General features: G+C 63.6%; 58 protein-coding genes and 1 pseudogene (2 of these 59 cut by a window edge). 40 read left to right on the forward strand and 19 right to left on the reverse strand.

Going from position 1 to position 55,032, the window contains the following annotated elements:
• From FPZ08_RS09955 to FPZ08_RS09970, 4 genes are all read left to right on the forward strand, one after another.
• Positions 1-541, forward strand: partial view of a ribonuclease T2 family protein gene (locus FPZ08_RS09955; protein ID WP_146289857.1) — the 3' portion only. 446 nt of this gene lie to the left of the window's left edge; the window shows 541 of its 987 coding nt (coding positions 447-987); the start codon falls outside the window, past its left edge; it ends in the stop codon at positions 539-541.
• A 91-nt stretch (positions 542-632) separates the two neighbouring features.
• Positions 633-1,367: an ABC transporter ATP-binding protein gene (locus FPZ08_RS09960; protein ID WP_146289859.1), complete on the forward strand. Its 735-nt coding sequence runs from the start codon at positions 633-635 to the stop codon at positions 1,365-1,367.
• Positions 1,364-2,896 carry a permease gene (locus FPZ08_RS09965; RefSeq protein ID WP_146289860.1) on the forward strand — a complete coding sequence of 511 codons (1,533 nt, stop codon included), beginning with the start codon at positions 1,364-1,366 and terminating at the stop codon, positions 2,894-2,896. The genes FPZ08_RS09960 and FPZ08_RS09965 overlap by 4 nt, the downstream gene beginning before the upstream one ends.
• Positions 2,897-2,921: 25 nt before the next feature.
• The gene (locus tag FPZ08_RS09970; RefSeq protein WP_146289862.1) at positions 2,922-3,389 is read left to right on the forward strand and encodes a GNAT family N-acetyltransferase; all 468 of its coding nucleotides are present in this window, start codon (positions 2,922-2,924) and stop codon (positions 3,387-3,389) included.
• Between the two features lie 3 nt (positions 3,390-3,392).
• Here the strand turns inward: FPZ08_RS09970 and FPZ08_RS09975 are convergent.
• Both FPZ08_RS09975 and FPZ08_RS09980 read right to left on the reverse strand, forming a co-directional pair.
• Positions 3,393-4,228: pseudogene (locus FPZ08_RS09975) on the reverse strand (aldo/keto reductase).
• 10 nt (positions 4,229-4,238) lie between these two features.
• Positions 4,239-4,412: a DUF1328 family protein gene (locus FPZ08_RS09980; protein WP_146289863.1), complete on the reverse strand. Its 174-nt coding sequence runs from the start codon at positions 4,410-4,412 to the stop codon at positions 4,239-4,241.
• 92 nt (positions 4,413-4,504) lie between these two features.
• Between FPZ08_RS09980 and clpS the strand changes: the two genes are divergently transcribed.
• The gene (gene clpS / locus FPZ08_RS09985) at positions 4,505-4,810 is read left to right on the forward strand and encodes an ATP-dependent Clp protease adapter ClpS (RefSeq protein WP_146289865.1); all 306 of its coding nucleotides are present in this window, start codon (positions 4,505-4,507) and stop codon (positions 4,808-4,810) included.
• Here the strand turns inward: clpS and FPZ08_RS09990 are convergent.
• Positions 4,807-5,076: a DUF2277 domain-containing protein gene (locus FPZ08_RS09990; RefSeq protein ID WP_146289867.1), complete on the reverse strand. Its 270-nt coding sequence runs from the start codon at positions 5,074-5,076 to the stop codon at positions 4,807-4,809. The two genes, clpS and FPZ08_RS09990, sit on opposite strands and share 4 nt — an antisense overlap.
• Before the next feature lie 158 nt (positions 5,077-5,234).
• On the opposite strand from FPZ08_RS09990, the gene FPZ08_RS09995 reads away from it, so the two are divergent.
• The 3 genes from FPZ08_RS09995 to FPZ08_RS10005 all read left to right on the forward strand — a co-directional run bounded on the left by FPZ08_RS09995 (position 5,235) and on the right by FPZ08_RS10005 (position 8,162).
• On the forward strand, positions 5,235-6,164 hold the full coding sequence (locus FPZ08_RS09995; RefSeq protein ID WP_146289869.1) for an aminotransferase class IV: 930 nt from the start codon (positions 5,235-5,237) through the stop codon (positions 6,162-6,164).
• On the forward strand, positions 6,161-6,883 hold the full coding sequence (locus FPZ08_RS10000; RefSeq protein ID WP_210246871.1) for a sulfotransferase-like domain-containing protein: 723 nt from the start codon (positions 6,161-6,163) through the stop codon (positions 6,881-6,883). Before FPZ08_RS09995 ends, FPZ08_RS10000 begins: the two co-directional genes overlap by 4 nt.
• A 184-nt stretch (positions 6,884-7,067) precedes the next feature.
• Positions 7,068-8,162 (forward strand): THUMP domain-containing class I SAM-dependent RNA methyltransferase, encoded by a 1,095-nt coding sequence (locus tag FPZ08_RS10005; protein ID WP_146289870.1) that lies wholly within the window; start codon positions 7,068-7,070, stop codon positions 8,160-8,162.
• Between the two features lie 98 nt (positions 8,163-8,260).
• On the opposite strand, the gene FPZ08_RS10010 is transcribed toward FPZ08_RS10005, so the two are convergent.
• Together FPZ08_RS10010 and FPZ08_RS10015 are read right to left on the reverse strand one after the other, a co-directional pair.
• On the reverse strand, positions 8,261-8,659 hold the full coding sequence (locus tag FPZ08_RS10010; RefSeq protein WP_146289872.1) for an SRPBCC family protein: 399 nt from the start codon (positions 8,657-8,659) through the stop codon (positions 8,261-8,263).
• On the reverse strand, positions 8,656-8,973 hold the full coding sequence (locus FPZ08_RS10015) for an ArsR/SmtB family transcription factor (protein WP_146289874.1): 318 nt from the start codon (positions 8,971-8,973) through the stop codon (positions 8,656-8,658). Before FPZ08_RS10015 ends, FPZ08_RS10010 begins: the two co-directional genes overlap by 4 nt.
• Positions 8,974-9,277: 304 nt before the next feature.
• Here FPZ08_RS10015 and carB point away from each other — a divergent pair, with 304 nt between their 5' ends.
• The 3 genes from carB (at position 9,278) to FPZ08_RS10030 (ending at position 14,645) form a co-directional block, all read left to right on the forward strand.
• The gene (gene carB / locus FPZ08_RS10020) at positions 9,278-12,589 is read left to right on the forward strand and encodes a carbamoyl-phosphate synthase large subunit (protein WP_146289876.1); all 3,312 of its coding nucleotides are present in this window, start codon (positions 9,278-9,280) and stop codon (positions 12,587-12,589) included.
• Between the two features lie 431 nt (positions 12,590-13,020).
• Positions 13,021-13,641, forward strand: coding sequence for a type B chloramphenicol O-acetyltransferase (gene catB / locus FPZ08_RS10025; RefSeq protein ID WP_146289878.1), 621 nt, complete (start codon positions 13,021-13,023; stop codon positions 13,639-13,641).
• 206 nt (positions 13,642-13,847) lie between these two features.
• Positions 13,848-14,645 (forward strand): phytanoyl-CoA dioxygenase family protein, encoded by a 798-nt coding sequence (locus FPZ08_RS10030; RefSeq protein WP_146289880.1) that lies wholly within the window; start codon positions 13,848-13,850, stop codon positions 14,643-14,645.
• A gap of 195 nt (positions 14,646-14,840) precedes the next feature.
• Here FPZ08_RS10030 and ltaE read toward each other — a convergent pair whose 3' ends face one another.
• Positions 14,841-15,881 (reverse strand): low-specificity L-threonine aldolase, encoded by a 1,041-nt coding sequence (gene ltaE, locus FPZ08_RS10035; RefSeq protein WP_146289882.1) that lies wholly within the window; start codon positions 15,879-15,881, stop codon positions 14,841-14,843.
• A gap of 251 nt (positions 15,882-16,132) precedes the next feature.
• Positions 16,133-17,110, reverse strand: coding sequence for a methyltransferase (locus FPZ08_RS10040; RefSeq protein ID WP_146289884.1), 978 nt, complete (start codon positions 17,108-17,110; stop codon positions 16,133-16,135).
• Positions 17,111-17,638: 528 nt separating this feature from the next.
• On the opposite strand from FPZ08_RS10040, the gene FPZ08_RS10045 reads away from it, so the two are divergent.
• Positions 17,639-17,848 carry a cold-shock protein gene (locus FPZ08_RS10045; protein ID WP_046105238.1) on the forward strand — a complete coding sequence of 70 codons (210 nt, stop codon included), beginning with the start codon at positions 17,639-17,641 and terminating at the stop codon, positions 17,846-17,848.
• Between the two features lie 162 nt (positions 17,849-18,010).
• Positions 18,011-18,517 (forward strand): hypothetical protein, encoded by a 507-nt coding sequence (locus tag FPZ08_RS10050; protein WP_146289886.1) that lies wholly within the window; start codon positions 18,011-18,013, stop codon positions 18,515-18,517.
• A gap of 171 nt (positions 18,518-18,688) precedes the next feature.
• Here FPZ08_RS10050 and proC read toward each other — a convergent pair whose 3' ends face one another.
• The 4 genes from proC to FPZ08_RS10070 form a co-directional block, all read right to left on the reverse strand.
• A complete protein-coding gene (proC, locus tag FPZ08_RS10055; protein ID WP_425457583.1) occupies positions 18,689-19,507 on the reverse strand; it encodes a pyrroline-5-carboxylate reductase in 819 nt (272 codons plus the stop codon).
• On the reverse strand, positions 19,504-20,004 hold the full coding sequence (locus FPZ08_RS10060) for a type III secretion system chaperone family protein (RefSeq protein WP_146289887.1): 501 nt from the start codon (positions 20,002-20,004) through the stop codon (positions 19,504-19,506). The genes proC and FPZ08_RS10060 overlap by 4 nt, the downstream gene beginning before the upstream one ends.
• 218 nt (positions 20,005-20,222) lie before the next feature.
• Positions 20,223-20,951, reverse strand: coding sequence for a metallophosphoesterase family protein (locus FPZ08_RS10065; RefSeq protein WP_146289888.1), 729 nt, complete (start codon positions 20,949-20,951; stop codon positions 20,223-20,225).
• Positions 20,952-21,206: an accessory factor UbiK family protein gene (locus FPZ08_RS10070; RefSeq protein WP_146289889.1), complete on the reverse strand. Its 255-nt coding sequence runs from the start codon at positions 21,204-21,206 to the stop codon at positions 20,952-20,954.
• 105 nt (positions 21,207-21,311) lie between these two features.
• On the opposite strand from FPZ08_RS10070, the gene lgt reads away from it, so the two are divergent.
• The 11 genes from lgt (at position 21,312) to FPZ08_RS10125 (ending at position 30,215) form a co-directional block, all read left to right on the forward strand.
• Positions 21,312-22,145: a prolipoprotein diacylglyceryl transferase gene (gene lgt, locus FPZ08_RS10075; protein ID WP_246132894.1), complete on the forward strand. Its 834-nt coding sequence runs from the start codon at positions 21,312-21,314 to the stop codon at positions 22,143-22,145.
• Positions 22,146-22,484: 339 nt separating this feature from the next.
• Complete coding sequence (locus tag FPZ08_RS10080; RefSeq protein WP_146289891.1) at positions 22,485-23,567, forward strand: class I SAM-dependent methyltransferase; 1,083 nt, start codon at positions 22,485-22,487, stop codon at positions 23,565-23,567.
• Complete coding sequence (gene pgeF / locus FPZ08_RS10085) at positions 23,564-24,334, forward strand: peptidoglycan editing factor PgeF (RefSeq protein ID WP_146289892.1); 771 nt, start codon at positions 23,564-23,566, stop codon at positions 24,332-24,334. The genes FPZ08_RS10080 and pgeF overlap by 4 nt, the downstream gene beginning before the upstream one ends.
• Positions 24,335-24,616: 282 nt before the next feature.
• Positions 24,617-25,549, forward strand: coding sequence for a ribose-phosphate pyrophosphokinase (locus FPZ08_RS10090; RefSeq protein ID WP_146289893.1), 933 nt, complete (start codon positions 24,617-24,619; stop codon positions 25,547-25,549).
• Between the two features lie 4 nt (positions 25,550-25,553).
• A complete protein-coding gene (locus FPZ08_RS10095; RefSeq protein ID WP_146289894.1) occupies positions 25,554-26,066 on the forward strand; it encodes a GNAT family N-acetyltransferase in 513 nt (170 codons plus the stop codon).
• 75 nt (positions 26,067-26,141) lie between these two features.
• Positions 26,142-26,501 (forward strand): YciI family protein, encoded by a 360-nt coding sequence (locus FPZ08_RS10100; protein WP_146289895.1) that lies wholly within the window; start codon positions 26,142-26,144, stop codon positions 26,499-26,501.
• Between the two features lie 92 nt (positions 26,502-26,593).
• Positions 26,594-26,944 (forward strand): YciI family protein, encoded by a 351-nt coding sequence (locus FPZ08_RS10105; protein ID WP_146289896.1) that lies wholly within the window; start codon positions 26,594-26,596, stop codon positions 26,942-26,944.
• A complete protein-coding gene (locus FPZ08_RS10110; RefSeq protein WP_146289897.1) occupies positions 26,944-28,179 on the forward strand; it encodes an RNA polymerase sigma factor in 1,236 nt (411 codons plus the stop codon). Before FPZ08_RS10105 ends, FPZ08_RS10110 begins: the two co-directional genes overlap by 1 nt.
• 128 nt (positions 28,180-28,307) lie before the next feature.
• Positions 28,308-28,934 carry a 50S ribosomal protein L25/general stress protein Ctc gene (locus FPZ08_RS10115; RefSeq protein ID WP_246132849.1) on the forward strand — a complete coding sequence of 209 codons (627 nt, stop codon included), beginning with the start codon at positions 28,308-28,310 and terminating at the stop codon, positions 28,932-28,934.
• 67 nt (positions 28,935-29,001) lie between these two features.
• The gene (gene pth, locus FPZ08_RS10120) at positions 29,002-29,700 is read left to right on the forward strand and encodes an aminoacyl-tRNA hydrolase (protein WP_146289899.1); all 699 of its coding nucleotides are present in this window, start codon (positions 29,002-29,004) and stop codon (positions 29,698-29,700) included.
• Positions 29,701-29,702: 2 nt separating this feature from the next.
• A complete protein-coding gene (locus FPZ08_RS10125; RefSeq protein WP_146289900.1) occupies positions 29,703-30,215 on the forward strand; it encodes a dihydrofolate reductase family protein in 513 nt (170 codons plus the stop codon).
• Between the two features lie 290 nt (positions 30,216-30,505).
• Here FPZ08_RS10125 and FPZ08_RS10130 read toward each other — a convergent pair whose 3' ends face one another.
• Positions 30,506-31,810 (reverse strand): PQQ-dependent sugar dehydrogenase, encoded by a 1,305-nt coding sequence (locus FPZ08_RS10130; RefSeq protein WP_425457584.1) that lies wholly within the window; start codon positions 31,808-31,810, stop codon positions 30,506-30,508.
• 141 nt (positions 31,811-31,951) lie between these two features.
• Here FPZ08_RS10130 and ychF point away from each other — a divergent pair, with 141 nt between their 5' ends.
• On the forward strand, positions 31,952-33,049 hold the full coding sequence (gene ychF, locus FPZ08_RS10135; RefSeq protein WP_146289901.1) for a redox-regulated ATPase YchF: 1,098 nt from the start codon (positions 31,952-31,954) through the stop codon (positions 33,047-33,049).
• A 164-nt stretch (positions 33,050-33,213) separates the two neighbouring features.
• Here ychF and FPZ08_RS10140 read toward each other — a convergent pair whose 3' ends face one another.
• A complete protein-coding gene (locus FPZ08_RS10140) occupies positions 33,214-34,134 on the reverse strand; it encodes a helix-turn-helix domain-containing protein (protein ID WP_186767290.1) in 921 nt (306 codons plus the stop codon).
• Positions 34,135-34,295: 161 nt separating this feature from the next.
• On the opposite strand from FPZ08_RS10140, the gene FPZ08_RS10145 reads away from it, so the two are divergent.
• The 6 genes from FPZ08_RS10145 (at position 34,296) to FPZ08_RS10170 (ending at position 43,125) form a co-directional block, all read left to right on the forward strand.
• Positions 34,296-36,365, forward strand: a complete 2,070-nt coding sequence (locus FPZ08_RS10145; RefSeq protein ID WP_146289903.1) for an ABC transporter substrate-binding protein — start codon at positions 34,296-34,298, stop codon at positions 36,363-36,365.
• Positions 36,366-36,575: 210 nt separating this feature from the next.
• Positions 36,576-37,586, forward strand: coding sequence for an ABC transporter permease (locus FPZ08_RS10150; RefSeq protein ID WP_146289904.1), 1,011 nt, complete (start codon positions 36,576-36,578; stop codon positions 37,584-37,586).
• Between the two features lie 56 nt (positions 37,587-37,642).
• On the forward strand, positions 37,643-38,770 hold the full coding sequence (locus tag FPZ08_RS10155) for an ABC transporter permease (protein WP_246132896.1): 1,128 nt from the start codon (positions 37,643-37,645) through the stop codon (positions 38,768-38,770).
• A 10-nt stretch (positions 38,771-38,780) separates the two neighbouring features.
• Positions 38,781-40,448: an ABC transporter ATP-binding protein gene (locus FPZ08_RS10160; protein WP_146289906.1), complete on the forward strand. Its 1,668-nt coding sequence runs from the start codon at positions 38,781-38,783 to the stop codon at positions 40,446-40,448.
• 12 nt (positions 40,449-40,460) lie between these two features.
• Positions 40,461-41,828 (forward strand): alpha-glucosidase/alpha-galactosidase, encoded by a 1,368-nt coding sequence (gene melA, locus FPZ08_RS10165; RefSeq protein ID WP_146289907.1) that lies wholly within the window; start codon positions 40,461-40,463, stop codon positions 41,826-41,828.
• Between the two features lie 289 nt (positions 41,829-42,117).
• Positions 42,118-43,125, forward strand: a complete 1,008-nt coding sequence (locus FPZ08_RS10170) for an ABC transporter substrate-binding protein (protein ID WP_146289908.1) — start codon at positions 42,118-42,120, stop codon at positions 43,123-43,125.
• A 14-nt stretch (positions 43,126-43,139) separates the two neighbouring features.
• Here FPZ08_RS10170 and melA (FPZ08_RS10175) read toward each other — a convergent pair whose 3' ends face one another.
• Positions 43,140-44,594, reverse strand: a complete 1,455-nt coding sequence (melA, locus tag FPZ08_RS10175) for an alpha-glucosidase/alpha-galactosidase (RefSeq protein ID WP_146289909.1) — start codon at positions 44,592-44,594, stop codon at positions 43,140-43,142.
• Between the two features lie 103 nt (positions 44,595-44,697).
• On the opposite strand from melA (FPZ08_RS10175), the gene FPZ08_RS10180 reads away from it, so the two are divergent.
• From FPZ08_RS10180 to FPZ08_RS10210, 8 genes are all read left to right on the forward strand, one after another.
• Positions 44,698-45,570 carry an AraC family transcriptional regulator gene (locus FPZ08_RS10180; protein ID WP_146289910.1) on the forward strand — a complete coding sequence of 291 codons (873 nt, stop codon included), beginning with the start codon at positions 44,698-44,700 and terminating at the stop codon, positions 45,568-45,570.
• A 239-nt stretch (positions 45,571-45,809) separates the two neighbouring features.
• Complete coding sequence (locus FPZ08_RS10185; RefSeq protein ID WP_146289911.1) at positions 45,810-46,289, forward strand: MaoC family dehydratase; 480 nt, start codon at positions 45,810-45,812, stop codon at positions 46,287-46,289.
• On the forward strand, positions 46,286-46,843 hold the full coding sequence (locus FPZ08_RS10190; RefSeq protein WP_146289912.1) for a MaoC/PaaZ C-terminal domain-containing protein: 558 nt from the start codon (positions 46,286-46,288) through the stop codon (positions 46,841-46,843). The genes FPZ08_RS10185 and FPZ08_RS10190 overlap by 4 nt, the downstream gene beginning before the upstream one ends.
• Before the next feature lie 32 nt (positions 46,844-46,875).
• Complete coding sequence (locus FPZ08_RS10195; RefSeq protein WP_146289913.1) at positions 46,876-47,220, forward strand: hypothetical protein; 345 nt, start codon at positions 46,876-46,878, stop codon at positions 47,218-47,220.
• A gap of 408 nt (positions 47,221-47,628) precedes the next feature.
• Positions 47,629-48,648: a TerC family protein gene (locus FPZ08_RS10200; RefSeq protein ID WP_146289914.1), complete on the forward strand. Its 1,020-nt coding sequence runs from the start codon at positions 47,629-47,631 to the stop codon at positions 48,646-48,648.
• A gap of 420 nt (positions 48,649-49,068) precedes the next feature.
• Positions 49,069-49,239, forward strand: a complete 171-nt coding sequence (locus FPZ08_RS21925; protein WP_186767291.1) for a hypothetical protein — start codon at positions 49,069-49,071, stop codon at positions 49,237-49,239.
• Positions 49,240-49,336: 97 nt separating this feature from the next.
• Positions 49,337-49,729: a VOC family protein gene (locus FPZ08_RS10205; RefSeq protein WP_146289915.1), complete on the forward strand. Its 393-nt coding sequence runs from the start codon at positions 49,337-49,339 to the stop codon at positions 49,727-49,729.
• Positions 49,730-49,817: 88 nt separating this feature from the next.
• On the forward strand, positions 49,818-50,222 hold the full coding sequence (locus FPZ08_RS10210; RefSeq protein ID WP_146289916.1) for a GFA family protein: 405 nt from the start codon (positions 49,818-49,820) through the stop codon (positions 50,220-50,222).
• A 290-nt stretch (positions 50,223-50,512) separates the two neighbouring features.
• On the opposite strand, the gene FPZ08_RS10215 is transcribed toward FPZ08_RS10210, so the two are convergent.
• The 5 genes from FPZ08_RS10215 to petA all read right to left on the reverse strand — a co-directional run bounded on the left by FPZ08_RS10215 (position 50,513) and on the right by petA (position 54,364).
• Positions 50,513-51,046 (reverse strand): adenine phosphoribosyltransferase, encoded by a 534-nt coding sequence (locus tag FPZ08_RS10215; RefSeq protein ID WP_146289917.1) that lies wholly within the window; start codon positions 51,044-51,046, stop codon positions 50,513-50,515.
• A 33-nt stretch (positions 51,047-51,079) separates the two neighbouring features.
• Positions 51,080-51,274 carry a hypothetical protein gene (locus FPZ08_RS10220; protein ID WP_146289918.1) on the reverse strand — a complete coding sequence of 65 codons (195 nt, stop codon included), beginning with the start codon at positions 51,272-51,274 and terminating at the stop codon, positions 51,080-51,082.
• Between the two features lie 413 nt (positions 51,275-51,687).
• Positions 51,688-52,557, reverse strand: coding sequence for a cytochrome c1 (locus FPZ08_RS10225; protein ID WP_146289919.1), 870 nt, complete (start codon positions 52,555-52,557; stop codon positions 51,688-51,690).
• Positions 52,558-52,574: 17 nt separating this feature from the next.
• A complete protein-coding gene (locus FPZ08_RS10230) occupies positions 52,575-53,825 on the reverse strand; it encodes a cytochrome b (protein WP_146289920.1) in 1,251 nt (416 codons plus the stop codon).
• Between the two features lie 14 nt (positions 53,826-53,839).
• The gene (petA, locus tag FPZ08_RS10235) at positions 53,840-54,364 is read right to left on the reverse strand and encodes a ubiquinol-cytochrome c reductase iron-sulfur subunit (protein WP_146289921.1); all 525 of its coding nucleotides are present in this window, start codon (positions 54,362-54,364) and stop codon (positions 53,840-53,842) included.
• Positions 54,365-54,582: 218 nt separating this feature from the next.
• Here petA and FPZ08_RS10240 point away from each other — a divergent pair, with 218 nt between their 5' ends.
• On the forward strand, positions 54,583-55,032 hold the 5' portion of the coding sequence (locus tag FPZ08_RS10240; protein WP_246132850.1) for a tRNA (cytidine(34)-2'-O)-methyltransferase. The gene runs 48 nt beyond the window's last position; only the first 450 of its 498 coding nucleotides appear in the window; its start codon is at positions 54,583-54,585; its stop codon lies off the right edge, out of view.

Genomic DNA, 55,032 nt, shown 5'->3' on the forward strand with positions numbered 1-55,032 from the left:
CCTGCATGGCCTGTGGCCACAGCCGCGCGGCAATGAATATTGCAACGTGCCAGCCCGCGAGCGCCAGGCCAGCCAAAGCGGCGACTGGCGCGACCTGCCCCGCCTGCCACTGAGCCCCGGCCTGCAGCGCGACCTCGACGAAGCGATGCCCGGCACCCAATCGGCGCTAGAGCGCCATGAATGGACCAAGCATGGCACCTGCTATGGCACGACGGCGGAGCAATATTACGCCGCTGCGCTGGATATGCTGCTGGCGCTCAACACCTCTGAGGTGGCGGAACTGTTTGCGGATAATATCGGCCGCAAGATTACCCTGCGCCAGGTGCGCGATGCCTTCGACAGCGCCTTCGGCCGCGGGGCCGGCGAGCGCGTCCGCATGGCATGCGAGCCGGATGGCAACCGCACCATCATCACCGAACTGACCATCGGCCTCACCGGCACCATTTCCGGCCCGGACGACTTCGCCAGCCTGATCGCCGTCGCCAGCCCGACCGATGGCGGCTGCAAGTCCGGCATGGTCGATCCGGTCGGGTTGCGCTGACGGCAGGCACCAAAATCTTAACGCTGCCGATTCACGGGCGGGAAAGGCCAGGAGGAATAGGCTTGGGCCGGTTTCCCGCCGGAGCGCCGCCATGACCACCCCTGCCCTCGCCATTGCCAGTCTCACCAAAAGTTTCGACCGGCCGGTGGTGACCGATCTGGACCTCACGATCCGGGCCGGTGAATTCTACGCCCTGCTCGGCCCCAATGGCGCCGGCAAGACCACTATATTGCGCATGGTGGCGGGGCTGTTGCAGCCCGATGCGGGCAGCATTTCCATTTTTGGCATCGATGCGCGGCGCGATCCCATCGCCGCCAAGCGCGTTACCGCCTGGGTGTCTGATGAACCCATGGTCTATGACCGGCTGACGCCAACCGAATATCTCGCCTTCGTCGCCGGCCTCTGGCAGGTGGAGAGCCATGCGGCCGAGACGAGAGCCAACGATCTCATCGACTGGCTGGGCCTGCGGCCGCATGCCAATGAACTCTGCGGCGGCTTTTCCAAGGGCATGCTGCAAAAGGTGGCTTTGGCCGGGGCGCTGGTGCATGACCCGCGCCTCATCATCCTCGACGAGCCACTGACCGGGCTCGATGCCGGCTCGGCGCGGCAGGTCAAGGATGTGCTGCTCGGCAAGGTGCGCGACGGCGTCACCGTCATCATGACCACGCACATTCTCGAAGTGGCCGAGCGCATGGCCGAACGCATCGGCGTCATCAACCAGGGAAGGTTGATCGCCGAGGGTACGCTGGCCGAACTGCGCAGCCGCATCGGCCGGGAATCCAGCCTCGAAGACATTTTCCTCGACCTGGTATCGGACGCCGCATGAGCGCCGCACCGGCCACGCTGACCTGGTTCGCCCGCCATGAACTAACCCTGGCCTGGCGCGACATGCTGGCCATGATGACCGGCGGCAGCAAGGCGCGCGGTGTTGGCCTCGCCATCTTTCTCAGCATCGTCATCATCGTGATGCACCTGCTCGCCTATGGCGTGGTGGCGCGCTGGGCCGCCGATGGTGTGCAATCGGACGCGCAAAGCCTCGTCATGCTGACCGGCACCGGCATGCTGTTCTGGACAGTCATGCTGTCCCAGGCGCTCGAAGCGGTGACCCGCGTCTATTACGGCCGCTCCGACCTCGACCTCATCCTCTCCTCGCCCGCCTCGTCGCGCCGGCTGTTCGCCGTCCGCACCGGTGCCGTGGCACTGACCAATGTGGCCTTTACCGGCCTGCTGGCCAGCCCGCTGATCAACATGCTGGCACTGTTCGACGGCCAGCGCTGGCTGGCCGCCTATGGCGTCATCATCGCCATGGGCGCCATTTCGACGGCTTTGTCGGTGGGCATAACCATGCTGCTGTTCCGCCTGGTCGGACCACGCCGGACGCGCTTCATCTCCCAGATCGTCGCCGCCATTATCGGCGCCGGTTTCGTTATCGGCATCCAGGCCGCCGCCATTCTCTACTATGGCAATTTCTCGCGCTTCAGCCTGTTCCAGTCGCAGGCCATCATCGATGCCGCGCCCGGTATCGATAGTTCGCTCTGGCTGCCGGCCAAGGCCGCCATGGGCGACACGCAATCCCTGCTGATCATGCTCGCCATCGGCTGCGGCGCGCTGGTTCTGGCCATAGCCATCTCGGCCTCGAGCTATGCACGCCTGGCCATTTCCGCCGCCGGGCTCAACCATATTGCCAGCCAGCGCCGCCCGTCGCCCCGCGCTTTCCGCCCGGCCTCGCAGCGCCACGTGCTGCGGCTCAAGGAATGGCGGCTGCTGCAGCGCGACCCGTGGCTGCTGTCACAGACGCTGATGCAGATCCTCTATCTCGTGCCGCCCGGCCTGCTGCTCTGGATGAATTTCGGCGATGTGGCCGGCGCCTTCGTTGTCGCCGTGCCCGTGCTGGTCATGGCGGCGGGACAACTGGCGGGCGGCCTCGCCTGGCTCGCCATTTCCGGCGAGGATGCCCATGACCTGGTGGTCACCGCCCCGGTTTCCCCGCGCACAGTGCTGATCGCCAAGATCGAGGCGGTGCTGGCAGTCATCGGCGTCATCATGGCGCCGCTGCTGGTGCTGATGGCTCTCTCTTCGCCACGCATGGCACTGATCACCGCCCTTTGCGCAGCCTTATCGGCCGGGTCGGCAACCGCCATCCAGCTTTGGTTCCGCGTGGTCGCCAAGCGCTCCATGTTCCGCCGCCGCCAGGTCGCGTCCCGCGCCGCCACGGTAAGCGAGGCCTTTGCCTCGATCATGTGGGCCGGCACCGGCGCCCTGCTGGCCGCCGGCTCGGAACTGGCCATCGCCCCAGCCGTTATTGCAGTCCTTGTGATCGTCCTCGCCAAGCTGATAAGCCCGCGGCGGCGCTGACCTCAAACCCCACCGCGAGACATCCATGACCGCCCTGACCTTCCGCGATGCGACACCGGCCGACATCGCCACCATTGTCGGCCTCAGCCATGCCGGCGATGCCCGCGGCACGGATACGCCGCCGCTCGATCCCGCCACGCTTGCCGACCCGCGCTATCGCGCCGCCTTCGACGAGATCTTAGCCGATCCGAACCATCGCCTGATCGTCGCCGAGCGGGACGGTGAGGTCGTGGGCACATTGCAGATCAGCTTCATTCCCGGCATGCCCAATTTCGGCATGAAGCGGGGCCTCTTGGAAAACGTGCATATCCGCGCCGACCAGCGCGGCAGTGGGCTCGGCACGCAGATGGTGCAATGGGCCATCGAGCGTTGCCGCGAAGCCAGCTGCGGCCTGGTGCAACTGACCTCCAACAAGCGCCGGCTCGACGCCCACCGCTTCTATGAGAAGCTCGGCTTCACCAAGAGCCACGAGGGCTTCAAGCTGCTGCTCTAGCGCCTACCACAGGCTGTTATTGGTCGCCGGATTGTCGCCGGTTTTGCCATCGGGGCGGTCGAGCCCGGCGATCCTGTCCATGTCGTCACCGTCAAGTTCGAAGCCGAAGACATCGAGATTGGCCTTGATGCGGTCGGCATGGACGGATTTGGGGATGACGATCAGGCCCTGCTGCAAATGCCAGCGGATGATGACCTGCGCCGGCGCCTTGCCGTGCTTTTCGCCGATTTCGCCGATCACGGCATTGTCCAGAACGGCGCCGCTGCCCAGCGGGCTGTAGCTTTCGATGGCGATGTCGTGGGTCTTGTGGAAGGCCCTGACATCACGCTGCTGGTATTCGGGGTGAACCTCTATCTGGTTCACGGCGGGCGTTACGCCGCTATCGGCGATGATGCGCTCGATATGCTCGGGCAGGAAGTTGGAGGCCCGATGGAGCGAACGCGGCCATCGCGCTGCAATTGCACGAAAGCCTTCCAGGTATCGGAATAGCGGTCATGCGCCGGCACCGGCCAGTGGATCAGGAACATGTCGAGATAATCGAGCCCCAGCCGCTCGAGTGAGGCCAGGCAGGACTTTATCGTCGTATCGTAGCCCTGGTCGCCGGTGCGGAGCTTGGAGGTGATGAAGAGATCGCCGCGCGCCACCCCGCTCCCGGCGATGGCTTTCCCGACCCCTTCCTCATTGTGGTAGCCCTGGGCCGTATCGATGGAGCGGTAGCCAGCCGTGATGGCCGTCTGGACTGCCCGCGTAACTTCATCATTGGGCACCTGCCACACGCCGAATCCCAGTTGCGGGATCGTCTTGCCGTCATTGAGCCGGATCTGCGGAATATCGGGCATTTTCAAGCTCCTAGAAGAGAATGGCCATGCCGGTAAAGGCCAGGATCAGCACCAGCGCGATGCCGATCAGCATGAGGACGAAGATGATCTTGGCCAGCATGCTCGCGCCCGCGGCAAGGCCGGTGAAGCCCATGGCGCCGGCGACCAGCGCGACGATGATGAGTATGATGAGGAGTTGAAGCATGGCTTGACCCGGGGTGGGAGGTTTTGCTTCCCTAACGCATGGCGGCAGGGCCCGTTCCGCCGCCGACTATTCCATTCGCCCCGGAGGCGATCATGGCTGATACCGATACCAAACGCCGTACCGAAACCGTTCTGAAGACGGCTAAACCACCGCTGCACAAGGTTATTCTGTTCAACGACGACTATACGCCGCGCGAATTCGTGGTGCGGCTGCTCAAGGCCGAATTCCGCGTGCCCGAGGCGCAGGCCAATGCCATCATGCTGACGGCGCACACCAAAGGCGCCTGCGTGGTGGCGGTGTTCACCCGGGAGATTGCCGAGGAAAAGGCGACGCGGGCGACCGAATTCGCCCAGCAACATGGCTATCCGCTGCTGTTCGGCACCGAGCCTGAGGACTAGGTGCCGAAGCGGAGGCGGGAGCGCTCGCGGGCCTTGGCGGCGACCACTTCGCGGTCTTTCGGCGGGGCGTTGGTATCGAGCGAATTCAATAGCTTGCGCATGACTTTCTCGATGTCTTCCACCGCCTCGTGGAAGGCCGCCTCATTGGTTTTGGACGGCGCGCTGTAGCCGGAAATCTTGCGCACGAATTGCAAAGCCGCATCGTGAATCTCGTTGCGGGTCGCGGGTGGCTCGAAATTGAACAGCGGCTTGATGTTGCGGCACATATTGCAGTCTCCTCTGGGGAGAAACGCTATACCCGATCGATGTTTCCCGCCAACCACCTTGCCCATCGCCCGGCGAAGACCGATGGTTGGCAACCCCCGCTTAATGCTAACGGACTGTTAGCATCGAGAAGATCCACACGTGAATCCGGTGTTCGAAAATGGCCTATGGCGTGCATGCCTATGCGGATGATCCGCGCAATGCGGATATCCTGATCGCAGTCAACGATACGCTGAAGCCGCGCCAGGAGGCCACAGTATCGGTGTTCGATTCCGGCTTCGTGCTGGGCGATGGTGTGTGGGAAGGGCTGCGGCTGCATAAAGGCGGCATTCCATTCCTGTGGGCACATCTGGAGCGGCTCTATGAGGGCGCCAAGACGCTGGATTTTTTCGTCGGACTCACTCCGGACGCGCTGGTGAAGCGCATCTTCGATTGCCTCGCTGCCAATGGCATGACGGACGGCGTCCATATCCGCCTGATGGTGACGCGCGGCATCAAGGCCACGCCCTATCAGGACCCGCGCGCCACCATCGGCGACGCGACGATCGTCATCATCCCCGAATACAAGACGCCCTCGGACAAGCCCGATGGCATCAGCCTCTTCACCTCGACCATCCGCCGCACCGCGCCTGACATGCAGGATCAGAAGCTGAATTCGCACAGCAAGCTCAACTGCATCCAGGCCTGCATCCAGGCGGCCAAGGCCGGGGCCGACGAGGCGCTGATGCTCGACCCGCAGGGGTTTGTCGCCACCTGCAACTCGACGCACTTTTTCATCGTGCGGCGCGGCGAGCTCTGGACTTCCACGGGCGACTACTGCCTGGGCGGGATCACCCGGGGCAATATCATCCGCGTGGCCGAAGCCGCCGGCATCACCGTGCGGCAGAAGAATTTTTCGCTCACCGACGTCTATGGCGCCGACGAGGCCTTCGTGACCGGCACCTTTGCCGGACTGACATCAGTGCGCGAAGTGGATGGCCGCCGCATGGGTCACCCGCTGACCGGGCCGGGGCCGATACCGGGCGAGATGACGCTGCGGCTGCAAGGGCTCTATCGTGAGCTGATCGAGCGGGAGATCTACCGGCCATGACGCGCCGCATCGCCATGTGGTCGGGGCCGCGCAACCTGTCCACGGCCATGATGCGCGCCTTCTCCTCGCGGCCCGATTGCGCCGTCAGCGACGAGCCTTTCTATGCCGCCTATCTGGCGGCCACCGGCATTGTCCATCCGATGAATGCCGAAGTACTGGCGAGCCAGCCGACGGACCCGCATCGCGTCGCTGCCGACATGCTCGGCCCGGCGCCATCAGGCAAGCCGGTCTGGTATCAGAAGCATATGGCGCATCACATGGTGGTGGGCTTTCCGCTCGACTGGATGGACGGGGTGACCAATGTGTTCCTGCTGCGGCGACCGGAACGGGTGCTCGCCTCCTATGCGCGGAAGCGGGAGGATGTGAGCCTGCGCGATATCGGCTTTGCCGAACAGGCCATGCTGTTCGACCGGGTGGCCGACCGGCTGGGCAAGGCCCCGCCGGTGGTGGATTCCGAGGATGTGCGGCGCGATCCGCGCGGGACGCTGTCGGCGCTGTGCGCGGCAATCGACCTGCCGTTCGACGAAGCGATGTTGAGCTGGCCGAAGGGGCAGCATCCCGATGACGGGGTGTGGGCGCCACATTGGTATGGGGCGATTTTCGACAGCACGGGCTTTGCGCCACCGGATGAGAAGGTGGTGGAACTGCCGGGGAATTTACAGCGCATCGCGGATGAGGCGCAGGTGTTTTATGAGCGGATGGCGGGGTTCAAAACGTAAGCCGGTGCGCGTGGCTCACCCCCACCCTTGATCCCTCCCCACAAGGGGGAGGGAGACGATGAACACTAGCATCGCAGCCTGCGCCTCCCTCCCCTTGATGGGGAGGGATTGAGGGTGGGGTGACGGGAGCCCCGATGTTCGGAGGTCCCTTCCCCGCCGCCGCAAAACCCTCTACCTCTCCCCCATGGATACCCCATTCGAAATCTACCTCGTCGGCACGCCCGGCCTCGAAACCCCGCTTTGTGACGAGGCCCGCGCGGCCGGCTTTGATGCCAGCGTGACCGAGGGCGGCGTGGCCTTCATGGGCAGCTGGCCCGATGTGTGGCGGGCCAATCTCACCCTGCGTGGGGCGACACGCGTGCTGGCGCGGGTGGCCAGCTTCCGCGCCATGCACCTGGCGCAGCTCGACAAGCGCGCCCGCAAGGTGGAATGGGCCAGCCTGCTGCGACCGGATGTGCCGGTGACGGTGGAGGCCAGTTGCAAGCGCTCGCGCATCTATCATGCCGGGGCGGCCAGCCAGCGCGTGGCCACGGCCATTGCCGAGACCCTCGGAGCGCCCATTGCCGAGGATGCGGCGGTGCGCGTCATGGTGCGGATCGAGGATGACCTCGTCACTATCAGCCTCGATACGACGGGGGAGTCGCTGCACAAGCGCGGCTTCAAGGCGGGCGTGGCCAAGGCGCCGATGCGCGAGACCATGGCCGCGATGTTCCTGCGCCAATGCGGCTATGACGGGAGCCAGACCGTGCTCGACCCGATGTGCGGCTCGGGCACCTTCGTCATCGAAGCTGCCGAAATCGCGCTGGGGCTGATGCCCGGGCGGTCACGGAGCTTTGCCTTCGAACACCTCCCCGGTTTCGACCGCGCCGCCTGGGACGTCCTGCGCGCCCCTGCCCCGCTGCGCGACACCGGCCTGCGGTTCCACGGCTCAGACCGCGACCCCGGCGCTGTCAGAATGGCGCGGGAGAATGCCGAACGATCAGGCGTGTCCGCGGTGGTGCAGTTCGAACAGCAAAGCGTCGAAACCCTATCGCGCCCGGACGGTCCGCCCGGCCTCATCATCATCAACCCGCCCTACGGCACCCGCATCGGCAACAAGGCACCGCTGCTCGGGCTATACCGGACCATGGGCAATGTGATCCGCGCGAAGTTTGCCGGGTGGCGGGTTGGGATCGTCACGACGGACAAGGAACTGATAAGGGCCACCGGACTCGGGCTGGAACTGGTGGAGCCCACCGTGTTGCATGGGGGGCTGCGGGTGGGGTTGTGGTGCGCTTGATCCTGGGCACACCAACCATTCCCGCCGGTCGTCATCGCCGGCCTGTCCGGGCAATCCACTGCTTCCAGACAGTCCGGTAATGACGAAAGCCGGCCGCCTCAGGCGGCGGCCACCAGGCCCTGTGCCAGTCGCGGCAGTACCGTGCCGGCCCAGCCCTTCCCCATATTTTCGAAGGCGATCCGGTCCTGCTCCTTGTCGAGGTCAAATCCTTTGTGCTCGAGCCTCAGCACGCAGCCACCTTCGTCCCGCGTGATGGTCCAATGCAGTTCCCAGTCGCCGAATGTGTAGGCGAGTTTCTCCAGCGGCATGACTTCGATCACCCGGCAACGCACCTGGCCCCATTTGTACATGTCCATGGTGAATTCGTGCCCGACCACTGGCGCAATGTTCCCTGGCGCCCACCAGGTGGCAATCCCCTCTGGCGTCGAAATTCGGGCCCATACGCGGTCAGCAGTCGTTGCAATGCGCTGGTCCACGGTCACGGTCTCTAGGCTCATTTGTTTTCCTCTTCCAACTGCTTGGCCAGGCTCGCCATCCGCGAGCGCCAATAATCCTCATAGGGGGCAAGCCAGTCCCTGAGTTCGGCCAGTGGCTCGGCATTGAGCGTATAGATGCGCTCCCGCCCCGATTTCGTCTCACGAACCAGATCGGCCTGCCGCAGCACACCCAGATGCTCCGACACCGCCGACCGCCCGATCCCCGAAAACGCTTGTGCAATAGCCCCCGCCGTTCGGTCGCCCTGAAGCAACAGGGTGACCACCTGACGGCGGACGGGATGGGACAGAGCGGCAAAAATGGGTTCGGTGTTCATGCTGTTATTATGTCGGAGATTTCCGACATGTCAACACTTCCCGACATATTTTGTCTTACTTGCCACGCGCAAGGGGAAACGGGGCCTTCCCTTCCAGCGACTCTTCCGCTAGACAGCCCACTTAACCACCATGTCTGAACCTTCCACCGCGCCGCAGCGCTCAGTTGCCGCGTGGTTTGTCGCGGGACAGGTGCTGTCCGGGCGATTCTCTCCTCGCTCGATGACCGGAGCGTTCCCAGGAAAAGTGGCCCCACTTTTCCGGTTCGGGAGCGCGACAAACGTAGATAACTGTTGAGCGAGCGCCATGCCAAAACGTACCGATATCAAATCGATCCTCATCATCGGTGCGGGTCCGATCATCATCGGGCAGGCTTGTGAGTTCGACTATTCGGGGACGCAGGCCTGCAAGGCGCTGAAGGAAGAGGGCTACCGGATCATTCTGGTGAACTCCAATCCGGCGACGATCATGACCGATCCTGATCTGGCCGACGCCACCTATATGGAGCCGATCACCCCTGAAGTGGTCGCGCGCATCATCGAGAAGGAGCGGCCCGATGCGCTGCTGCCGACCATGGGCGGGCAGACGGCGCTGAACTGCGCGCTGAGCCTGCGCAAGATGGGCGTGCTGGAGAAGTTCGGGGTGGAAATGATCGGCGCCACGGCCGAGGCCATCGACAAGGCGGAAGACCGCGAACTGTTCCGCGACGCCATGAAGAAGATCGGGCTGGAAACGCCGCGCTCCATGCTGGCGCATAATACGATCGAGGCCTTGCAGGCGCTCGAAGTGATCGGGCTGCCGGCTATCATCCGGCCGTCGTTTACTTTGGGCGGCACGGGCGGCGGCATTGCCTATAACCGCGAGGAATATCTGGCGATCTGCGAAAGCGGGATCGACGCCTCGCCGACCAATGAAGTGCTGGTCGAGGAAAGCGTGCTCGGCTGGAAAGAGTATGAAATGGAGGTTGTCCGCGACAAGAAGGACAACTGCATCATCATCTGCTCGATCGAGAATATCGATCCGATGGGCGTGCATACCGGCGACAGCATCACCGTCGCCCCGGCGCTGACGCTGACCGACAAGGAATACCAGATCATGCGCGACGCCTCGCTGGCGGTTCTGCGCGAGATCGGCGTCGAAACCGGCGGCTCCAACGTGCAGTTCGGCATCAACCCGGCCGATGGGCGCATGGTGGTGATCGAGATGAATCCGCGCGTGAGCCGGTCATCGGCGCTGGCATCGAAGGCCACCGGCTTCCCCATCGCCAAGGTCGCCGCACGGCTGGCCGTGGGCTATACGCTGGACGAGCTGGACAATGACATTACCGGCGGCATGACCCCGGCCAGCTTCGAGCCGACCATCGACTATGTCGTCACCAAGATCCCGCGTTTCGCCTTCGAAAAATTCCCCGGCGCCGACAATCGGCTGACCACCTCGATGAAGTCGGTGGGCGAGGCCATGGCCATCGGCCGCACCTTCCAGGAATCGCTGCAGAAGGCTTTGCGCTCGCTTGAAACCGGGCTGACCGGGCTCAACGAGATCGGCATTCCCGGCCTGGGCGAAGGCGAGGACAAGAATGCCATCAAGGCGGCCCTGGGCACGCCGACGCCCAACCGGCTGCTGCATGTGGCCGAGGCCATGCGGCTGGGCATGAGCCTCGAGGACATACACGAGGCCTGCAAGATCGACCCGTGGTTCCTCGAGCAGATGCAGGGCATCATCGAGGCCGAAAGCAAGGTCAAGCAATTCGGCCTGCCACAGGACGCGCAGAACCTGCGCGCGCTCAAGGCCATGGGCTTTGCCGATGCGCGGCTGGCGCAGCTCGCCAATGTGAAGCCATCGGATGTGCGCAAGCTGCGGCATGAGCTGAGCGTGCGGCCGGCCTATAAGCGGATCGACACGTCGGCGGCCGAATTCGCCTCGCCGACCGCCTATATGTATTCGTCCTATGAAGTGCCGTTCAACGGCAAGGTGGATGACGAGGCGCGCCCCAGCGACCGCAAGAAGGTGGTGATCCTGGGGGGCGGGCCGAACCGCATCGGCCAGGGCATCGAATTCGACTATTGCTGCTGCCATGCCGCGTTTGCACTGGCCGATGCCGGCTACGAGACCATCATGGTCAACTGCAACCCGGAAACCGTCTCGACCGACTATGACACGTCGGACCGGCTGTATTTCGAACCGCTGACCGAAGAAGATGTGATCGAAATCCTTCTGACGGAAAAGCAGAACGGCACTTTGCATGGCGTGATCGTGCAGTTTGGCGGGCAGACGCCGCTGAACCTGGCCGAAGCGGTGATGAAGGCCGGCGTGCCGATCCTGGGGACGCAGCCTGACGCCATCGACCTGGCCGAGGACCGCGACCTGTTCTCCAAGCTGCTCAACAAGCTCGAACTCACCCAGCCCAAGAACGGCATTGCCTATTCGCTTGAGCAGGCCCGCCTCGTGGCCGAGCGGCTGGGCTATCCGCTGGTGATCCGGCCATCTTACGTGCTGGGCGGCCGCGCCATGGCGATCGTGCATTCGGCCAATGAATTCGAGCGCTACGTGCAGGACACGCTGACCGGCCTCGTGCCGCCGGACATCCTGCAGCGCTACCCCAACGACAAGACCGGGCAGATCAATTCGGTGCTGTCGGACAATCCGCTGCTGTTCGATGCGTATCTGTCGGGGGCCACCGAAATCGACGTCGATGCGCTGTGCGACGGCGAGACCGTGTTCGTGGCCGGCATCATGGAGCATATCGAGGAGGCCGGCATTCACTCGGGCGACTCGGCCTGCTCGCTGCCGCCGCGCAACCTCAGCCCCGAGATCATCGCCGAACTGAAGCGGCAGACGGCGGAACTCGCCTTCGCGCTCAAAGTCGGCGGACTGATGAATGTGCAATATGCGCTCAAGGACGGGGTGATCTACCTGCTCGAAGTCAATCCGCGCGCGTCGCGCACGGTGCCCTTTGTCGCCAAGGTGATCGGCCAGCCCATCGCCAAGATCGCCAGCCGCATCATGGCGGGCGAGAAGCTGTCGAGCTTCAACCTGGTCGAGAAGCAGTTCAAGCATATCGCCGTCAAGGAAGCCGTGTTCCCGTTCAACCGCTTCCCCGGCGTCGATACCGTGTTGGGGCCGGAGATGAAGTCGACCGGCGAAGTGATCGGGCTCGATACCGATTTCGCACTGGCCTTCGCCAAGTCGCAGATGGGCGCCGGCTCCAAGGTGCCGCAGTCCGGCACGGCCTTCATCTCGGTGCGCGACCAGGACAAGCAGTATATCGTCGATATGGCCCGCCATCTGGTCGAGGGCGGCTTCACCATCCTCGCCACCGGCGGCACGCAGAAATACCTGGTCGAGAACGGCATTGCCGCCACCAAGATCAACAAGGTGCTCGAAGGCCGGCCGCATATCGTGGATTCGATGAAGAATGGCGGCGTGCAACTGGTGATCAACACCACCGACGGCATGAAGTCGATCTCGGATAGCCGCGATATCAGGCGGACGGCGCTGCTGAGCAAGATCCCGTATTATACCACCATCGACGGCGCGCTGGCGGCGGTGGAGGGGATCGTGGCCTTGCAGAAGGGCAGCCTGGTGGTGCGGCCGCTGCAGGATTATTTCGCGGCCTAACTGTCCCGCCTCTGAGCGCAATTGCGCGACACCATCGGCGCCTGCCCACCCTCCCCCTTGAGGGGAGGGGTAGCGGCGCCTGGCCCGCAAGGGCCTTGGCAAAGCTGGGAGGGGGTAGCTTCGTGGTTCGCTAAAGGGACCCCCTCCCAAGCTACGCTAAGGCCTGGCGGCCCAGCTTCGCTACCCTCCCCTCAAGGGGGAGGGTGGGCAGGAGCCCAGGCTGTCGCATTCAAGCGCCGGTTGACACCCCGCCCCTGCCCGCTATGTTCCCGGACATCATGAAGTCCGCAGACTGTACCACCTCGATAGCGATCCTGCGCGCCTGACACGCGCCGAGGGATCGCCTTTAACCGGCCACAAGAGGGCCGGCCGTTTCCGTACGTTCTGCAAAACGCGCTGCCTGCGGGCAGCACAGACTTCACGAGTCCATCATGACCAATTTCTTCGAAAGCCCGTTCAAGGGCATCCGCCTGGATGAACAGGTGACCCACAACAATATCGTGGTCGGGCGCTACAGCTATTATTCGGGCTATTATCACGGCCACAGCTTCGACGACTGCGCCCGCTTCCTGCTGCCGGACGCCGATGCCGACAAGCTGATCGTGGGCAGTTTCTGCTCGATCGGCTCGGGCGCTGCCTTCATCATGGCCGGCAATCAGGGCCACCGCCACGACTGGGCGAGCTCGTTTCCGTTCTTCTACATGCCGGAAATGCCCGAATTTGCCGGGGCGATCGATGCCTTTGCGCCGGCCGGCGACACTGTCATCGGCAATGACGTGTGGATCGGCACCGAGGCCATCGTCATGCCGGGGGTCCGCATCGGCCATGGCGCCGTGATCGGCACGCGGGCGCTGGTGACAAAAGATGTCGAGCCCTACACCATTATCGGCGGCAATCCCGGCAAGCCGATCCGCGCACGGTTCGACGACGAGCAGATTGCCATGCTGCTCGAAATGGCCTGGTGGGACTGGCCGGAAGAAAGGCTGCAGGCGGCCATGCCGCTGCTGTGCAGCGGCGATATCGCGGCCCTTCACACCTTCTGGCAGGGCTGATCCCACGGACCCGCCCGGCCCTTACCGGGCGGGTCAACTTGACAGGATGCCGCCCCTTCGCATAATCAGCGCACCATGATGATGATCCAGTCTTACAAGTTCGCGGTGTTCCTCGGCGCCTGATGGCGCCCTGTTCGGGCACACATTGAGCGGCACAGCCGCTCGATCCGGCCGCCTTTGCGGCCTTGCGAACTTATGGATTTCCAATGCCTGATAGCATTTCCGCGCTCTCCGCAGCGCAAATCGACGCATTCATCACCACCGGTTTCATCCGCATCGACAATGCCTTCCCCCGCGCCCTTGCCGAGCAGGGCCGCGCCATATTGTGGAAGGAAACCGGCTGCGATCCTGATAATCCCGCCACCTGGACCAAGCCGGTCATCCGGCTGGGCGGCTATTCCGAACTGCCTTTCCGCGAGGCGGCCAATACGCCCCTGCTCCGCGCCGCCTATGACCAGATCGTGGGCCAGGACCGCTGGGTGCCGCCGCAGGGGCTGGGCACCTTCCCGGTGCGGTTTCCCTCGCCTGACGAGCCGGGTGACGATGGCTGGCATATCGATGGCAGCTTTGCCGGACCCGACTTCAAGGACTTCCTCGATATCCGCGCCAATGTGGTCTCCAAGGGCCGCGCCCTGCTGATGCTGTTCCTGTTCTCCGATGTCGGGGAGGAGGACGCGCCGACCCGGATCAAGGTTGGTTCGCATCTCGACGTGGCGCGCTACCTTGCCCCGGCTGGCGATGCGGGGCGCTCGCTGCGCGACATGATCACCGACCGGCCCGACTGGTTCGATACAGGCAAAGAGGCGCTGGCGACCGGGCCGGCGGGGACGGTCTATCTCTGCCACCCGTTCCTGGTGCACGGGGCGCAAAAGCATCGCGGCAAGACCGTGAAGTTCATGGCCCAGCCGCCGCTGATGCCGCGGGGCGAGCTGGTGCTGGACCGGAAGGACGGGGAATATTCGCCGGTGGAACTGGCGGTGCGGGTGGCGCTGGACCAGGGGTAAACGCCCGCAGTCCACCACCCTCTCCCCTTGCGGGAGAGGGTGGTTCTTCCGCGTCCAGCGGAAGAACCGGGTGAGGGGTGCTGCGCTCACCCATGCTTCAATGTTCTTGGTTAGCACGATACCCCTCATCCGCCCTTCGGGCACCTTCTCCCGCAAGGGGAGAAGGGAAGGCGCCCTGGCTTGGTGCTGCGTCGATTACCGGAAAGCCGCTTCCGCTCCGTCGCGGAAAAACGCGGCGACTTCGGCCAGGGCGCCGTCGACCATGGCGTCGTCCACGTCGAGATGGGTGACCCAGCGCTGCTGGCCGTAGCGGCCGGTAATGCCGACGCCGCGCGACACCAGGAATTCGGTGAGGCGATCGCCGAGGCGGTCCTCGACATCGACGAAGACGATATTGGTATCGGGCATGGTGACGTTGAGCGAGGGGAAGGCGGCAAGGCCTTCGGCCAGGCGCCGGGCGCGGCGATGGTCCTCGGCCAGCCGGGTCACGTTATTGTCGAGCGCATAGAGGCCCGCCGCCGCCAGGATGCCGGACTGGCGCAGCCCGCCGCCCAGCATCTTGCGGTTGCGACGCGCCGTATCGATCAGGTCCTGCCGGCCGATCAGCACCGAGCCCACCGGGGCGCCGAGCCCCTTGGAGAGGCAGATCGAAACGCTGTCGAAGGGTGCCGTGAAGCTTTTGATATCGGTGCCCAGGGCCACCACGGCATTGAAGGCGCGGGCGCCATCGAGATGGAGGCCCAGCCCGTGCCGGCGGGCAATCTCGGCCACCTGCACCATGTAGCTGACAGGCAGCACCTGGCCGCCAAAGGTGTTTTCCAGCGCGATGACCCGCGTGGTGGCGAAGTGGTTGTCGCCAGCCTTGATGGCGCTTTCGATGTCACCGAGATCCATGGTGCCATCGGGCTGGTGGGCGATGGGCTGCGGCTGGATGGAGCCCAGCACCGCCGCGCCGCCGGCCTCGTATTTGTAGCAATGCGCATTCTGCCCGGCGATGAATTCGTCGCCGCGCCCGCAATGGCTCATCAGGGCCAGCAGGTTCGATTGCGTGCCCGACGAAACGAAGATCGCCGCATCCTTGCCGAGCATGGCGGCCATCCGCTGCTCCAGCAGGTTGACCGTTGGATCGTCGCCGAACACGTCGTCGCCCACCTCGGCGGTGGCCATGGCAGAACGCATGCCCGTGGCAGGGCGCGTGACGGTATCGGAGCGGAAGTCATAGCGGATGGTGTTCATGGCGGGTCCAGCGATTGGGGGCCGATGATTAGCACGATTGTTGGATGGTGATACAATGGGGGCTGTTCCTGCTCTTCCCTTCTCCCCTTGAGGGAGAAGGTGCCCGAAGGGCGGATGAGGGGTTGGTCCCACGAGCACTGAAGCATGGGATGGCGCAGGACCCCTCACCCGGAAATCCGCTGCACGCGGATTTCCACCCTCTCCCTCAAGGGGAGAGGGGTGATGACTGAAATAAGTTGCCGTTGGCCCGCTCAGGCCGCCACGTCGCCGCCGTCTTCGCCGTCATTGGCGGCGTTCAGTTCCACTGGCGGGCGGCGGGCCACGATGAGCATGCCCGTAATGGGTGCGCCGCGATCGAAGCGCAATACGGCGGTTTCGAAGCGCAGGATTTCGAGGCCGGCAACCACCAGCGCATCGCGCGTGGCATCGACGCCATGGGCATAGCGCAGTGAGGGACGGAGGAATTGCGGCTCGGGGCCATCATGAGCCTCGAGCGAAAAGGCGGCAAGCCCGCCCGGCCGCATGGCGGGCACCAGCGCCGCCAGCACCGGCGCCAGGGCGCCGCAATAGATGAACACGTCGGCGGCCGTGACCAGGTCGGCATCGGCGCGGCGGGCATTGAGCGCCGCCACTAGTTCGGCCTTTTGCAGACTGTCATAGATGCCCTTGCGGGCGGTCTCGGCGATCATGGCGGCCGAGACGTCGATGCCTTCGAGATAATCGGCCTTGCCGCGCAGGTGCTGGCCCATCAGCCCGGTGCCGCAGCCCAGGTCGAGCGCCCGGGCGAAATGCTCGATGCCCAGCAGGGCCATTTCCTGCCGCACCAGTTCGTCCAGCATTTCGGGCACGCGATAGCCGAGCCGCTCCACCAGCGCCTGCTCGAATTGCGGCGCATATTGATCGAACAGGGCCTCGACATAGCTGACCGCGGTGCCCTCGGCGGCGCGACCGGCGCCATGGGCGGCGAGCTTGAGACCGGCGCCGAACACACCCTCGTCGTCCAGCGCCTCAAGATGCCGCCAGGCCGAAATGGCGCCTGCAACATGGCCCGCCTTTTCGTGGTAGCTCCCGAGCAGGTCCCAGCCGGCGGCCCAATCGGGGACGATTTCGAGGGCCTGGACGAGCAGATCGGCCGCTGCTGCGTGGTCGCCGGCTTCGGCCAGCATGCGCGCATAGCCGGCGCGGCGATCCGCAATCACGTCGCCGGAAGAGTGAAACGCCTTGGTCAAGACGAAGTGATCTCTGGAGGGTTACCGGACCCAATCGCCCAGCGGACGGGGATTTGACGCAAATTTCGCCGGAATGCAAGCGGGCACATGCGGTGCAAAACCTGCAGATGCGACGATAGTGCCGGTTTGCATCAGTGCTTTTTGGGGTATTGTGATGGCGTCTGGTTCGGCGCTTCGGCACCGCATCACGACAATGACGCCCCGGCACGAGACCCGTTTCATGTCCCGCCTGCCGGCTCCGCGTCGGTGCCGCGCTGTGATAGTGCGGTGCAAACACTTGATGACGCTCGATATTGTCCTGGCAGGAAGCGCCTTCCCGCCGGGCGATTTGTCATGTGTAAACAGATATTGAACGCCCGTTTTTTTCAGGCTACGTTCTCTGATCGAATATTGCGGCCGACCGATCTGATCCTGCGAATTCCATTCGCCGCCTGCTGACGTCACTTTCCGATATTTCGATCACTCCGTCCCAGGCCAATAGTGGCTCAGGACCGCCTACAGCAGCGACTGCACGAGGGAACGCGCATCATGGCAACTGGCACCGTAAAGTGGTTTAACGGCCAAAAAGGCTACGGCTTCATTCAGCCCGACGAAGGCGGGGCGGACGTGTTCGTCCACATCTCCGCCGTCCAGCGCTCGGGCCTGAATGGTCTCGATGAGGGCCAGAAGGTTACCTACGAGATCGTCAAGGACAAGCGGACCGGCAAGTCCGCCGCCGACAACCTGACTGCCGCCTGATCCATCAGGCATTTTCGACCGGAAGGGGCGCGTCCGACTTGGAGGGACGCGCCCCTTCTGTTTTGCGGTGCATGACAGAAGGCAATTGCTTGTTGTCGAAACCATCCCGGTTTAATAAAGGACGGGCCGCCTGCGGCCGACCGACAAAACCAGGGCATCCCAGTGAATGCATTGATCGAACCGCGACAGGCGGGCGAGAGCGTGTTTACCTCGCTCGGCCGCGCCAAAGCCTTGATCGAAGGCCGCGATTTCGATTCCGCCGCCCTGGTCTACTTCCAGTTACTTGACGCCGAGCTGACGACGCCCCTGCGCGGCGAAGTGCTGACCAATCTGGGCGCGGCTCTGTGCGTGCTGGCCCGCGGGCAGAAAGGTGCGGCGGCGCAAACGCAGCTGGACCAGGCGCGCGACCTGCTGGTCAAGGCCCTGCCCTGCCGGCAGCGGGCCCAGGCACCGGCGGCCTGGGCCACCACCCGCGCCAACCTGGCCCTGGTGCACCTGGCGCGCTACGAGCTCAGCGGCAATAGCGATGAATTGCTGTCGGCGCATCTGGCGCTTGACGGTATCGAGGCGGCCTTGCGCCATACGGATGAGGTAGGATTGCGCGACTGGGTCGCCGCCATCCGTGATCAATTGCTGGAATTGCGCGAGCGGCGCGGCAAGCGGCGCTAGGCTATTCGAGGGCCGGTTCTTGTGGCTTACCCCCACCCTCATTCCCTCCCCCAAGGGGGAGGGAAGCCTGTCCGGTGGACGAGGGAAATATTGGACCACTGACATAAGCCATGCGCCTCCCTCCCCTTGATGGGGAGGGATCGAGGGTGGGGTGACGGGAGCCGCAGAGCTTCAGCTCCGACCCAGTTCTTCGCTGCGCTTGCGGGCGGCTTCGGTGGTCTGCTCGATCAACGGCGTCAGGCCCTCCATCAGCACGGCAAGGCCGGCGGCGGTGGTGCCGTTGGGCGAGGTCACGTTCTGCCGGAGGGTGGCGGGCGAAGCCGGATCGGCTTCGAGCAGGGCGGCGGAGCCGATGACGGTCTGGCGCGCCAGTTGTTCGGCAATGGCGTCGGGCAGGCCGAGCTTCTTGCCGGCTTCGGCCAGGGCCTCGACCATGTGGAACACATAGGCTGGGCCGGAGCCGGACACGGCGGTCACCGCATCGAGCAGCGCTTCGTCGTCGAACCAGACCACCGGGCCGGCCGCGCTCAACAATGCTTCGGCCGTCTCGCGGTCTTCCGGCCCGACATCGGGACCGGCCACCGCGCCGGTAATGCCCTTGCCGATCTGGGCCGGCGTATTGGGCATGGTGCGCACGACGCGGCCCATGTCGAGCCCGCGCGACAGGCGGGCAATGTCGATGCCGGCGGCGATGGAAATGGCCAGAGTATGCGGCCCGACAATGGGCTGCAGAGACTCCATGACCTTGTCGATGATCTGCGGCTTGACCGCCAGCACCAGCACATTGGGCAGCAGCCCGCAGGCATCGGAATTAAGGGTGAGACCGTAATCCTCGGCCAGTTGCAGGGCCGCCGGATTGGGCGCCGGATCGACCAGGATCAGGTGGTTGGGCCGCAGGCCTGCATCGAGCCAGCCACGGGCGAGGGCCAAGCCCATCTTGCCGGCACCAACCAGCATGACCGGGCCGAGATGGCTGAGCGAGACGCTCACGCTTCGCCCACCGTTTCGAACATGACATGGCTCAGCGCATCGGCGGCAGTCTTGCCGGCCCAGACGACGAACTGGAAGGCCTGGTAATAGAGATCGCAGCTATCGGTGGCCGAGCGCAACAAGGCCTCGCATTGCTGCGGCGACACATCGGCGCCACCGGTCAGCAGGTGCGAATTGCGGAACAGCACCACGCCTTCCTTGTTCCAGATATCGAAATGGCCGATCCAGAGCTGCTCATTGATCAATGAAATCAACTGCTTGATCTCGCCGCGCCGCCCCTCGGGCACCTTAAGGTCGAAGGCGCAGGCAATGTGCAGGCTCTCGAGGTCTTCCATCCAGTTGAAGGAGACATGGTAATCCGACCAGCCGCCGCGCACGGAAATGGAGATTTCGTCGGCATCCTGCCGCTCGAAAGTCCAGTCGTTGATCGAGGCGATATGCTCGATAATGTCCACCGGGTGGACATTGCGATCGGGCTCGACTTGCAGCAGTGACATCGACGGTTCCGTCCATTAACCGGCAGATTTTGGGTATTCAGGAAACTGGGCCGCACGCACGAGGCTTACGAATCGTCCTGATGAAATGACCCTACACGCCCCCACTGATTCAGGGGACGGAACGCGGACCATGGACGGCATTCTCTTGTGGATGACGATGGGCGCCCTAGTGTTAACGGACTGTTAACGTTGACGACGCGTTCACAGGCAATTGCGCGTCAGAACAGGCCACTCGCATCGGCCCAACCCGTTGCCAGCGCTTGCTTCCAGGGGAGAAATCCATTGTCGACGGCCTGTTGCGCCGCGGCGTGATGATCGTATTCGACGACGCGCAGGCTGGTGCGCCATTTGCCATCGCGCCGCTCGATCACAGCATAACGCGCATCGGGGGAGCCGTGCACAAGTTGCAGCCCCACCGCGCCCGGATTGACGACCATCCGCCCATCGCGCAGGCGGACCGAGCGGGCGATATGGGTGTGGCCACACAGCATGACGGGATAATCGATGCCCTCGGCAGGGGCCGTCACGGCTTGCTCTGAGGGCAATGTGGTCTTGCGATCGTAATACCAGTCATCGAGCCAGGCGACATTGTCGCTGGCCGGCGTGCCGTGGCAGAGGAAGATTTCGTTCTCGAAGACCGATGTGGCGGGGAGCGCGGCGAGCCAGGCATGCTGGGTGGCAGAGAGCTGCCTTCTGGCGAATTGGTCGGTCGGATCGAGATCGCGGTCGTCGCGGCGGCCCTGGGCCAGCCAGCGGTCGTGATTACCGCGAATGACCGGGCCATCGAGCCCCATCAGCCGTTCGGCGGCACCGGCCGGGTCGAGCGGGCCGCTGACATGGTCACCCAGGCAAAGCGTGGCATCGACGCCCTGCCCGGCAATATCGGCCAGCACGGCATCGAGCGCCATGGCATTGCCATGCACGTCGGAAATGACGGCGAACCGCAATTAATTTGTCTTGGACTTGGCGCCCTTGAGCGCCGCGAGTTCCTTGTGCAGGGCGTCGATCTCTTCGCCCTGCACCTGCACCAGCTCGCGCAGGGCATCGAAATCCTCGCGCTTGACCAGGTCCATATCGACCACCAGCCGCTGGGCCTGGCCCTTGACGACGGTTTCGACTTCGCGGCGAACGCCATCGGCCACACCGGCCGCCTCGTTCATCAATCGGCCCAGATCGTCGAAGATCCTGTTATTCTGGCTCATCGCACACCCATTCGTTGCAGGCCCCTTGCCACACTACTTAGGATAGACCCGCCGACTTGACCAGAGAGGCCGAAGCGGCAATGGTCCGGCCGATTGCCGCAGGAGCTGCTTTTGCCCTTCCCCAATATCGATCCCATTGCCTTCGCCATCGGACCCTTTGCCGTGCGCTGGTATGCGCTGGGCTATCTGTTCGGCGTCGGGCTGGGCGCGGCCTATGGCTATCTGCTGCTGGCCAATACGCGGCTGTGGCACAAGGGCGAGCCGCCCTTTGCGGCCAAGGATATCTGGGATTTCGCCTTCTGGACCATGCTGGCCATCGTGATCGGCGGGCGCGTGGGCTATGTGCTGTTCTACAACCTGCCCTATTACCTGGCCAACCCGGTCGAGATCATCAACACGCTCGATGGCGGCATGAGCTATCATGGCGGCATGCTGGGGCTGATGCTGGCGGTGATCCTGTTCACCCGCTTCAAGGGCAATGGGAACTGGCTGAGCGGCCTCGATCTGATCGCCTCGGTGAGCACGATCGGCATCTTCCTCGTGCGCATCGCCAATTTCATCAATGCCGAGCTTTATGGCGCGCCGACCACCTTGCCCTGGGGCGTGGTGTTTCCGACCGATCCCGAGCAATTGCCGCGCCACCCCAGCCAGCTCTACGAGGCGGCGCTGGAAGGGCTGCTGCTGTTCCTGGTGATCCGCATCTTCACCCATGTGTTCTACAGCCTGCGCCGGCCGGGCATGGTCGCCGGCATTTTCGGCATCGGCTATGGGCTGAGCCGGATCGCGGTGGAATTCGTGCGTCTGCCGGATGAGCAGATCGGCTATCTCTATGGCGGGTGGCTGACCATGGGCATGGTGCTGAGCGTGCCGCTGGTGCTGGCGGGATTGGCGCTGGTGGTGTGGGCGGCGACGCGGCGGGAGAGTCTGGTTCGTGGGTAAGGTGCACACCGGTTTCGCAGTCGACACCCTCGCCCCTCGTGGGAGAGGGTGGAAATCCGCTGGACGCGGATTTCCGGGTGAGGGGGCTGCGTCCGCCCACGCTTTCATGTTGAAGAAAGTCCCCCTCATCCGCCCTTCGGGCACCTTCTCCCACGAGGAGAGAAGGGGAAAGAACCGCACCGTCATGGCAAGACAACAGAGTGCACGGAGGATGGGGAGAGAGGGTGCCCGTGGCTGCGTGCCTAGAGTAGCCCTCATGGTGAGCCTGTCGAACCACGAGGGCGTGGCAAGATGGTGCCACGACCTCGCCCTTCGACAAGCTCAGGATGAGGTCTGCTGATGGTTCAAGACTCCCCTACCCTGCCCGAACTGATCGACATGCAGATCCGCACCAGCGGGCCGATGTCTGTAGCCACCTATATGGGCCTGGGCCTGACCCACCCGTCCAAGGGCTATTACAAGAGTGCCGATCCGCTGGGGGCGAAGGGCGACTTCGTCACCGCGCCCGAGATCAGCCAGATGTTCGGCGAGTTGCTCGGCTTTTTCTTCGTCAATCTGTGGCAGCAGATGGGCAGCCCCAAGGCTTTCACCCTGCTCGAACTCGGCCCCGGCCGCGGTACGCTGATGGCCGACATGCTACGGGTGGCCTGCCGCGCAGAGGGCTTTCGCGATGGCCTGGACCTGCGGCTGTTCGAGACCAATCCGGCGCTGATCGCGGAGCAGAATGCCCGGCTCGAGCCCTATGAGCCGAAATGGATCGACGCCTTCGAAAAGGTCGGCGAGGGCCCGCTGCTTGTCGTGGCCAATGAATTTTTCGACGCCCTGCCGATCCGCCAATTCGTGCGCATGGACACCGGCTGGCACGAACGCATGGTGGGGCTGAGCGAGGGCCGGCGCAGCTTCGGGCTCAGCCCGACGCCGATTCCGGCCAGCGCCATGCCCGAGGCGGTGGCGGGGGCCGAGCCGAACAGCGTCTTCGAAGTGGGCCTGGCCAATGGCGAGGTGATGAAGCGGTTGGCCGGCACGGTTTCGGTGCAAGGCGGGGCGATCCTAGCCGTGGATTACGGCTATGCGCGCACGCAGACCGGCGAGACTTTGCAGGGCGTGCGCCAGCATCGCTATGCCGATGTGCTCGATGCGCCGGGCGAAACCGACCTGTCGGCCCATGTCGATTTCGAGGCCTTGGGCACTGTGGCAGCCAATGCCGGGCTGGCCGTGCAGCCGCTGGCGACACAGGGCCAGTTCCTGACCCGGCTGGGCATCAATGAGCGCGCTGGGGCACTGAGTGCCGCCAACCCTGCTGCGGCGGGGGATATTGCGGCGGCCAAGGCGCGCTTGGTGGCGCCCGAGCAGATGGGTAATCTGTTCAAGGCCTTTTGCGCCGCCAGCCCCGGCCTCATGCCACAGGGATTTGCGCCATGACCCAGCATTACGAGCAAAGCGCGGCTTTGGCCGACCTGCCTGAGGTGCGGCACGGCTTTTTCGGGCGCAAGGGCGGCAGCTCGCTGGGCGAGTTTTCCGAGAACAACATGTCGATCGCGGTGGGCGACACGCCGCGGCTGGTCGATATCAACCGGACCGGGGCGGCCGAGGCCCTAGGCTTTTTCCGCAACCAATTGTTCCTGCTCAAGCAGGTGCATTCCAACCTGGTGCATCGGCTGGACGCCTACCCCACCAATGACCAACCCGTCGAGGCCGACGCCATCGTCACGCGCCAGCCACAACTGGCGCTGGGCATTCTGACCGCCGACTGCACGCCGATCCTGCTGGCCGACCGGGAAGCGGGCGTGGTGGGCGCAGCCCATGCCGGCTGGCGCGGGGCGGTGGATGGCATTGTGGGCAATACGGTCGCCTCCATGGTGGCGCTGGGGGCCGACCCGGCCCGGATCGCCGCCGCCATCGGGCCGACGATTTCAGGCGAGAATTATGAAGTGGGGCCGCACTTCATGGATGATTTCGTGAAACTGCGCCCCGATGGCTGGCGGCATTTTTCGACGCATAACGGCGCGCGGGCGCATTTCGACCTGCCGGGATTTGTGGCCGACGAACTGGGCCGGGCGGGCGTGACGCAAGTCGAGCGGGTGGGTGGCTGTACCTATGGCGCGCCCGAGCGGTATTTTTCGCATCGCTATGCCACGCATCAGGGCGGCAAGACCGGGCGGCAGATTGCGATTATCGGGCTGATTTAAAACGCAGGACCGGTGTGCGTGACTCCACCCCACCCTCAATCCCTCCCCATCGAGGGGAGGGAGGCGCCAGCGCTGACGCTCATGTTCATCGTCTCCCTCCCCCTTGTGGGGAGGGATCAAGGGTGGGGGTAGGCCACACGCGCCGGATTCGTGAATCCTGTTTACCCAATTTCGCCTGTCATCCATTTGTCTCGTTGCGCCACCGGGAACGACTCGCTAAAGGTGCCCACGAAACTGGATGGTCCCCGATAACAGGGACCGGTTGAGACAGGATCGCGCCCCATGAAGCTGGTGACCGGCAACTCGAACCGAGCCCTCGCCCAGGCCGTCGCCAGTTATCTCGAACTTCCCCTGACAGATTGTACGGTCCGCCGCTTCGCGGACAAGGAAGTCTATGTCGAAGTGCATGAGAATGTGCGCGGCGAGGACGCCTTCATCCTGCAATCGACCAGCTTTCCGGCCAATGACAACCTGATGGAACTGCTGATCCTGACCGATGCCTTGCGCCGGTCATCGGCTCGCCGGATCACCGCCGTGCTGCCCTATTTCGGCTATGCAAGGCAGGATCGTCGCGCCACCGGCCGCACCCCGATTTCGGCCAAGCTGGTGGCCAACCTGATCACCGAGGCCGGCGTCAACCGCGTCATCACGCTCGACCTGCATGCCGCCCAGATCCAGGGCTTTTTCGATATTCCGACCGACAACCTCTATGCCGCGCCGATCATCACGCGCGACATCCTGGACAATTACAAACTCGAAAACACCATGATCGTCTCGCCCGACGTCGGTGGGGTGGCGCGCGCCCGCGCCGTAGCCCAGCGGCTGGGCACCGACCTCGCCATCGTTGATAAGCGGCGGCCCCGCGCCGGCGTCAGCGAAGTGATGAACATCATCGGCGATGTCTCCGGACAGGCCTGCATCCTGATCGACGATATCGTGGATTCCGGCGGCACGCTGGTCAATGCGGCCGAGGCCCTGCTCAAGGCCGGCGCCAAGGAGGTTTCGGCCTTCATCACCCATGGTGTGCTGTCCGAAGGGGCGGCCGAGCGCATCGCCGCATCCAAGCTCAAGGAGCTGGTGGTGACCGATTCCATCGAGGAAACGCCCGCCACCAAGGCCGCCGGCAATATCCGCCGCATGTCCATCGCCCCGCTGATCGGCGAGGCCATTGCCCGCACCGCAAGCGAACAGAGCGTTTCGAGCCTGTTCGACTAAAGCGATGGCGTTTCCCGCCAGCCCGCGCCTGCGCTTTCGGGAAATGCAGGCCAGTGACGCGCCGCAATTGCTGGCCATGTTTGCCGACGACTATGCGCAAGGCATCTACCCTGCCATGCAGGACGACGGTGCCATCGCGCGCTGGATCGCGTGGAACCAGGAAAACTATCGCGTCCATGGCTATGGGCTTTGGCTCACCGAGACGCATGGTGGCGAATTCATCGGCGATTGCGGCCTGACCTGGCAGAATGCCGATGGCCGGCCCGTTCTCGAAATCGGCTATCACGTCACGCTGAGCCAACGCGGCCAGGGCTATGCATTGGAAGCCGCCCGCGCCGCGCTAGCCTTCGGCTTTGCCCATACAAAGGCCGATGAAATCACCAGCATCGTCTCGCCGGACAATCCCGCCTCCATCGCGGTCGCCAGCAAGCTCCACAACGAGAAACGCGAATATACCAAGCCTGACGGCGCGAAACGGCTGCTGTTTTTCACCCGCCGCGCCGCCGGAGCGATTTAGGCTCCGAATGTCGAAATCGCCGCCTCTCGCACGACATTGCCCTGAAGGGCTATGGTGCCCGCGAGGAGAGATGCGATGAAATTCCTGCTGATGCTCTATGCCGACGAAAAAGCCGGCGCCACCATTCCGCCCGAACAGATGGCCGGCTTCATGGACCAGATGGCCGCCTATCAGCAAGTGCTGGAAAAGGCCCGCGCCTTTATCGACACCGCCGCCCTGCAGATGACCGGCGCCGCCAGGACCATCGCCGCACCTGATGGCCAGTTGCAGGTGCATGACGGCCCCTATGCCGATACGCGCGAGCAGTTCGGCGGCTACTTCATCATCGAGGCACCCGACATGGATGAGGCGATAAGGCTGGCCTCATTGTGCCCGGCAGCGCGCTGGGGAAAGATCGAAATCCGGCCCTACCATCCGGGATATTCACCCGGCTGAAGATTTTTTCGCGAAAAAGTCGAAAGCCGTGACGGTGCCCCGACATTGTTGCATCGGCGCATGATGCACCGAACCGGCAAAAGGAAAATCCAATGCGTTACATGATGATCATCCACCACGACGACGAAGCCATGGCCAAGGCACCGCAGCGGGAATTGTGGGCTGAATATGCCGCTTTCAACGAGGCGCTCAACAAGGCCGGCGAAGGGTTTTCCGGCGGGCTGCGGCTCTCGCCCAGCAAGGAGAGCACCGTGGTGCGCAGCCACGCCGGCAAGACCGACGTGCTCGACGGCCCCTATGCCGATACGCGCGAGCAGCTGGCCGGCTATTTCTTCATCGACGTGCCCGGGATTGAACAGGCCGTGGAATGGGCCAATCGCTGCCCCAGCTCCAAACATGGCGCGATCGAGATCCGCCCCATCGTCGAGCCGAAGGCCGGCTGATGCACGAGGCAGCGCGCCGTGCGGCAGAGCGGGCGGCGCGCGACAGCTATGGGCGCCTGCTGGCCTTTCTCGCGGCGCGTACGCGGGACGTGGCAGGGGCCGAGGACGCGCTGGCGGAAGCCTTTGCCAGCGCGCTCAAATCCTGGCCGGAACAGGGCGTCCCCAGCAATCCCGATGCGTGGCTACTGACCGTTGCCCGCCGCCGCCAGACCGACGCGATCCGGCGGCGGCAGACCAGCAAGGCCGGGGAGGCTCACATCCAGCTCATGACCGAGGAACTCGAAGCGGCCGGCACCAGTCCCGATGCCATCCCCGACCGCCGTCTGGCGCTGATGTTCGCCTGCGCCCACCCCGAAATCGAGGCCGGCATGCGGGCGCCGCTGATCCTGCAGACCATATTGGGGCTGACGGCCATCGACATCGCCGCCGCCTTTCTCATTCCGCCGACCACGATGGGTCAGCGGCTGGTGCGGGCCAAGGCGCGCATCCGCGAGGCGGGCGTACCCTTCGCCATCCCCGAGCGCGAGGACCTGGCCGGCCGGCTCGATGCCGTGCTCGATGCCATCTATGCCGCTTACGCCAAGGGCTGGACCGAAATCGGCGATACCGCTGCCGAACGGCTGGCCGATGAAGCCATCTGGCTCGGCCGGCTGGTGGTGAGCCTGTTGCCCGACGAGCCGGAAGCCAAGGGCATGCTGGCGCTGATGCTCTATGCCGAAGCCAGGCGACAGGCGCGGCGCGACACGGCCGGCGCCTATGTGCCGCTGGAGCAGCAGGATATCGAGCTGTGGGACGAAAAGCAGATCATGGCGGCCGAGGCGCTGCTGCGCGAGGCCAACCAGGCCGGCCCCACCGGCCGCTACCAGATCGAGGCTGCCATCCAGTCGGCCCATGTGGCGCGACTTGTGACCGGCCGGCCGAACTGGGACTCCGTGGTGGCGCTCTACGATGTGCTGCTGGGCCTGACCCATTCCCCGGTCGCCCTGCTCAACCGCGCCGCGGCCCTGGCGGAGACCGAGGGCGCCGAAGCGGCGCTGGCGAGCCTCGACGCCATTGAAGGCGACAGGCGCATGGCCGACTACCAGCCCTATTGGGCCGCCCGCGGCCATCTCACGGCTCTCGCCGGGCGGAAGGAAGAGGCGCACGAGGCGCTGACCCTCGCCATCGGCCTGTCGACGGACGAAGCCGTGCGGCATTATCTTATCGGGCAAAGGACGGCGTTGCAGGATGGCTAGCGCCACAATCCCTTGCCCCTCGCTCCCCTTTCCGCTATAGCCCGCGCCATGAAGCGCTCGTCACCCCTGGAGGACGGGCGCGTATGCTGTTGTAGTGACGCATACACCAACCCAGAATGGATATTTCCATGGCTGCGATTAAAGTGCTCAAGGCACAGGCGCGTGAGGGAGTTGGCAAGGGGGCCGCTCGTGAACTGCGCCGTCAGGGACTCGTTCCTGCTGTTATCTATGGTGACAAGAAGGCTCCCGTCACCATCGCCATCCCCTACAAGGACGCCCACAAGCAGATCTATGCCGGCGGCTTCCTCAGCCACATCATCGAACTCGATGTCGATGGCACCAAGCACAGCGTGATTCCGCGCGACTACCAGCTCGACCCGGTCAAGGACTTCCCGATCCATGTGGATTTCCTGCGCGTCGGCAAGGGCACCAAGCTCAACGTCCAGGTGCATGTGCACTTCATCAATGAAGAAGCCAGCCCGGGCCTGAAGCGCGGCGGCACGCTGAACGTCGTCCGCCACACGGTGGAAGTCTCGGCACCCGCCAGCGACATCCCCGAGGAAATCACCGTCGACCTGACGGGTTACGATATCGGCGATTCCATCCACATCTCGGCCGTGACCCTGGCCAAGGGCGTGACCCCGGTGATCTCCGATCGCGACTTCACCATCGCCACCATCGTTGCGCCGTCGGCGCTCAAGTCGGCCGGTGACGAAACCGAAGCCGAAGCTGCGGCCGAGCCGGAAGCCGAGTAATCTTTCCGGTTTTCTGCTATGAGTTCGAGGCGGCCTTCGGGTCGCCTCTTTCGTTTTGGAGTGCGTGATGAAATTGCTTGTCGGCCTGGGCAATCCGGGCGGCCAATATGAAGGCAATCGCCACAATATCGGCTTCATGGCGCTCGACGCCATTGCCCGCACGCATGGTATCACCCAGTTCCGCTCCAAGCATGGCGGGCTGCTCGCCGAAGGCAATATCGGCGGCGAGAAGGTGATCCTGCTCAAGCCGCAGACCTTCATGAACCGCTCGGGCGACAGCGTGCAGCAGGTGGCCCAGTTCTACAAGATCGCGCCGTCTGACATCATCGTGCTTTATGACGAACTCGACCTGGCCGCCGGCAAGGTACGCGTCAAGGTAGGCGGCGGCAATGGCGGGCATAACGGCCTGCGCTCCATCGATCCGCAGATCGGGCTCGGCTACAAGCGCGTGCGCCTGGGCATCGGCCATCCCGGCAAGGAATTCGTGACCCACCATGTGCTGGGCGACTTTGCCAAGGCCGATCGCGACTGGGTCGAGCCGCTGCTCGACGCGGTAGGCAAGCATGCCGATATGCTGATCAAGGGCGACGATAGCGGCTTCATGAACAAGCTGGCTTTGGCCGTCCGGGCAGATGACGAGCCCGAGCCCAAACCGGCGCCCAAGGCGCAGAGCCATATCAGGCAGGCGCGACCGAGCAAGCCGCAGGTGGAACTGCCAAAATCCGGCCCGATGGCCGAAATGCTGAGGAAATTACGCGGAGAGTGAAAATGGCCGAGGTCGTATTCTTCCAGGCGCTGAGCGAGGACGGTTTCGTGACCGACGCCACGGGTTCAACGGCCTGGCAGGGCCCCTATTTCATCCCCGAACTGGGCTTTCACGACTTCATCGCCGGGGTGACGGCGGTCATCACCGCGCGCGCCAACTATGACAAGATCGTCGCCAGTGGCACATGGCCCTATGGCCCGGTGCCGGGCGTGGTGCCGTCGGATACGCCGCTGACCGATATCGGTGCGCCGGTGACCGTGGTGGCGGATGACCCGGCGGCAGTAGTGGCTGCAGCGCGGGCCAAGGGTGGCGGCAATGTGTGGGTGCAGGGCGATACGGCGCTGGCGTTCCGGTTGATCGAGGCCGGGCTGGTGGAGCGGGTGGAGCTGTTCGTCATGCCCGTGGTGTTGGGGGCGGGCACCGAGCATATCGACCACCACCACCTGCCCGGCTTTACGCTGGCCACCAGCACCAATTTCGCCAATGGCGTGACGCGGCTCAGCTACATCCGCTGATCTTAGTTCGGACCGTTACGGCTTCCGTAACCTACCAAACTCGCTCGCAGCCACGGAGTAGGCCCAACCACCAGATCACCCTCTCCCCTTGCGGGAGAGGGTGGAAATCCGCGTTCAGCGGATTTCCGGGTGAGGGGTGCTGCGTCATCCCATGCTTCAATGCTTCCGGATAGCGCAGGACCCCTCATCCGCCCTTCGGGCACCTTCTCCCGCAAGGGGAGAAGGGGGAGAGCCCACGCGTCAGTGGTTCGACAGGCTCACCATGAGGGCTACTGGGACAGTCGGTAGCGTCAGCCCGCCGTTACGCGCCAGACGACATCGCCGACATCGTCTACGGCCAGCAGCGCGCCGTCCTTGGCGACAGTCACGCCGACCGGGCGGCCGTTGGAGGTCTTTTCGTCGGCGGCGAGGAAGCCGGTCAGCAGGTCGATCGGCGTGCCCTGCGGCTTGCCGTCGGCAAACGGCACCAGAATGACCTTGTAGCCGCTGAGCTTGCTGCGGTTCCACGAGCCATGCTGGCCGATGACCATGCCTGACGGCAGGCCCGGCAGGGTGTTTTCCGGCAGCCAGCACAGGCCGAGCGAGGCGGTGTGCCCGCCCAGGGCATAATCGGGCGTCAGGGCGCTGGCGACCAAAGCCGCATCCTGGGGCACGCGATCATCCACGGTCTGGCCCCAATAGCAGAACGGCCAGCCGTAAAAGCCGCCATCCTTGACCGAGGTCAGGTAATCGGGCGGAGTTTCGTCGCCCAGCCCGTCGCGTTCGTTGACCACGGTCCACAGCGAACCATTGGTCGGTTCCCAGGCCATGCCGACGGGATTGCGCAGGCCAGCGCCGAAAATGCGGTGCTGCTCGGTCTTGAGGTCGAGCTCGAAAATGCAGGCGCGGCCTTCCTCGACCGCCATGCCGGCATCGGCGATGTTGCTCTGCGAGCCCACCGCCACATAGAGCTTGCTGCCATCCTGGCTGGCGATGAGGTTGCGCGTCCAGTGGCCGCCCGGCTTCATCTCCATGAGCTTGCGGCCCGGCGCGGTGATGCTGGTCTGACCGGTCTCATAGGGGAAGGCCACGACGCTGTCGGTATTGCCGACATAGAACGTGTTGCCGACCAGCGCCATGCCGAAGGGCTGGTTGAGATTTTCGAGGAACACTTCGCGGATTTCGGGAACGCCATCGCCATCGGCATCGCGCAGCAGGGTGATGCGGTTGGCGCTCGGACGCGAGGCCCCGGCGCGGATCAGGGTCCGGTGCATGACCATGTCCCGGATGGAATTGGCCTTGCCGACCAGCGTCGCCGCTTCGGCGACCAGCACGTCGCCATTGGGCAGGACATAGATCATGCGCGGATGATCGAGCCCGGTGGCAAAGGGCGCGACCTTGAGGCCGGCAGCGACGGTCGGTGCCGTGCCGGGCGCCCAGCCCATGGCCGTCGGCATTTTCAGCATGGGCATGGCGCCCTGCGGCTTGGCCTGGGGAATGACGGGCGTCGTGCCCACGGCCTGCTTGAAGGCCCCCATATGGCGGCCGCGGTAATAGAACCAGAGGCCTCCGGCAATGATGGCGGCAAGTACGACAAGCGAAATCAATACGTCCACGGCGGGATTCCTCCGGCATTCCTAGCTGGCAGCCTTGATAGGCGGTCACGCGACCCGCGACAAGATGGCCATGCGCCCTGCCGCATTGACTTATCGTTCCATCCGAACGATGTGAGGGCCAACAAATTCTGGAGCATAGTCATGGGTTTCAAGATGGGCATTGTCGGCCTGCCCAATGTCGGCAAGTCGACCCTCTTCAACGCGCTGACCCGCACCGCTGCCGCCGCGGCGGCGAACTTCCCGTTCTGCACCATCGAGCCCAATGTGGGCGATGTGCCGGTGCCCGACGCACGCCTCGACAGGCTGGCCAAGATCGGCAAGTCGATCAATGTGCAGCCGGCGCGCATGAGCTTTGTGGATATTGCCGGTCTCGTGAAGGGCGCGAGCAAGGGCGAGGGCCTGGGCAACCAGTTCCTGGCCAATATCCGCGAATGCGACGCCATCGCCTATGTGCTGCGCTGCTTTGAAGATGGCAATATCATCCACGTCGCCAACAAGGTCGATCCGCTGGCCGATGCCGAAGTGGTCGAGACCGAACTGATGCTGGCCGATCTCGAAAGCCTCGAAAAGCGCCGCACCGGCGTGGAGAAAAAGGCCAAGGGCAACGACAAGGACGCCAAGATCACGCTGGACCTGATCGACCGGTCGCTGGTGCTGCTGCGCGAGGGCAAGTCGGCCCGTTTTGTCGAGCGGTCCAACGAGGAAGAAAAGGCCTTCCAGGAACTGCAGCTGCTGACATCCAAGCCCGTGCTCTATGTCTGCAATGTCGACGAGGCCTCGGCTGAAGCGGGCAATGCCATGAGCAAGGCCGTGCAAGACTATGCCCATGCCAATGGCGCCGGCGTGGTCATCATTTCGGCCGAGATCGAAAGCCAGTTGGCCCAACTCCCCGATACCGAGCAGGCTGAATATCTGGAATCGCTGGGGCTGCATGAGCCTGGCCTTAACCGGCTGATCCGCGAGGCCTATGACCTATTGGGCCTGCAGACCTATTTCACAGTCGGCCCCAAGGAATCGCGCGCCTGGACCATCCATAAGGGCGACAAGGCACCGGCTGCCGCCGGCGTCATCCATTCGGACTTCGAACGCGGCTTCATCCGCGCCCAGACCATTGCTTATGACGATTTCGTCGCCCTGGGCGGCGAAGTCGCCGCCAAGGAAGCCGGCAAGGCGCGCGACGAAGGCAAGGAATATGTCGTCAAGGACGGCGACGTGATGCTGTTCAAGTTTAATACTTGAGGTCGACCGCTTCGCGGTGAAATCGCTCCGGTGGAGCGATTTCAGACCTCAAGGCCATGAGACCTATGGTCGAATGGCTAGGCCCCACGCTCATGCGGCGCCACTTCAGGATGGATCCCGGCTCAAGGCCGGGATGACATCGCGTGTGGGAGGCTTACGGCGCACTACCCCTCGATCGTATCCTTGCGCATCTGGCTCGGGGTCATGCCATAGGCCTTGCGGAAATGCTCGTAGAACTGGGTCTGGCTGACAAAGCCAGCCTGGAAGGCGACATTGGCGATGGAAAGGCTGCCGTCGAACAGTAGCGAGCGGGCGCGGATCAGCCGCATGCGGGTGACGAATTTCTGCACCGAGATATGCATCACCTTGGTGAAGAGGTTGGTGGCGTAATTGGGGTGCAGCCCCACCACTTTGGCAATTTCCTCGGCGCCCAGCGGGTCGGTGATGTTCTCCACGATATGGCGCACCATGCGCACCACATAACGCACGGGCGAGCCGGTGCGGGTGCGCGTGCCTGATCGTTCGACCCAGGCCGGCAGCAGCGTCTCCCAGCCGGTAATGGCGGCGCGGCGGAACATCGTGCCGATCTCGGAGCGCACGATATCGGTGCGCAGGGCATTGCCGCTGCGATAGTCCTGGTGCCAGCGTTCCAGCGTATCGAGGCCGATGCAATCGGGGCTGAGCTGGATGACACCGCCGCCCATCAGCGTTTCGGTGAGGCGTCCGAGCTGGGGCATTTCGAGAAAAGCATCCATGGGCAGGTAGATATTGAGCTGCCGCCCGTCCCCGATGCCGGTCAGCCCCACTGTCTGGTGCGGAATGCCGGCCCAGAAGGCCACCAGCCGCCCTGCCCCCACGCTGACCGGGCCGCCGTCGAACACATAGTCCATGGTGCCGCGGGTCAGCCAGTTGAACTCGATATGGCCGTGGCTATGCGGCTGCGGCATGATCTGGGGCGGAAAGGAGCGGATGCCGAAGCGCCCGAAAGCCTTGCCCGAGGAATAAAAGCTCCGGTCCGGCCGGGGCGTCGGGCGCGGCGCCCCTTCACGGACGCGGCGCGGCTGGACGGGGCTATCAACAGTCATACTTATCGGCCGACTTCTTTGAAACCCGAAACAAGTCTCTATCATTCCGGATTGTTTCGTCCAAGGCAAGGCGTACCATTTGCTCGTCAGCACGGAACAGGCCGGACGGGAGTATCCGGCTAGCGGCCAAAAGCGCCGTCCCAGTGCAAATGGGAGGTTTTATGAAAAAGCATGCTTATGCCCTTGGCGGGGCAGGATTGATGCTGGGCATTTCACTGCTTGCAGTGCAAGCCCAGGATTTGACGGGCGAGCTTCCAGATCCGCCGGAGTTTTCGGCACAGAGCGAGCCCAACTTCGTCAGCGTTTCCGACATCCAGGAATACAAGGCGCTGCCCGAATATCATGAACCCGACTGGGTCACGGCGAAATATGTCGAGGCCGGCACCCTGCCCCCCGTCGCCGAGCGCCTGCCCAAGGAGCCGCTGGTGTTCAAGACCGGCGACATGCCCGACGGCATTGGCGTCTATGGCGACGTAATGCGCCATGTGATCGGCGGCCGCCCCGAAGGCTGGAATTATACCGCCGGCCAGAACCAGGGCTGGGGCGGCATCGATATCGGCCTCTCGGAATGCCTGACGCGCACCGGCCCGCTCTTCGAGGTGAAGGCCGACGAGCTCGAACCGCTTCCCAACCTGGCCAAGAGCTGGGAGTGGTCCGAAGACGGGCACGAGCTGACCATGCACCTGATCGAAGGCGCCAAATGGTCCGACGGCGACCCCTTCGACGCCGATGACGTCATGTTCTACTGGAACGACGCCATCATGGACTCCAACGTCTCCCCGCTCAATGGCGGCACGCCGGAGACCTTCGGTGTCGGCACGACGCTTGAAGCGCTCGATCCCTACACGATCAAATGGACCTTCAAGGAAGTCCGGCCCACGCAATATCTCTATGCCATGGCCTACGGCACTTTCTGCCCCGGCCCGAGCCATATCCTCAAGCCCCAGCATCCCAAATATTCCGACAACACCTACGAGCAGTTCAAGAACGCCTTCCCGCCGGAATATATGAACATGCCGGTGATGGGCGCCTGGGTGCCGGTGGAATATCGGCCGGACGACATCGTGGTGATGCGCCGCAACCCCTATTACTGGAAGGTCGACGAGAACGGCAACCAGTTGCCCTATCTCAACGAAATGCATTACCGCCTCAGCACCTGGGCTGACCGCGACGTGCAGGCCGTCGCCGGTTCTGGCGACTTCTCCAACCTCGAACAGGCCGAAAGCTATGTCGAGGCGCTGAAGCGCTCGGCCGAAGACAGCGCCCCGGCCCGCCTGCAGTTCGGCGCCCGCACCATCGGCTATGCGCTCGAATTCAACCTCTCGGCCAATGGCTGGGGCGAACCCGATGCCCGCGGCCAGGCCATCCACGAACTGAACCGGAACCTCGATTTCCGCAAGGCCGTCTCGATCGCCATCGATCGCCAGCGGCTGGGTGACTCGCTGGTCCGCGGTCCGTTCACCGCCATCTATCCGGGCGGCCTCTATGCCGGCACGGCCTTCTACGACAAGGCCTCGACGGTCTATTATCCGTATAACCTCGACGCGGCCAATGCCCTGCTCGACGGCATCGGCCTGATCGATACCGACGGCAATGGCGTACGCAACCTGCCCGATGGCGGCGCGGATGTGGAAATCACCCTGCTCGCCAATACGGACTATGCGACCGACACCAACCTAGCCGAAGGCGTCATCGCCATGATGGAACCGCTCGGCCTGCGCGTCATCGCCAATTTCCAGCAGGGAACCTCGCGTGACGACATGCAGCAGGCCGGCCAGTTCGACTGGCATGTCCGCCGCCAGGGCGCCGAAATGGTCTCGGTGGTGCAGGGCACGACCTTCCTCGCGCCCACGGGTCCGCAGACCAGCTACTTCCACCGCGCCGGCACGGATGGAACAGTGGACACCCTGCCCTTCGAGCAGGAACTGGTCGATACGGTGAATGCCTTTGTCGCCACCAGCGACAATGCCGAACGGGCCGAGTTGATGAAGACCTTCCAGCACGTCTTCACCGAGAACGTCTATTCCGTCGGTTTGACGCAGTATCCAGGTGCGCTGATCATCAACAAGCGCTTCGCCAATATCCCGGCCGGCGCCCCGATCTTCATGTTCAACTGGGCCGAGGACAACATCATCCGCGAACGCGTCTACGTCCCCGAGGACAAGCAGGGCGATTACGAACTGCACCCCGAGACGCTTCCGGGCGCTCCGGGCGGCGCGGGCCCGGTGTGACCACCGGCGCCTCGGCTCCTGCCTCCCTCCCCCTTGTGGGGAGGGAGAGCGAGATAGGACTTAGCCCTTCGCTAAGTCCGTGATCGAGCAGGGTGGGGGTATGGTTCCGCAAACAGTGCGCGTGGCCCCCCCACCCTTGATCCCTCCCCACAAGGGGGAGGGAGACGACTGAGACCCCGGTGCAATACCCGGATAGGTTAAGAGGCCGCCATGCTTCGATTTCTGACCATGCGCATATTGGGCGCGATCCCGCTGCTGTTCCTGCTCAGCGTGGTGACCTTCGCCATCATCCAGGCGCCGCCGGGCGATTATGGCGACACGATCCGCTCCATGCTGATCAACCAGGGTGGCGCGGCCCCCACCGTGGCCGAGGCGCAGGCCGAACTGTATCGCGAGGCCCATGGCCTCAACGACCCCATCATCGTGCAGTATTTCCGCTGGATATCAGGCATCGTGACCCGCTTCGACTTCGGCCACTCCTTCTTCTACAACAAGGATGTCGGCCAGGTCGTGGCCGAGCGCCTGCCCGCCACGATCGCCCTGGCGCTGGTCTGCCACCTGCTCGCCTCGCTGCTGGGCATTGGCCTCGGCATTCTGGCTGCGACAAGGCAATATTCCTGGGTCGATACCGGACTGGGCATCATCTCTTTCCTCGGCATGACGATCCCCCGCTTCCTGCTGGCCATCATCATTCTCTATTTCCTGGTGTTCCGGCTCAATGTCAGCGAGGTCGGCATGTTCTTCTCGGCCCGCTATGGCGGCGCGCCCTGGAGCTGGGACAAGTTCGTCAACCTCGTCCAGCATGTCTGGCCGGTCGTGTTCATCGCCACCTTTGGCGGGCTGGCCTATAATATGCGCGTGATGCGCGCCAACCTGCTCGACGTGCTCAACAGCCAGTATGTCGAGACCGCGCGAGCCAAAGGCCTACCCGAAGGCGCCGTCATCATGAAGCATGCCGTGCCCAATGCGCTCCATCCGCTGGTCGCCTATCAGGGCGTGGTACTGCCCTATATGCTGACCGGCGAAATCGAGGTGGCCATCGTCTTCGGCCTTGCCACTGTCGGCCCGGCCATTGTCGGCTCCATGGGCGTGGGCGATGTCTATGTCACCGCCACATTCATGCTGGTGCTGGCCGCCACGCTGATCGTCGGCAACATCATTTCCGATATCCTGCTGGTGGCGCTCGATCCCCGCATCCGTCTTGGGGGAGGCAGCGAATGACCGATCTCGATACCCGCTCGTCCATTCCCCTGCCATCAGATGCCGCCGGCGGTCCTATGCCCACCGGCGCCGAAGAGGCCGATACCGCACCAACCGTAACCCGCTTCGGCACCGGCAATGAAGGCTATGCTACCCTGGTCTGGCGCCGCTTCCGCCGCTCGACCATGGGCATGATCGGCCTCGTCCTGGTCGTGCTGCTGCTGGTGATCTCGATCTTCGCCGATTTCTTCGCGCCGATGGACCCCAAGGCAGCCAACCTGCCTTTCGCCCCGCCCGACGTGATTGCCTTCGAGGATCCATCAGGCAATTTCAGCCTCGTGCCCTATGTCTATCCCATTGGCGACACAGGCGAATTCGATCCCATCACGTTCCAGCCGCTGAGCGGCATCGTCAAGGACAACCCGACCCCCACAGGCTTCTTCGTCCCCGGCTACAGCTATCACCTGCTCTGGGTCATTCCCTCCAATATCCACTTCTTCGGCTCCACCGACGGACGGCCGATCCAGTTGCTGGGCACCGACAAGTTCGGCCGCGACATCCTTTCGCGCGGCATTATCGGCTCGCGCATCTCGCTGATGATCGCCTTGGCCGTGGTGAGCATCACCACCATTGTCGGCACGCTGGTCGGCATCACGTCAGGCTATATAGGCGGACGGCTCGACGCCTGGGTGCAGCGCTTCGTGGAATTCGTGCTGGCCTTCCCGCAACTGCCGCTCTACCTGGCGCTCACCTCGCTGATCCCGGTGACGGCACCATCTAATGTGTTCCTGACCTTCGTGATCTTCGTCATGGCGGTGCTGGGCTGGGCGCAATTGAGCCGGGAAGTCCGCTCCAAGACGCTGGCCCTGGCCCGCATCGACTATGTGCGCGCCGCCATCGCCGTGGGTGCCACCGATAGCCGCATCATTGTCAGGCACATCCTGCCCAATGTGCTCAGCCACGTCATCGTGGCGGTGACCCTGGCCGTGCCGACCGTGGTTCTGCTCGAAAGCTTCCTGGGCTTCCTCGGCTTTGCGGTAAAGCCGCCGCTGATCTCCTGGGGGCTGATGCTGCAGGATACCGGCACATTCTCGGTGATCGGCTCCTATCCGTGGATCCTCAGTCCCGTCATCTTCGTGCTGATCACCGTCTTCGCCTTCAATGCGCTGGGCGATGGCCTGCGCGACGCCGTCGACCCCTATTGAGGAACAGGCCATGACCGATACCAGCAGGCCCATCTCCAATACCCGCCACGACCTGGGCGATCACGACCGCGAGCTGATCCTCGACGCCCGCAATGTCGGGGTGAATTTCAAGGTCGAAGGCGGCGTGGTCCATGCCGTGCGCAATGTCTCGTTCCAGCTCCACAAGGGCGAAACCATCGCCCTGGTGGGCGAAAGTGGATCGGGTAAATCCGTGACCGCCCGCACGCTGATGAAGCTCCTGACCAAGCGCGCGACCATCCTGCCGGAGACCAAGATAACCCTCTCCGGCCAGGACATCGTGACCATGAGCGATCGCGATATGCGCAAGCTGCGCGGCAACGACATCGCCATGATCTTCCAGGAGCCGATGAGCTCGCTGAACCCGGTCTATACGATCGGCCAGCAGCTCTGCGAAATCCTGCACCTGCACAATCGCATGAGCCGCAAGCAGGCCATGGACAAGGCCGAGGCCCTGCTGACCGAAGTGCAGATTCCCGAACCACGGGCGCGCCTCAACAATTACCCGCACCAATTGTCGGGCGGGCAGCGCCAGCGCGTGATGATCGCCATGGCGCTGGCTAACCGGCCGGACGTGCTGATCGCCGACGAGCCCACCACCGCGCTCGACGTGACCGTGCAGGCGCAGATCCTCAACCTGATCAAGGACCTCAAGGACAAATACGGCATGGCGGTGATCCTGATCACCCATGACCTGACCATCGTCCGGCAGTTTTCCGACTATGTCTATGTGATGCAGAACGGACTGGTGCAGGAGCACAACACCACCGAGGCGCTGTTCGCCAATCCGCAGCATGCCTATACGCGGCACCTGCTGGCCTCCGAGCCCAAGGGCACGGCTCTGCCGCTGGAAGACGGCGTCCATGAGACGGTGCTTGAAGGCAAGGACGTCAAGGTCAGCTTCACCCTCAAGCGGGGCGGCTTCTTCAAGCCCGATTTCTTCGAACTCAAGGCCGTCGACAATCTCGATATCCGCCTGTCGCGCCACGAAACGCTCGGTATCGTGGGGGAATCCGGCTCGGGCAAGACCACCTTCGGGCAGGCGCTAATCCGGCTGATCGGCAATCAGGGCGGAGAGATTTTCTTCGACGGCGAGCGCATCGATAACCGGGATCGCGCCGCCATGCGACCACTGCGCAGCCGCATGCAGATCGTGTTCCAGGACCCCTTTGCGAGTCTGAACCCCCGCATGTCGATCCGCCAGATCATCGAGGAAGGGCTGATCGTCAATGGCATCGGCGCCAATAGCCGCGAGCGGGTCGAGCGGGTGCGGCAGGCGCTTGAGGATGCCGGCATGCCCGGCAATATCCTGCAGCGGTTTCCGCATGAATTTTCCGGCGGCCAGCGCCAGCGCATCGCCATTGCCCGGGCCATCGCGCTCGAGCCGGAATTCATCCTGCTCGACGAGCCGACCTCGGCGCTCGACCTTTCGGTGCAGGCCCAGATCATCGACCTGCTGCGCAAGCTGCAGGACGAGAGGGGCCTCAGCTATCTCTTCATCAGCCATGACCTCAAGGTCGTGCGCGCCCTCTGCCATCGTGTCATGGTCATGCAGCATGGCAAGATCGTCGAGCAGGGCCCGGTGGCCGATGTCCTCACCAAACCCCAGACCGAATATACGGCAAGGCTGGTCCGCGCCGCGTTCGAAATAGCCGCCTAGGAGCAACTACGAATGGCAAACCCCAAGATCACCTTCATCGGCGCCGGCTCGGCGGTGTTCATGAAGAACATCGTCGGCGATATCCTGCAGCGCCCTGCCTTGGCAGGCGCCACGATACGGCTGATGGACATCAATCCGACCAGGCTGGAGGAAAGCGAGGTCATCGCCAAAAAGCTGATCGCCACGCTCGGCGTGTCGGCAACGGTGGAAACCTATCTCGACCAGAAGAAGGCGCTGGATGGCACAAATTTCGTCGTCGTCTGCTTCCAGATCGGCGGCTATGAGCCGTCGACAGTGGTCGATTTCGACGTGCCCAAGAAATACAACCTGCGCCAGACCATTGCCGATACGCTGGGCGTCGGTGGCATCATGCGCGGCCTGCGCACCGTGCCGCATCTGTGGAGCATCTGCGAGGACATGCTCGAAGTCGCCCCCGAGGCGATCATGCTGCAATATGTGAACCCGATGGCCATCAACACCTGGGCCATTGCCGAGAAATACCCCACCATCCGGCAGGTCGGCCTGTGCCATTCGGTGCAGGGCACGGCGATGGAGCTGGCCAACGATCTCGGCATTCCCTACGAGGAAATCCGCTACCGCTCGGCCGGCATCAACCACATGGCCTTCTACCTCAAATTCGAGCATCGCCAGCCCGATGGCTCCTATCGCGATCTCTATCCCGACCTGGTCCGCGCCTATCGCGAAGGCCGCGCCCCCAAGCCGACCTGGAATCCACGCTGCCCCAACAAGGTGCGCTACGAAATGCTGACCCGGCTGGGCTATTTCGTCACCGAAAGCTCCGAGCACTTCGCCGAATACACCCCCTATTTCATCAAGGAAGGGCGCGAGGACCTGATCGAGAAATTCGGCATTCCGCTGGACGAATATCCCAAGCGCTGCGTCGAGCAGATCGCCAGGTGGAAGCAGACCTCCGAGGACTATCGCAAGGCCGACCGCATCGAGGTCAAGCAATCCAAGGAATATGCCTCTTCCATCGTCAACTCGGTCTGGACCGGCGAACCTTCGGTGATCTACGGCAACCTGCGCAACAACGGCGTCATCACCAGCCTGCCTGACAATGCGGCGGTGGAAGTGCCGTGCCTCGTCGATGATAACGGCGTGCAGCCGACCTATATCGGCGACCTGCCGCCCCAGCTCACCGCGCTGATCCGCACCAATATCAATGTGCAGGAACTGACCGTACGGGCGCTGATGGAAGAAAACCGCGAACACGTCTATCATGCCGCCATGATGGATCCCCATACATCAGCCGAACTGGATCTTGAGCAGATCTGGAACCTCGTCGACGACCTCACCGAGGCCCATGGCAGCATGCTGCCCGAATGGGCCCGCACTTCCCCGAAGCAGCGCGTGGCGTAATTCGCGGCGCAAAGTCCTCCCTGCTTCCAAGGACGGCCCCGATGCGAAAGCATTGGGGCCGTTTGGGTTTTGTGGGGCGAGGGTTCCGTGCTCCTGGCCCCACCCCACCCTCAATCCCTCCCCATCGAGGGGAGGGAGGCGCTAGCTCTGACGCCGGTGTTCATCGTCTCCCTCCCCCTTGTGGGGAGGGATCAAGGGTGGGGGTGGGCCGCACGCGCCGGACCATCAACTTAAGTTGACTTTTATACTCATCAATATAGAACTCCCCCACCGAGCTTGAGGGAGCATCATGTTCACACGTCGTCTTTTAATCGCCCTGGCGCTGGCCGCCGGCCTCTCTGCACCAGCCGCGGCGCAGTCCTTTCCCGTCACCGTGGAGCATGTCTACGGCAGCACAACGATCCCGGCGGCCCCCAAGCGCGTCGTGTCGGTGGGCATGCATGAACAGGATTTCCTCTACGCGCTCGGCATCGCGCCGGTCGGCGTCAAGGAGTGGTGGGGCGATCACCCCTACGCCACCTGGCCCTGGGCCGAGGCGGCGCGCCGGGCGGTAGGCGCCGAGCCGGAAGTGATGGATACCGACGGCGTCAATCTGGAATGGGTGCTGGCGCAGGACCCCGACCTGATCATCGCCATCTATGTGACCATGGACGAAGCGCGCTATGCCGAACTGTCCAAGATCGCCCCGACCATCGTGACCCCGGCCGGCTACCAGCCCTGGGGCGCACCGTGGCAGGCAGAACTTGCCATCATCGACCAGGCCACTTCGGGCAATACCGAAAAGTCCGACGCCATCGTCGCCGATTTCGATGCCCGCTATGCCGCCGCCCGCGCCGAATTCCCGCAATTGGCCGGCAAGACCGGCACCAATATTTATGTGCGGGAAGAAGGCGGCTTTACCGTGTGGAGCCAGGACGACCTGGCCAGCAAGTTCCTCATCGATCTCGGCCTCGCCTTCCCACCCGAATTGCAGGCGCTGGCCCAGGAAGACAATCGCATCGATATCAGCGAGGAGAATATGCGCCTGCTCGACATGGATGTCGCCATCTGGCCGATCGAGGACGCCGCCAATGGTGAGCAGGCCAAGGTGGAGGCCATGCCGCTCTATCAGAATCTCGATCTCGCCAGGGAGGGCCGCTCGCTCTGGCTCGATGACGGCAAGGGCCTGGCCTATGCCGCCATGAGCTGGCAGACGCCGCTCTCGCTGGGCTATCTGCTCGATATCCTGCCCCCGGCTCTGGCTGCAGCGGTGGATGGCGATGTGGCGACCGAAGTGGTGGTGCCGCAGGCGGAGTAGCCAAGTAGCTCCTGCTAGTGGTGACCGCCCACCACTTCGCGCAGTTCCTCGACCGAGCGCACCCGCTTGCGCGCGGCACCGTCCCAGTCGCGGGTCTTGACCGTGGATTTGGCGATGCGCTCCTTCGCGGCCGGTACGGCATCGGCATATTGCGGGAGCCACTGGGCCTGGGCGACGACCATTTCGTCGACCATGGCCCAGACCTCGTCGGGCGTGCAGATGGCGCCGACCAGCGGGTCGTGCAGCACGGCGAGCTTGAGCGTGTCGATATTGCCCGTCATGGCCGCCTCGACCGACAGGCGCTGCACCGAGACCGACACCGAACAGGTGGCGGCGCAGGCGGTGGGTAGGGTCACGCCCTCGATCATGTTGATGCCGAAACGGTCGACATAGCCGGGGCTTTCGATGATTGCGTCGTCGGGCAGGTTGGTGATGATGCCATTGTTGCGGCGGTTGAAATGGCCGCGATAGACCCGGCCAGTTTCCATCGCCTCGATGATGTAGCTGGCATGCTCGCTGGTCCGCTTGTAGTCGGAAAGCGGCTTGTTGGCTTGCTCCTTGAACATGGGGAAATCGGTCTCGAACCAGTTCCGGCGCTCGGTGGAATAGCGCAGATAGCCGCCCGTCTCGCCATGGATCCAATCGCTCATGTCGATCCAGCGGCCGATCTCGTCGGGGCGCTTGCGATACCAGGGCAGGTATTCGCTAAGATGCCCGTTGCTCTCGGTGGAATAGACGCCGAAGCGCTTCAGCACGTCGATGCGGACCTTTTCCTGCTTGGAATAGACCGGATGCTTCTCGAAGCCATCAAGCAGCTCGTCGGTCTCGATCTTCCTTCCCCTGGCGCGGATGTCGATATACCAGGTCTGGTGGTTGATGCCCGAGCAGACATAGTCGAGTTCGTCATCCGTGACGCCCAGCACATTGGCAATCTGGTGGGCGCCATGCTGCACGCCGTGGCAGAGGCCGACGACATTGACCCCGCCATACATGTCGGCCGCCCAAGTATTCATCGCCATCGGGTTGGCATAGTTGAGGAACAGCGCGCCGGGCTCGGCTACTTCCCTGATATCCTTGCAGAAATCGAGAATGACGGGGATGTTGCGCTGGCCATAGAGAATGCCGCCGGCGCAGATCGTATCGCCGACGCACTGGTCGACACCATATTTGAGCGGGATGGCAATATCGGTCGAAAAGGCCTCCAGCCCGCCGACGCGAACGCAACTCATGATGTAGCGGGCGCCTGATATGGCGGCGCGGCGGTCGGTGGTGGCGGTGACCTTGGCCGGCAGCCTGTTGACCGAGACAATGGTCTCGATGACCTGCTTCACCATGTCCAGATTATGCGGATTGATGTCGGTCAGGGCGAATTCGCAGTCGACGAATTCCGGCACTTTGAGCAGGTCGGAAATCAGCGTCTTGGTGAAGCCGATCGAGCCGGCACCGATGACCGTGACTTTGAATGACATGTCTTCCTCCGCGGATTCACCGATGGGGCGAATTGGTTAGCACACTGCTAGCGTTGACGGCCTCCGCCTGCTAGAGAAAGCTTGTGCCATTGCGGGTAATTTTGTGCTCAATCAGCTCATCGACCACGGCCATAACCTGCGCGTGCTTGCGCTGCCGCGCAGTGCCACGCCGCTGCATTGCATGGCGATCAGCGCCGGCTATGAGCAGCGGCTCAACGAGGTCTATTCCTGGGACGGGCTGCAGCGCGGCACGGCGCCGTTCCTGGTCATCCAGCATACTTTGGTGGGCGAGGGGCGGCTGGACTTTGCCGGCACGCAATATCGGCTGACGCCTGGTCAGACCATGGTGCTGAGCCTACCCCATGCCCATCGCTACTGGCTGGAACGCGGCGGGCACTGGGAATATTTCTGGATGGTGCTCAATGGCCGCGAGGCCCTGCGGCTGGCGCGCGAGATCATCGACGCGGCCGGGCCGGTTGTGAGCCTGCCCGCCAGCGTGGTGGACCGGCTGGCCGGAGCCTGCGATACGCTGGTCGGCAAGCCCGACATCACGCCCGGCGAAGCCTCGAGCGCCGCCTATGCCGCCATGGCGGCTTTGCATGACGGCGTGTTCGGGGCGGACGCCGCGCCCGAGCGGACGCTGCCGGCGGCGATCAACCGGGTCATCGCCCATGTCGAGGCCAATCTGGCAAGGCCCCTGCCCGTCGAGCGGCTGGCCGCCATTGCCGAAATGAGCCGAGGCCACTTCGTCCGGCAATTCGGCGCGAGCGTGGGCACGCCGCCTTCGGATTTCGTGCTGGAGCGGCGGATCGAGCGCATCGAACGCCTGCTGCTGGCGACGGATATGAGCGTGGTGGCGATATCAAGGGCGACAGGCTTCGCCGACGCCAATTACCTCGCCAAGGCGTTTCGGCGGAAACGCGGATTGGCGCCACTGGAGTTTCGGGCGCAGGGGCGGCTGGCGGCGGGGGCTTGACGGGGGGCTTGAGGTCCAAGGGGATACCCCTCCTAACCTCCCCCTGATAGGGGGAGGAATCCGCGCGGCGTAGGGGCAGGATAGTGCCATAAACGCGATCTGTTCCGCCCCCTCTTCAGGGGGGTTAGGAGGGGGTACTCTTTCACTTGCGCGGTGTGAAGCAGAGCATCCGCGGAGGTCCCGGCTTGCCTCCACGCCATTCCCATGCCAGAACCTTGCTTGACGTATAGGGAAAGCGAATGACCAATCCTGTCACCAAGGACCGGCGGCATTTCGAGGATTTGCAGATCGGCGAGGTCATCGATCTGGGGCATATCCGCGTCACCCGCGAGATGATTGTCACCTTCGCCCGCGAATTCGATCCCTTTCCCTTCCATCTCGATGAAGCGGCCGCCAAGGCGAGCCTGTTGGGCGGGCTGGCCTCGAGCGGCTGGCAGACCGGGGGGCTGAGCCTGCGCATGCTGGTGGACAGCTTTCTCAACACGGTCGCCTCGGCCGGCGGGCTGGGCTTTACCGATCTCAAATGGAAGAACCCGGTCATGGTGGGCGACACGATCGGCGGCACGGTGACCATTGCCGACCTGCGCCGCTCCGAAGGCCATCCGCAATGGGGCATCATGACCCTCGATTTTGACGTGCGGAACCAGAAGGAGCAGCCGGTGCTGACCATGCGGCTGGCCAACCTGATCGACACGCGCGAGCCGGAGCTGCCGGCATGACGCGCTGGTTCGAGGATATCGTCATTGATGAGGCGTTTCCGCTCGGCAGCCACACCTTCAATGCCGACGAAATCATCCGCTTCGCCACGCTCTACGATCCGCAATATTTCCATCTCGATGCGGCGGCCGCCCAGCACAGCCATTTCGGCGGTCTGGTGGCCAGCGGCTGGCACACGGTGAGCGTGGGCCATCGCAAGATGGTCGATGCCCTGTTTGCCGAGGAAGAACGGCTGCGCGCCGAAGGAAGGGAACCGGGCGTGTCCGGCCCCTCCCCCGGGGTCAATTCCATGGTGTTCAAGGTGCCGGTGCGCCCCGGCGACACGGTGAGCTATGAGCTGGTGGTGACCGGCAAGCGCGCCTCCAACTCGATTCCGGGCTGGGGCCTGCTGTTCAACAAGCTGACCGCGGTCAACCAGCGGGGCGAACTGGTCTATCGCGCCGACCTGGTGGGCTTTTCCAAGCTGCGCGATTATGTGATGCCGCTGCGGCTCAGACTGTTGCTCGCGCTCACCAAAGTGCCGTTCATCGGGGCACTGTTCAAGCGCGGGTCTTGAAAGCGTTACCGCGCGCCTGCACTCTCTGGCTCATGCGCCGAATCGCCCTCATAGCCGCCCTCACCGCCCTGTCCGTTTCGCCTGCCCTTGCCCAGAATTTCACGGGCAACTGGGCCTGCCGCGACGCCACCGCCACCAAGGCGGGCATTCTGACCATTTATGGCGCGGTCTATGGCTTCGCCTCGACCAGTGTGGGCGATGCCAGCTCGGGCACCGGCACCATCACCGCCTATCAGGATGGGGTGACCATCAACGATGGCGGGCTGCGCACGACGCGCGGCATCCAGGTGGGGCGCATGATCCCCGATCCGACCTATGGCACGGCCATCCAGTTGGAAACGGCGGATACGATCGTGATGCTGTGTACACCGCGGTAGCTGGTTTCTAGGGGATACCCCCTCCTAGCCTCCCCCTGATAGGGGGAGGAACAGATCGCGTTCATGGCGCTATGTTGCCCCTACCCCTTGTGCCCCCTTCTCCCCTCGTGGGAGAAGGTGCCCGAAGGGCGGATGAGGGGGCGCCGGGTCATCCACCTGCATTGAAAGCATGGGCAAGCGCAGCCCTCACCCGGAAATCCGCTGGACGCGGATTTCCCCCTCTCCACAAGGGGAGAGGGGGAGCCTGCCGAGCCCTGCGAGCTCCAGAAGCGACATTCCGCCGCCCCCCGCTTGAACTTTTTCGTCGATCAGGCATTTTGGTTACGTGGCGCCGGGCCCCTCTGGCGAGGATGACGTATATCCTCGTGATGTCGGAGCTACTCCAACTTCATGGAGAAAGGTCCGGCGATGGAATCGCTTCTTGGCGCCCTTATGGGCGATTTTCTAGGTACTCCCGTCTATTTCTGGGTCGCGTTCATCGCGATCGTCATTGCCCTATTGGTCTTCGACCTGGGCATATTGCACCGCGACGAGCACGAGATCGGCGCGCGTGAGAGCCTGACTCTCTACGGCTTCTATGTCGCCATAGCCCTCGCCTTCGGCGGCTTTGTGTGGTGGCAGCGCGGCGCCGAAGCGGGGCTCGAATTCTATACCGGCTATCTGATCGAGCAGAGCCTGGCGATGGACAACATGTTCGTCATCGCCACCATTTTCGGGTTCCTCGCCATTCCCCGCATCTACCAGCACCGCGTGTTGTTCTGGGGCATTCTGGGCGTCATTGCCTTCCGCGCCATCCTGATCGGGCTGGGCGCGGCCCTGGTCAACGAATTCAACTGGATCCTGTTCGGCTTCGGCGCCTTCCTTGTCTTTACCGGCATCCGCATGTTCGGCCACAAGGACGAAACACCCGATATAGAGAACAATCCGGTCTTCAAGTTCCTGACCAAGCGCTTCCGCGTCACCAAGGAGCTGCATGGCCGCAATTTCACGGTCAAGCAGCCCGATCCCAAGACCGGCAAGATCGTCACCTGGCTGACCCCGCTGGCGGTGGCACTGATCATGGTGGAAGTGGTCGACCTGATCTTTGCCGTGGATTCGGTGCCGGCCGTGTTCGCGGTGACGCAGGACACGTTCATCGTCTACACCTCCAACATCTTCGCCATTCTCGGCCTGCGGGCGCTCTACTTTGCGCTGGCGGCGGCGATGAGCCGCTTCCGCTACCTGCAGGTATCGCTGGCCATCATCCTCGTGCTTGTCGGCATCAAGATCTTCCTCGTGCCGCTGCATATCCATATCGACACGCTGCTGAGCCTGATCGTGACGCTGACGATCCTGGCGGGCGGGGTGATCTTCTCGCTGTGGAAGACCCGCAACGAGACCGATATCGGGGCCGAACAGGCCCCGCAAACAGGGCGCCTAGAACCCTGAGGGAGGAGAACTGGCGGGCTGGCGGTTGACGTCGGCCCGTCCTTTTTCTATGGTCCGCCCGTTTCCAAGATGAGGTCTACGTCGAAATGAACTGAGAACTTGCCCCGGACGCCCGACAATCCGCCGCTCCGCGCCTGCGCGTGATCGAAGGATATTGGATGCCGTTCAGTGCGAGATTCGGTTCACGATACGCCTGCCTTTAACGGCCGGCCGACCCGTCTCCCTCCCTGCTTTGGCTGGTCGCGTTTCCGAACCGGAAAAGTGGTGACCACTTTTCCTGGAAACGCTCCAGCGACTTCCCCCGGCGTCCGACCAAAACCACGTTTCATCGCGCGGCGCTTTCGCTTGCGCTGCGCCCTTCTGTTGCAACCCCGTCGCCGCGTCGAGAACGCCGGGCGGGGAGAGTGAAAGGCTTTGCTCATGCCCAAGAACATCTTCCAGCGGCCCCAACCGGTCGCCCGTACCCAGAACGTGCCACGCCACGGCGCACCGATCCCGATGCGCAAGGCGGAGACCAGGAAGGTCGCCCAGCCCAGGGAGCAGACATTGCCGCTCCCCACGCTGGAGGCTCTGCTCGGCAAGCGGCACTGACATCGGGCCCGGCGCAGCATTGCGCCGGGCTTTTGCCTGCGCCAGTCTTGCCGCAATTGCGGTCTAGCCAAGACGCAAGGACAAGAAGGAGACGATGATGGGGAAAATCCACGAGATCGTGTTCGACTGCGACAAGCCGGCCAAACTTGCCACCTTCTGGGTGGGCCTGCTCGATGGCTATGCCATCCGCGCCTATGACGATGCCGAGATCGCGCGGCTGGCGGCCCTGGGCCTGACGCCCGAGACCGACCCCACCGTGATGGTCGATGGCCCCGGCCCGTCCATCTGCTTCCAGAATGTCGAGGGCCGCCGCTACGACAATAACCGCGTGCATTTCGACATCGAGGTCGATGATCGCCCCGGCACGGTGGAACACCTGCGCGAAGCGGGCGCCGAAACGGTGCGCGTTCTGCCCACCTATACGGTGATGCGCGACCCCGAGGGCAACCAGTTCTGCCTGGTCGATATCCGCGAGGCCATGGCCGCCTGAAACACTGTACGCCGCCATGCGTCGATGCTGACAGGGCCTGTCAGCACGTCCGGGCCATGGTGAGCGCATCAGAACACGGAGCCTAGCTATGTCCCTCATCGCCTCCTGCCATTGCGGCGCCACCCGGATCGAACTGCCCCATCCCCCGGCCCATGCCAAGGAATGCAATTGCAGCTATTGCGCCCGCACTGGCGCGGTGTGGGGCTATTACAGCGCCGGCGAGATGAAATTCCTGTCGCAGGAGGGAGACAAAACCTATTCGGCCAGCGACGGCATGAACCAGCACCATTTCTGCGGCAATTGCGGCATGCAGACCTGGGGCGACTCGCCCGACTGGGCCTCGGTCTACAACAATGACGGCACACCCAAGGAAGGGTTTACGCCCGGCAGCATGCCGACGCAGCGGAGCTATGCGGTGAATTTGCGGCTGGTGGATGATCTGGACTGGTCGGGGATCGCCGTCGAGAAGGTGGATGGGCGGAATAGCTGGTAGAAGCTGCCCCGCAGGAAGAGTCCTTGTCGGATACCCCCTCCTAGCCTCCCTCTGATAGGGGGAGGAACAGATCGAGGATTTGGCAACTATCTGGCTGTCTCCACCGGATTCCCCTTCTCCCCTCGTGGGAGAAGGTGCCCGAAGGGCGGATGAGGGGGTGCTGAACCGTCCGCCGGCATTGAAGCATGGGGGAGCGCAGCCCCCTCACCCGGTTTTCCGCTGAACGCGGAAAACCACCCTCTCCCACAAGGGGCGAGGGTTGGCTCCACTCTTGGGACGAAATTACAGCCCTAATGCCCCTCAAACGCGATCAGCGCTGATACCACGACGCGTTCGGCCTTGAGCTTGTCGGCGCCGCCGAGATCCGGCAGGTCGATGACGAAGGCGGCGTCTTCCACCGTGGCACCGGTGCGGCGCAGCAGGCCGACGGCGGCGATGGCAGTGCCGCCTGTGGCGATGAGATCATCGACCAGCAGCACCTTGTCATCGCCGTCAAGCACGTCGGCATGGATCTCGATCGTGTCGACGCCGTATTCCAGCGCGTAATTCTGTCCGATGGTCTCGCCGGGCAGCTTGCCCTTCTTGCGGATGGGGATGAAGCCCACGCCCAGCGCAATGGCCACGCCCGCCCCGAAGATGAAGCCGCGTGCCTCGATGCCGGCAACATGGGTGATGCCCTGGCCGCGATATTGGCTGGCGATGCGCTCGATGCTTTCCTTGAATCCCTCGGGGTGCTCGATCAGCGTGGTGATGTCCCGGAACAGGATGCCCTTTTTGGGATAGTCCGGAATCGTGCGCACGAGGGCCTTGAGGTCGAGCGGCATGGCAAACCTGTCAGAAGGTGAAAATAGGGGAATTCAGCTCGAGCGGCGGCCGACGATATGGCGGGCGATGACCCCGGCATTGTAGGCGGCACTGCGGGTGACGCTGATCGCGGTTTCGCGCGCCTTGGGGTTGGCGGCCACCGCATTGATGCCGGCGCGGACAGCCGGATGGCGGCTCACGGCAATGGCGGTGCTGACGACAGTGACGGCAATGCGAATGGCGGACATGTCGGCTCCCTCGGCAACGCGGACGGCTTGTCTGGAATATTGCGGTCCGAAGCGTGAATGGCAAGGGGGTGAAGCGGCCGTGATGACGCAGACGCATCAGTCGTCCTTCCCTCCCCCTCGAGGGGAGGGATCTAGGGTGGGGGTGTCGCAGGTGCCGCACGCATTGAGCTTGCGGGAACCTCGCCCCCCCCACCCTGCTCGATCACGGACTCAGCTGAAGCTAAGTCCTATCTCGCTTCCCTCCCCACAAGGGGGAGGGTGGGACCGGTGCGTGTGGCAGCAGCAGAAAGGGCCCCTAGGGGCCCCTTTGAGATCGAATGCCTGGAGCGTCTGGGCCCTGCGAGCATAACTCTTCGGGCCTGACCATCTAAAATCGCCCCACCGGGGCGATTTTGCCGCTTAGCGGCCGCTGGTCAGTGCTCGATGCCCTGCCAGATGCGGCGCTTGGTGGCGTACATCAGGCCGGCGAACAGCACGAGGAACAGCAGCACGACGAAACCGGTCTGCTTGCGGCCCGACAGGTGCGGCTCGGCCATCCACATCATGAAGGCGGCAACGTCGGTGGAATATTGCTGCACGGTCAGCGGCACTTCGGCTTCGCCTTCGGCGGCTTCATAGGCCACCAACTCGTCCATCAGCGGCGGGCCCATGCCGATGGCATGGCCAGGGAAGTAGTCGTTGTAATACTTGCCTTCCGGCAGGTCGAACGGCGTGCCGTCCGAATTGTGCGGCGCATTCTCCGGCACTTCCTCGTGATAGCCGTTGAGCAGCGCGTGGATATAATCCGGGCCGCCTTCCGAGTAACCGGTGAAGTAGTTGAACACCCAGAACGGGAAGGCGTCGGTGACGCCGCGGGCCTTGGCCAGCACCGAGAAGTCCGGCGGCAGCGCGCCGCCATTGGCATCGCGGGCATCCTGTTCGGTCTCGAAGGGCGACGGCCAGCGATCGGCCGGCACGGCAGTGCGCACACCGCCATCGGCGGTGGGATCGGCCACTTCATATTCGGCCGCCAGCGCCTTGACCTGCTCTTCGGAGAAGCCGGGGCCACCCGCTTCGGCAAGGTTGCGGAAGGCGATCAGGCGAGCGCCGTGGCAGCTGGAGCAGACTTCGCGGAAAACCTGGAAGCCGCGCTGCAGCTGGTTCTGGTCATAGGTGCCGAAAATGCCGGCAAACGACCAGTTCTGCTTTTCGATATGCGGGCTCGAATGGTCCTGCGCCATGGCGGGAGCTGCGAAGCCGGCAACCAGCGCCAGGGTGGCGAGGATAGTCTTGGTGTTCAACATGGTTCCTGCCCCTTGCCTCAATGTGCCTTGCCCAGGACGCTTTCGGAGATGCTGGTCGGCAATGGCCGGGGCGTCTCTATGCGGCCGAGCAGCGGCAGGATGACGAGGAAGTGGATAAAGTAGTAGGCGGTGCAGATCTTGGCGAGCAGCACGTAGATGCCCTCGGCCGGCGCCGCGCCCAGATAGGTGAGCGCCACGAAGTTGACCACGAACAGCCAGTAGAACCACTTGAACATCGGGCGGAAGTTGCCCGAGCGAACCTTGGACGTATCCAGCCAGGGCAGGAAGAACAGGATCAGGATCGAGCCGCCGAAGAAAATCACGCCACCGAGCTTGGAGTCGATGAACAGGATGTTGAAGTCGATGGCCCGCAGGATCGCGTAGAATGGCAGGAAGTACCATTCGGGCACGATATGGGCCGGCGTCACCTGGCTGTTGAATTCGATATAGTTGTCCGGGTGACCCAGGATGTCGGGCGCGAAGAACGCGAACCAGGCAAACGGGATCAGGAACAGCACCATGCCGAATGCGTCCTTCATCGTGTAATACGGATGGAAGGGCAATGTATCGCGCTTGGTATCCTTCACGTCGACGCCGACGGGGTTGTTGTTGCCGGGCACATGCAGGGCCCAGATATGCAGCACCACGATGGCGGCGATGATGAAGGGCAGCAGGTAGTGCAGCGAGAAGAAGCGGTTCAGCGTCGGGTTGCCGACCGAGAAACCGCCGCGCAGCAGTTCCAGCAGCGGCGTGCCGATGACCGGGATGGCCGCGAAGATATTGGTGATCACGGTGGCAGCCCAGCCGGACATCTGGCCCCAGGGCAGCACATAGCCCATGAAGGCGGTCGCCATCATCAGCAGGAAGATCAAGACGCCCAGGATCCACAGGATCTCGCGGGGCGCCTTGTAGGAGCCGAAATACATGCCGCGGAAGATGTGGATATAGACGGCCGCGAAGAACATTGAGGCGCCCACGGCGTGGAACGACTGGATCATGCGGCCGCCATTGATGTCGCGGCGGATATGCTCGACCGAGTCGAAGGCCATCGAGACATGCGGCGTATAGTGCATGGCCAGGATGACGCCGGTGACGATCTGGATCGCCAGGCACATCACCAGGATAGCGCCGAAGGTCCACCAGTAGTTGAGGTTCTTCGGCGTCGGGAAGTCCATCAGGTGCTCTTTGGAGAACCGGATGATCGGAAGGCGCTCATCGAGCCACTTCTCGAGGCCGTTGCCGGGCGTGTAAGTCGAATGTTCTGACATCGGAAAAGCCCCCACTAACCGATCTGGACCAGCGTATCGCTGAGAAATTCATAAGGCGGCAGCACCAGATTCTTCGGTGCGGGGCCTTTGCGGATGCGGCCGGCACTATCGTAGTGCGAGCCATGGCAGGGGCAGAACCAGCCGTCGAAATCACCCGAATCGCCGACCGGGACACAGCCGAGATGGGTGCAGTTGGCGATCATGATCAGCCACTGCTCGTGGCCGGGCTTGGTGCGCTGCTCGTCGGTCTCGGGGTCCTTGAGGTCGGCCAGCGGAACCGCCTTGGCCTCGTCGATCTCGGCCTGGGTGCGGTGACGCACGAAAACCGGCAGGCCGCGCCACATGATGGTGACCGACTGCCCTTCGGGGATCGCGGAAATGTCGAACTCGATGCTGGCCATGGCCAGCGTCGAAGCATCGGGGTTCATCTGGTTGATCAGCGGCCAGACAGTGGCGGCAGCGCCGACAGCGGCCACCGAACCGGTTGCGACGAAGATGAAATCCCGCCGACTTGTTGAATGATGAGCTTGCGTGGCCAAGGTCCGTATCCCCGTACAATCACTTCAGACGCGGCCGGCGTAGCAAACCGTTTCACGCATAGGCAGAATCGGCAGCCGTCCGCCCTCAAGCGGCCCGTCAGTTGCGGTTCTTTTTGCACTGTCACAGGAACTTGTCCAGTGCACCCAAGGGTGACACCCGAGAAGTGCGACACTATACCCAACCCCACCCGGCTTGCGCCTGTAGGAGGAGCCGGCAAATGCCCGACAATCGAAAAGAATCAGCCATGCCGGTCGATCTCGCCCTCTATCAGCCCGACATTGCCAACAATACCGGCACGCTGATCCGGCTGGGCGCCTGCCTGGGCACGACCATCCACCTGATCCACCCCACCGGCTTCCCTTTCTCGCCCAGGGCTTTGGCGCGGGCGGGGCTCGACTATGTCGACCATGCCGCGGTGCAGGAGCATGTGAGCTGGACTGTCTTCAACGCCTGGCGGCAGGATCAGAAGCGGCGGCTGGTGCTGCTGACGACGAAGGCGGAGACCTCGGCCTATGCGGTGGACTATGGGCCGGACGACATCTTGATGGTGGGCCGCGAAAGCGCCGGCGTGCCGGACGCGGTGGCGGAAGCCTGCGATGTGCTTGTGCGCATTCCCATGCGCGAGGGAATGCGCTCGATCAATGTCGCGCTGGCCGCGACGCTTGTC

The sequence above is a fragment of the Devosia ginsengisoli genome (genome assembly GCF_007859655.1).
GTDB classification, from domain to species: Bacteria; Pseudomonadota; Alphaproteobacteria; order Rhizobiales; family Devosiaceae; genus Devosia; species Devosia ginsengisoli.

What these genes read in the sequence shown, in the direction of transcription:
- FPZ08_RS09960 (WP_146289859.1), top strand. Translation starts at nt 633, where the DNA reads ATGACCACCCCTGCCCTCGCCATTGCCAGTCTCACCAAAAGTTTCGAC.
- FPZ08_RS09965 (WP_146289860.1), top strand. Translation starts at nt 1,364, where the DNA reads ATGAGCGCCGCACCGGCCACGCTGACCTGGTTCGCCCGCCATGAACTA.
- FPZ08_RS09970 (WP_146289862.1), top strand. Translation starts at nt 2,922, where the DNA reads ATGACCGCCCTGACCTTCCGCGATGCGACACCGGCCGACATCGCCACC.
- FPZ08_RS09980 (WP_146289863.1), bottom strand. Translation starts at nt 4,412, where the DNA reads ATGCTTCAACTCCTCATCATACTCATCATCGTCGCGCTGGTCGCCGGC.
- clpS (WP_146289865.1), top strand. Translation starts at nt 4,505, where the DNA reads ATGGCTGATACCGATACCAAACGCCGTACCGAAACCGTTCTGAAGACG.
- FPZ08_RS09990 (WP_146289867.1), bottom strand. Translation starts at nt 5,076, where the DNA reads ATGTGCCGCAACATCAAGCCGCTGTTCAATTTCGAGCCACCCGCGACC.
- FPZ08_RS09995 (WP_146289869.1), top strand. Translation starts at nt 5,235, where the DNA reads ATGGCCTATGGCGTGCATGCCTATGCGGATGATCCGCGCAATGCGGAT.
- FPZ08_RS10000 (WP_210246871.1), top strand. Translation starts at nt 6,161, where the DNA reads ATGACGCGCCGCATCGCCATGTGGTCGGGGCCGCGCAACCTGTCCACG.
- FPZ08_RS10005 (WP_146289870.1), top strand. Translation starts at nt 7,068, where the DNA reads ATGGATACCCCATTCGAAATCTACCTCGTCGGCACGCCCGGCCTCGAA.
- FPZ08_RS10010 (WP_146289872.1), bottom strand. Translation starts at nt 8,659, where the DNA reads ATGAGCCTAGAGACCGTGACCGTGGACCAGCGCATTGCAACGACTGCT.
- FPZ08_RS10015 (WP_146289874.1), bottom strand. Translation starts at nt 8,973, where the DNA reads ATGAACACCGAACCCATTTTTGCCGCTCTGTCCCATCCCGTCCGCCGT.
- carB (WP_146289876.1), top strand. Translation starts at nt 9,278, where the DNA reads ATGCCAAAACGTACCGATATCAAATCGATCCTCATCATCGGTGCGGGT.
- catB (WP_146289878.1), top strand. Translation starts at nt 13,021, where the DNA reads ATGACCAATTTCTTCGAAAGCCCGTTCAAGGGCATCCGCCTGGATGAA.
- FPZ08_RS10030 (WP_146289880.1), top strand. Translation starts at nt 13,848, where the DNA reads ATGCCTGATAGCATTTCCGCGCTCTCCGCAGCGCAAATCGACGCATTC.
- ltaE (WP_146289882.1), bottom strand. Translation starts at nt 15,881, where the DNA reads ATGAACACCATCCGCTATGACTTCCGCTCCGATACCGTCACGCGCCCT.
- FPZ08_RS10045 (WP_046105238.1), top strand. Translation starts at nt 17,639, where the DNA reads ATGGCAACTGGCACCGTAAAGTGGTTTAACGGCCAAAAAGGCTACGGC.
- FPZ08_RS10060 (WP_146289887.1), bottom strand. Translation starts at nt 20,004, where the DNA reads ATGTCACTGCTGCAAGTCGAGCCCGATCGCAATGTCCACCCGGTGGAC.
- FPZ08_RS10070 (WP_146289889.1), bottom strand. Translation starts at nt 21,206, where the DNA reads ATGAGCCAGAATAACAGGATCTTCGACGATCTGGGCCGATTGATGAAC.
- FPZ08_RS10080 (WP_146289891.1), top strand. Translation starts at nt 22,485, where the DNA reads ATGGTTCAAGACTCCCCTACCCTGCCCGAACTGATCGACATGCAGATC.
- pgeF (WP_146289892.1), top strand. Translation starts at nt 23,564, where the DNA reads ATGACCCAGCATTACGAGCAAAGCGCGGCTTTGGCCGACCTGCCTGAG.
- FPZ08_RS10090 (WP_146289893.1), top strand. Translation starts at nt 24,617, where the DNA reads ATGAAGCTGGTGACCGGCAACTCGAACCGAGCCCTCGCCCAGGCCGTC.
- FPZ08_RS10095 (WP_146289894.1), top strand. Translation starts at nt 25,554, where the DNA reads ATGGCGTTTCCCGCCAGCCCGCGCCTGCGCTTTCGGGAAATGCAGGCC.
- FPZ08_RS10100 (WP_146289895.1), top strand. Translation starts at nt 26,142, where the DNA reads ATGAAATTCCTGCTGATGCTCTATGCCGACGAAAAAGCCGGCGCCACC.
- FPZ08_RS10105 (WP_146289896.1), top strand. Translation starts at nt 26,594, where the DNA reads ATGCGTTACATGATGATCATCCACCACGACGACGAAGCCATGGCCAAG.
- FPZ08_RS10110 (WP_146289897.1), top strand. Translation starts at nt 26,944, where the DNA reads ATGCACGAGGCAGCGCGCCGTGCGGCAGAGCGGGCGGCGCGCGACAGC.
- FPZ08_RS10115 (WP_246132849.1), top strand. Translation starts at nt 28,308, where the DNA reads ATGGCTGCGATTAAAGTGCTCAAGGCACAGGCGCGTGAGGGAGTTGGC.
- pth (WP_146289899.1), top strand. Translation starts at nt 29,002, where the DNA reads ATGAAATTGCTTGTCGGCCTGGGCAATCCGGGCGGCCAATATGAAGGC.
- FPZ08_RS10125 (WP_146289900.1), top strand. Translation starts at nt 29,703, where the DNA reads ATGGCCGAGGTCGTATTCTTCCAGGCGCTGAGCGAGGACGGTTTCGTG.
- ychF (WP_146289901.1), top strand. Translation starts at nt 31,952, where the DNA reads ATGGGTTTCAAGATGGGCATTGTCGGCCTGCCCAATGTCGGCAAGTCG.
- FPZ08_RS10140 (WP_186767290.1), bottom strand. Translation starts at nt 34,134, where the DNA reads ATGACTGTTGATAGCCCCGTCCAGCCGCGCCGCGTCCGTGAAGGGGCG.
- FPZ08_RS10145 (WP_146289903.1), top strand. Translation starts at nt 34,296, where the DNA reads ATGAAAAAGCATGCTTATGCCCTTGGCGGGGCAGGATTGATGCTGGGC.
- FPZ08_RS10150 (WP_146289904.1), top strand. Translation starts at nt 36,576, where the DNA reads ATGCTTCGATTTCTGACCATGCGCATATTGGGCGCGATCCCGCTGCTG.
- FPZ08_RS10155 (WP_246132896.1), top strand. Translation starts at nt 37,643, where the DNA reads ATGCCCACCGGCGCCGAAGAGGCCGATACCGCACCAACCGTAACCCGC.
- FPZ08_RS10160 (WP_146289906.1), top strand. Translation starts at nt 38,781, where the DNA reads ATGACCGATACCAGCAGGCCCATCTCCAATACCCGCCACGACCTGGGC.
- melA (WP_146289907.1), top strand. Translation starts at nt 40,461, where the DNA reads ATGGCAAACCCCAAGATCACCTTCATCGGCGCCGGCTCGGCGGTGTTC.
- FPZ08_RS10170 (WP_146289908.1), top strand. Translation starts at nt 42,118, where the DNA reads ATGTTCACACGTCGTCTTTTAATCGCCCTGGCGCTGGCCGCCGGCCTC.
- melA (WP_146289909.1), bottom strand. Translation starts at nt 44,594, where the DNA reads ATGTCATTCAAAGTCACGGTCATCGGTGCCGGCTCGATCGGCTTCACC.
- FPZ08_RS10185 (WP_146289911.1), top strand. Translation starts at nt 45,810, where the DNA reads ATGACCAATCCTGTCACCAAGGACCGGCGGCATTTCGAGGATTTGCAG.
- FPZ08_RS10190 (WP_146289912.1), top strand. Translation starts at nt 46,286, where the DNA reads ATGACGCGCTGGTTCGAGGATATCGTCATTGATGAGGCGTTTCCGCTC.
- FPZ08_RS10195 (WP_146289913.1), top strand. Translation starts at nt 46,876, where the DNA reads ATGCGCCGAATCGCCCTCATAGCCGCCCTCACCGCCCTGTCCGTTTCG.
- FPZ08_RS10200 (WP_146289914.1), top strand. Translation starts at nt 47,629, where the DNA reads ATGGAATCGCTTCTTGGCGCCCTTATGGGCGATTTTCTAGGTACTCCC.
- FPZ08_RS21925 (WP_186767291.1), top strand. Translation starts at nt 49,069, where the DNA reads ATGCCCAAGAACATCTTCCAGCGGCCCCAACCGGTCGCCCGTACCCAG.
- FPZ08_RS10205 (WP_146289915.1), top strand. Translation starts at nt 49,337, where the DNA reads ATGGGGAAAATCCACGAGATCGTGTTCGACTGCGACAAGCCGGCCAAA.
- FPZ08_RS10210 (WP_146289916.1), top strand. Translation starts at nt 49,818, where the DNA reads ATGTCCCTCATCGCCTCCTGCCATTGCGGCGCCACCCGGATCGAACTG.
- FPZ08_RS10215 (WP_146289917.1), bottom strand. Translation starts at nt 51,046, where the DNA reads ATGCCGCTCGACCTCAAGGCCCTCGTGCGCACGATTCCGGACTATCCC.
- FPZ08_RS10220 (WP_146289918.1), bottom strand. Translation starts at nt 51,274, where the DNA reads ATGTCCGCCATTCGCATTGCCGTCACTGTCGTCAGCACCGCCATTGCC.
- FPZ08_RS10225 (WP_146289919.1), bottom strand. Translation starts at nt 52,557, where the DNA reads ATGTTGAACACCAAGACTATCCTCGCCACCCTGGCGCTGGTTGCCGGC.
- FPZ08_RS10230 (WP_146289920.1), bottom strand. Translation starts at nt 53,825, where the DNA reads ATGTCAGAACATTCGACTTACACGCCCGGCAACGGCCTCGAGAAGTGG.